Genomic DNA, 55,789 nt, shown 5'->3' with positions numbered 1-55,789 from the left:
GCGCAACCTGCTGGAATTCGCGGTGATGGGCGATGCCTTCGCCCGCGCCGTGCTCGGCCTGACCGCGCCGAAGATCGGCCTGCTAAACGTCGGCAGCGAGGAGCTGAAGGGCGACGACCGCGTCCGCCTGGCGGCCGAGATGCTGCGCGACTCCATCCTGGCGCCGAATTTCCATGGCTTCGTCGAAGGCCATGACATCACCGCCGGCACCGTCGATGTCGTCGTCACCGACGGCTTCACCGGCAATGTCGCGCTGAAGACGGGCGAGGGCGCCTTCAAGCTGGTGGGCAGCCTGCTGAAGCAGGTCTTCACCTCCTCCTGGACCGCCAAGCTCGGCTACCTGCTCGCCCGTCCGGCGCTTGACCGGCTGCGCGAGTGGATGGATCCGCGCCGCTACAACGGCGCCGTGCTGATCGGCCTGAACGGCGTGGTGGTGAAGAGCCATGGCGGCACCGACGCGCTGGGCTTCGCCCATGCGGTCGACGTCGCCATGGACATGGTGACCCACCGCTTCACCGACCGCATCCGCGAAGGCCTGGCGACCCTGCCGCCGCGCGGCAAGGCGGCCGAGGCCACCCCCGCCGGGCTCGGCGTGGCGGAGACGGGGGCGACCCCCTAACCCTTCAAGGCTGGCGCACTGGACAGCGGCTGCCGCCGCCGCGACGCTGCGCTCCCGGATATCTGGATGCTCGCCGCATGACCCCTCGCGCCATCATCGCCGGCACCGGCGGCTATCTGCCGAAGCTGGTCCTCGACAATGACAGCCTGGCGGCGAAATACGGGCTCGACACCTCGGACGCCTGGATCCGCGAGCGCACCGGCATCCGCCAGCGCCACCTGGCCGCGCCCGGCGAGAAGGCCAGCGACATGGGCGCCGCCGCCGCCCGTGCCGCCCTGGCCCAGGCCGGCATCGAGGCTTCGGCAGTCGATGCGGTGATCGTCGCGACGGCCACGCCGGATTCGGTCTTCCCCTCGACGGCGGTGCGCGTCCAGGCGCTGCTCGGCATCACCCAGGGCTTCGCCTTCGACATCGCCGCCGCCTGCACCGGCTTCGTCTATGCGCTGTCGGTGGCCGATGCCATGGTGCGCGCCGGCCAGTGCCGCTGCGCCCTGGTGATCGGCGCCGAGGTCTTCTCCCGCATCCTCGACTGGACCGACCGCGGCACCTGCGTGCTGTTCGGCGACGGCGCCGGCGCCGTGGTGCTGCGCGCCGCCGAGCCGGGGGAGGAGGGGCGGGGCGTGCTCTCCTGCCACCTGCATGCCGATGGAAGGCATGGCGACATCCTGCAGGTCGAGGGCGGCATCCTGCAGATGTCCGGCCGCGAGGTCTTCCGCCACGCCGTCTCCAAGCTGGCCTCGGTGGTCGACGAAGCGCTGACGGCCAATGGCCTGGCCAAGTCCGACGTCGCCTGGCTGGTGCCGCACCAGGCCAATCTGCGCATCATCGACGCCATGGGCCGCAAGCTGGGCCTGCCGGCGGAGCGGGTGGTGGTGGCGGTCGATCGCCATGCCAACACCTCCGCCGCCTCGATCCCGCTGGCCCTGGCCGAGGCCACCCGGGACGGCCGCATCGCCCGCGGCGACCTGGTGCTGATGGAGGGCATCGGCGGCGGCCTGACCTGGGGCGCCGCTCTCGCTCGCTTCTGACCCCTGTATCCGAGCGGCTGCCCGAAGGGGCAGCCGCGGCGTCGCACGAGGCCGCTTCCCGCCAGGGTGGCGGCCTTTTGCTTTTTCGCGCTTTGGTTGATTTTGGCGCGCACGGGTTGAGACGGCTGTGCGCTGCTGGGAAAATGCTGTCTGCATGGCACGTCGCCCCGAACACGATTCCGATCTCAGCGCTGAATTATTTCGCCAGATGACTGAGAAAGTGAGCCGAAACAGAGGCTTGCTTAATGGGTTCGCGCTCATGCTCCCTGTTGCGCGAATCCCTCTCATATTTGATAAAAATGGTACTTATTTCGGTTGCCCCACGGGCCGCCGGCCGCCACCTTTCCCGGGACGGCGCGCCTCGGCAGGCACGCGGTGCGAGAACGGGAGAATGTCTCAATGGCTGACGAACCACGTCCGGCCGCTTCCGCCGGCGCCTCGACCCTGGCCCAGGGCGCGCCGGGACGCGCGCCGGGACGCGCGCTGCCGGCCGGCGCCGTGCCGGAAGGTCCGAATGAATGGACCAAGCGCCCCGCCTTCCACCCCGAGGAGGGCGAGGCCGACAAGTCCGACTGGATGGCCTTCGCCAAAAGCATCGGCCTGATCGTCGGCGTGCTGGCGGTCATCGCCTTCCTGCTGTCGCGCTGAGCCATGCGCCGCCCGCTCTGCCCGCGAAACGGCCATCCTGCCGAAAATCCCGGCAGAACAGCCGCTTGCTTCGAAATTTCATGAGGTCCGAACCGCCACTGCCTCTTGGCTTGGCGGGGCGCGCCCCTGTATGGTCCGGCCGCCTTGAGGGGCGGGTCCCGGACCCGGATCTTCTCGGCCGGGGGATCGAACAAACATGCTGATCACAGTGCCGCCTGACTACCGGCCTTCGGATTCCGAAGAGTTCATGAACCCCCTCCAGCAGGAATACTTCCGCCAGAAGCTGTTGCGCTGGCGCCAGGATCTCCTGCGCGAGGCCGGCGACACGCTGGCGAGCCTTTCCGAAGGGGGCATCGCCGAAGCCGATCTGACGGACCGCGCCAGCGTCGAGACCGACCGCGCCCTCGAGCTGCGCACCCGGGACCGCGCCCGCAAGCTGATCTCGAAGATCGACCAGGCGGTCGAGCGGATCAACAACGGCACCTATGGCTATTGCGAGGAGACCGGCGAGCCGATCGGCCTGCGCCGCCTCGAGGCCCGCCCGATCGCCACCCTGTCGATCGAGGCGCAGGAGCGCCACGAGCGCATGGAACGCGTCCACCGCGACGATTGATTTTCTACGCGGCGCCCGCCGATGGCGGGCGCCGCGTGCCGCGGGCTCTTTGTCTGAACCTGCGATTCATGCCTGTCGACGATGCCGTCTCAGGCAATCACAGGCTAGTCCCGCAGCAACCCGGCCTTCGGCCCGACCTGCCTGCTGTCGGGGAAGGCCGCGTCCAGCGCCTGCGCCGGCAGCCGCAGATGATCCCGCAGCAGCGTCTTGGCCACTTCCCGCAGATCCATGCTGGGCTGCAGGTCGCGATCCTCGAACAGCCTGCCCTGACCCAATCCGGGCCAATCTGCCATCACCCGCCCGCCAGCGACCGCCCCGCCCAGCAGGAAGGCCGCGCCGCCGGTGCCATGGTCGGTGCCGTTGTTGCCATTCACCCGCACGGTGCGGCCGAACTCGGTCATCACCAGCACGGCGCAATGCTTCCACGCCTCGCCCATCTGCTCGCGCAGCGCGCCGAGCCCGGCATCCAGCTGGGCCAGCTGTCCCTTGAGCCGGTTCGGCTGCGACGCATGGGTGTCCCAACCGCCCATTTCCAGCGCCGCGACCCGCGGGCCATCCGCCGCCGCCAGCAGCCGCCCCGCCGAGCCGGCGAGATACAGAAAACCGCCGCCGCGGGTCTCCTCCTTGTCCAGCACGCCGCTGGCGAAGCCGCGGGCGCGCAGGCCCTCCTGCACCGCCGGGCCCAGCAGCGGGTCGTCATGCGCCAGATCGGCCAGCCGGGCATAGAGCTCCGGCGGCGGCGCCTCGCCCCGGGGGGGCGCGAACATGCTGACCGGCCGCGGCCCGCGCAGCAGCAGCGGCATGTCGAGGCCGAGCGCCAGCGCGGCGCGTGCGCCCTGCGCGTCGGCATCCACCGGCAGGCTCTGCAGCGCGCGGTTCAGCCAGCCGGAGGACAGCCGGCTGTCGGCGCCGCTTTCCAGCATGTCCTGCGCGTCGAAATGGCTGCGGGTGCGGTAGGGGCCGGCGATGGCATGCAGCACCAGCGCCTCGTTGCCGCGGAACATGCCATGCAGGTTGGTCATCGAGGGATGCAGGCCGAAGAAGCCGCCGAGTTCGAGCACGCCCTCCTCGGCACCGGGCTCCGGCAGGGCCAGGGTCTGGCGCAGCTCCCGGAAGGCCGGGTCGCCATAGGCCTGCACCACGGCCAGGCCATCCAGCGCGCCGCGCAGCAGCACGACGACCATGCGCGCCTCGCCACGGCCCTGCGGCGCGGCAGACCGGGCCGGGGCGGCGACCGCCAGGCGCGCTTGGCCGGAGACGGCGAGGGCGGTCAGCCCGAGCAGCAGCCCGCGGCGGCCGAGCTTCGGCAGATGGGGGATCGTCTTGCTCATCGGCGCTGGAACTCCGGGCTGGCAAGGACAAGGGTCAGGCCGTCGCGCTGCGACCCGGCGCGGCGGGCGGCCTGCAGCGTCTCGGGCCGGGCGAGGGGGCCAAGGGTGGTCTCGGCCAGCGCCATCGGGTCGAGCCGGCTGAAGCGGCCGGCCATGTCATGCGCCTGCTCCATCCGCTGCAGCACGCCTTCGGGGGTGACCCAGTCCTCGGCTCGGTCAGGCCAGCCGATCGGGTCGGTGGCCAGCCAGACCTGCTGGCCAAGGCTGCCAGCGACGCGCAGGGCGACCGGCGCATGCCGAGGCCCGGCACCCAGGCCGCGCAGCGCGGCAAAGGCAAATTCCTGCGGGGTCTTCAGCTTGGCCAGCGGCTTCTGCCAGGTCTCCGGCATGTCCACGAGGGTCCGCGCGGCGGCACCGATGTCGCTGCGGCTGTCGCGCAGGGTGGAAAAAACCTTCTGGACGGCGGCGGGAGGCGGAGTGTCGTCGACGAAATGCCGCACCAGCTTGATCGCCAGATGGCGCTGGGTGGATTCCTGCACAGCCAGCCAGCGCAGCGCCCGCTCGATCTCCTGCGCGCCCTCGCCGAATTCCTCGCCGAAGACCCGCTTGGGACCAGGCTCGTGCCGGTTGGCGGCGAAGATCGTGCCGGTGCCGTTGCGGCGCTGCACGGTCAGCCCGGTCAGCAGCTTGGCGAAACTGGTGACGTCGGCCTGGCTGTAGCCGGCGGCGGGCGACAGGGTGTGCAGCTCGAGGATCTCGCGGCCGAGATTCTCGTTCAGCCCGAGCTGCGCGCGCCGGCCGGTCAGGCTGTTCGGTCCCACCGACGAGCTCTGGTTCAGATAATAGAGCATCGCCGGGTGCCAGGTGGTGGCCACCAGCATGTCGGCGAAGCTGCCGGCGACATGCGGGCGGATGGCGCGGCGCATGTAGTCGCCCAGGAAGGCCTGGACATTGCCGCTGCGCCGGCTGGCGGTGAAATGGTTGGTCCAGAACAGCACCAGCCTTTCCCGGAAGCCGTCCGGGGTCGCCAGGCAATGCTCCACCAGGGCCCGCATCTCCTTCCGGGCCAGGGCCGCTCGCGGTCGCTGGTTGCCGGGCATCGGGGTGTCACGGGTCGCCAGTTCCTCATCCCACACCGCCATGATGTCCACCATGGTCGGCTGGTGGTCCCAGCCCTCGGGCAGGGGCAACGGCCCGGGCTCGCGCGTCAGCTCGGCGAGGAGGGCGCGCGGGGGGTCGTCCGGCAGCGGCTGGTCCGGCCGGGCGCCGAGGCCGAAGCGGAAGGCGGCGTGATGGCGGCTGACATCCATGCCTCCGTTTATAGCAGCGCCCGGCTGCGCTCCCTGCAACAAAGGGTGACCCGCCGGAGCCGCCGGTTAAATCCGTCGTCATCGGATTCCCGGCGCCTGCGCAACGGTCTGGCGGCCTGAGCGCGGCGGAGACTTGGCCTTGCCAGGCGGGCGTTCTGCCGCCGCGCGGTGTCTTACCGCTTGCAAAGCGGGCCGATCCGGTGCATCTGCGCCCCCGACGGTGGGTGCGGTGAATCGGCCCAGGCACGGCCCTGGCCATCAGCCGCCCCCGTCGGTTCAGGGACACCGTGCGCGTTTCCGGCGGCGGCGGAAGGGATGGATTTCCCCTTTCGCAGGCGTCGGACCCGCTTAGGAAGCGGTCTTCCAGGACTGGCAGTGAGAGATTTCGGCGAGCGCGCGGGACGGGAAGCCGCGCCTGGCTCGCATCACGATTCCCGCGCGGCTCGCGCCGCGACGCGTATGGAGGCCCCCGTGGCGCGCACCCCGCTCGACAAGATCCGCAATATCGGCATCACGGCGCATATCGACGCCGGCAAGACCACGACGACCGAGCGGATCCTCTATTACACCGGCAAGTCCCACAAGATCGGTGAGGTCCACGAGGGCAACACCACGACCGACTACATGGAGCAGGAGCGTGAGCGTGGCATCACGATCACCTCCGCTGCCGTGACGGCCGAGTGGAAGGGCCACCGGATCAACGTCATCGACACCCCGGGCCACATCGACTTCAACATCGAGGTCAACCGCTCGCTGCGCGTGCTCGACGGCGCGGTCTTCGTGATCGAGGGCGTGGCCGGCGTGCAGCCGCAGTCCGAGACCAACTGGCGCCTGGCCGACCGCTACAACGTGCCGCGCATCATCTACGTCAACAAGCTGGACCGCACCGGCGCCGACTTCTACCGCGCGGCCGAGACGCTGACCGAGAAGCTGGGCATCAACTGGGTGACCCTGCAGCTGCCGATCGGCATCGAGGACACGCTGAAGGGCGTCGTCGACCTGGTCGAGATGAAGGCGCTGATCTGGGAAGGCGACGAGCTCGGCGCCAAGTACCACGAGGCCCCGATCCCCGCCGACCTGGCCGACAAGGCCGCCGAGTACCGCCAGCTGCTGCTCGACACCGCCCTGTCGGTGGATGACGCGGCGATGGAAGAGTATTTCGACAAGGGCGACGTCTCGGTCGAGACCCTGAAGAAGTGCATCAAGAAGGGCACGATCTCCGGCGCCTTCCGCCCGGTCGTCTGCGGCTCCTCCTTCAAGAACAAGGGCGTGCAGCCGCTGCTGGACGCCGTCTGCGACTACCTGCCGAGCCCGGTGGAAGTCGAGGGCATCATGGTCGCCCCCGAGGAAGGCCAGGATGAGGACGCCCCGCGCCGCATCATCGAGGTGAGCGAGACCGCCCCCTTCTCGGCGCTCGCCTTCAAGATGATCAACGACAAGTACGGCAACCTGACCTTCATCCGCGTCTATGCCGGCGTGGTGCGCCAGGGCGACACCGTCCTGAACACCGCCAAGGGCAACAAGGAACGCATCGGCCGCATGTTCCAGATGCATGCCGACAAGCGTGAGGAAGTGAAGGAAGTCTTCGCCGGCGACATCGTGGCGATCGTCGGCCTGAAGGACACCCTGACCGGTGACACCCTGGCCGATCCGGCCGACCCGGTGGTCCTCGAGCGCATGGCCTTCCCGGTCCCGGTCATCGACATCTCGGTCGAGCCGAAGACCAAGGACGGCGTCGAGAAGATGACGCTCGGCCTGCAGAAGCTGGCGGGCGAGGATCCCTCGCTGCGCCTGAAGACCGACCAGGAGACCGGCCAGACCATCCTGTCCGGCATGGGCGAGCTGCATCTCGAGATCATCATCGACCGCCTGAAGCGCGAATACGGCGTCGACGCCAATATCGGCGCCCCGCAGGTCGCCTATCGCGAGACGATCACCAAGTCGCACACCGAGGTCTACACCCACAAGAAGCAGTCGGGTGGCTCGGGCCAGTTCGCCGAGGTGAAGATCGTCTTCGAGCCGAAGGAGCGCAATGACGGCATCGAGTTCGTCAACGGCGTGGTCGGCGGCTCGGTGCCGAAGGAATACATCCCGGCGGTCGACAAGGGCATCAAGGTGCAGGCCGACACCGGCGTGCTGGCCGGCTTCCCCACGGTGGACTTCAAGTTCACCCTGGTGGACGGCAAGTACCACGACGTCGACTCCAGCGCCCTGGCCTTCGAAATCGCGGCCAAGGCCTGCTTCCGCGAGGGCATGAAGAAGGCCGGTCCGGTCATCCTCGAGCCGATCATGGACGTCGAGGTGACCACCCCGCAGGACCATGTCGGCGACGTCGTTGGCGACCTGAACCGCCGCCGCGGCGTCATCCAGAGCCAGGACATGGCCTCGACCTCGGTCATCGTCCGCGCCCATGTGCCGCTGAAGGAGATGTTCGGCTACATCTCCAACCTGCGTGGCATGACGAAGGGCCGTGCGTCCTTCTCCATGCAGTTCCATCACTACGATCCGGTGCCGCGCAACGTCGCCGACGAGATCATGAAGCAGTCGGCCTAAGGGCCGGCGAGCCCCGGCGCGGCCCGCAAAGGCCGCGCCAGGGATGGCTGCAAGACGTGTGGGGGGCGCGGGCGAAGCAATTCGCCGGCGCCTTTCGCGTCTTTCGAGGGTGGGCCTGCGCCGCAGCCGCCGTGGCGGCAGGAGGTTGGTCCGCCCGGCCAGCCGCAATGCCAGCGGCGCAGCGCCAGCTGCCTTCGCGCCTTACGCATCCGCCGCAGCGTGCTGCCGGGCTGGCCCGACGCGCCCTGCCGCAGCTCGGCCGCCGCCGCCAGCTGGCGCAGCGCCTCAAGGTGATGCGGATGCCCGATGCGGCCCCGAGCATCGAGCGGCGCCAGCCGCAGTGCCGCGCGGTGCCGTGGCCCGGCTCCGGCAAGCGCGCCCGCTGGTCCAGCAGCCGGGTCCGCGCGCTCAGAACATGCGGTTCCGGCGGCAGTACGGCGGCGCCGCGCGGCAGGCCGATGCTGGTCGCCGTCGAGCGCTTCCGGGCAGCGCGCGACAGCTGGAACAGGTCATGCGGCGAGCCGCCGGCCCGGCCCGGGCGGCGTGCCGCAGCCCGACCGGTTCGAAGCGGTCCTCCCGGATGTCCAGGACTGCGGGGCCCGGCCGATCTCGGCAGCGGTCTGGCCGGAAGGCCGGCGTGGCGCAGCGCCACCAGCAGCGCATCCCCGGCCGCGAAGAGCGCGGTATGCGTCGTGTCCGTCGGATGGCAGGGATCGTGGAAGATCGCCCTCCACGCCGACGGCCGGAAGGTGCCCTCGCGCAGGCGGGGCGCGGCGGTCTCGGTCCGTCAGCGGCTTTCAACGGGCCCCAGCCGCCGGTCCAGCGAGGAGGGCCGCGGCCGCGCGATGGCAACTGGCGCCCCCGGGGTCGTGGCGGAACGCAGCGTCGTGGGCCGCCCCTGACGGAGCCAGAGGTGACGCGGCGCGCATGGCCGGCCGCCGCCGCCGCCACGGTCGCCAGCAGTGCCGGCATGTCCGGATCCGCATACCATCGGGTGGCGCCGTTCAGCACATGGAGGGCATCGATCCACGCCCGCTGCAGGAACTCCTCCCCGAAGCCTTTCCGCGCCAGGCTGCCATCATCGGTGAACGAGCCCAAGGTGATGCAGCAGACGGCGCTCGGCGCTGGCGCGCCAGGAGGGTGTCGGCGCGGAACACGGTCGCGTCGGCCTGCGTGCCGTTTCGCAGCCCCGGACGGCCGGACCGCAAGAGCGCTTCGGCCGTTAATCCGGCAGGCAGCGGATCACGTCCTGCCGCGCCCGCGCCTGCACCGGGCGGGTGCCGGCCGGGCATTCGACCCTGGCCTGGCGCGTCGGCGGCGGCAGGTCGCGGTCCCAGCCCGGCGTCCCGAAGCTGCCGCCGCCGGCGCCGTCGCAGCGGCCGGGCCTGCCGCGCACCGGTGTGCCGCCATTCGGGCAGAGCCAGCGGCGGATGGCCTCCAGCTGGCTGGCATTCGGCCGGCGGATCGGCTCGGCCCAGGCGGCGCTGGCGGCGGGGAGGAGATTGCCGGTCAGCAGGACCGCGGCCAGGGCGAGGCAGGCAAGGGAGCGCATGGCTTCCGATATAGGCCATCCCCGCGGCCGCCGACACGATGGCACGTTTCGTTGCACGGCCGGCGCGCTCTTTGCTCTTGAACTAACGTTCATTCAGGGCAACATCGCGTCCATGGACCCGCGACATTCCAACCGCCCCGTGCTGGACATGACCCCGGAAGGCGAATTCCGCGACCCGGCGCCGCGCCGGGGCACCTGGCTGGACCGCCTGCTGGTCCGGCTTGGCGGCGCCGCGGCCCTGGTGGCCATTTGCGCCGCTGGCATCGTGGTGGCCGGCGTGGCCCTGGCCTTCTTCGCCCTGGCGATCCCGGTGGCCATCGCCGCCGGGCTGGTCGCCTTCGGCAGCCTGTGGTGGCGTGCGCGCCGCAGCGGGGGCTTGCGCGGCTTCGCCACCATGACGCGGCGCTGAAGCCCACCCCGCCACCCTTCACCATCGATCCCGGCCGCCTCTACGACGTCCGGGAAGACGGCCGCGTCTTCACCGAGCAAGCACACGACGCCCTGCCGCAGCGGGAGCGTCGTCACCTCATCCGCGCCTGCTGGTACCTGGCCGTCGCCGCCAATGCGGTGACCATGGCGGGCGCCGCGGCGGGCTATGTGCTGGCCGGGCGGGGCGTCGCCGCCGGCTTCGGCCTGGCCGTGGTCGTCAGCCTGCCGCTGCTGGCCGTGGCGCCGCTGCTGGACTGGCGGCGGCAGCGCGGCCGGCGGCAATGGCACGACCACCGCCCGACCGGCTTCGGCTGATCCCCGTCATGCCTGGCCGCTGCGTTGGCGATAGCCCAGCGCCTCGGCCAGATGCGCCTTGCCGATCCGCGCAGCCCCTTCCAGGTCGGCGATGCTGCGCGCCACCCGGACGCAGCGGGTGAAGCCGCGATTCGACAGGCCGAGCTGCGCCGCCGCCTTTTCCGCCAGGGCCAGCGCCTCGGGGTCCACATCCGGCAGCAGCGCGTCGAGCGGCGTCTCTGCATTGCAGGCCTCGGCGTCCTCGGCTCTTTCGACTTGGCGCCGGCGCGCCTGCAGCACCCGGCCGGCGACCGTGGCGGAAGTTTCGCCGGGCGGCGCGCGGGTCAGCGCCGCGGCCGGGATCGGCGCCATGGCCACCGTCATGTCGATCCGGTCCAGCAGCGGCCCCGAGACCCGCCCCTGATAGCTCTCGGCGCAGCCCGGCGCGCTGCTGCATTCCCGCCCCGCCTGGCCGAGCTGGCCGCAGCGGCACGGGTTCATGGCAGCCACCAGCTGCACCCGTGCCGGATAGCGCACATGCGCAGCCGCCCGGCTGACCATGCAATGCCCCGATTCCAGCGGCTGGCGCAGGGCCTCCAGCGCCGGGCGGATGAATTCGGGCAGCTCGTCGAGGAACAGCACGCCGTGATGCGCGAGGCTCAGCTCCCCGGGCCGCGCCCTGGGCCCGCCGCCGACCAGCGCCGCCTGGCTGGCCGAATGATGCGGGTCGCGATAGGGCGGCCGCGCCGAGATCCGCCCGCCCTCGATCAGGCCGGCGATGCTGCGCACCATGCTGACCTCCAGCGCCTGGCGCAGCGTCAGGTCCGGCAGCAGCCCGGGCAGCCGCGCCGCCAGCATCGACTTGCCGGCCCCCGGCGGTCCGACCAGCAAAAGGCTGTGCCGCCCGGCCGCGGCGATCTCCAGCGCGCGCTTGGCGCTTTCCTGGCCCTTCACCTCGGACAGGCAGGGCCCGGCCGGCTCCTCCGCCGGCGGGACGCTGGCCGGGGAGCTCAGCACCGTCCGCCCGGTCAGATGCGCGATCAGCTGCTGCAGGCTTTCCGCTGCCAGGATCTCCAATTCCCCGGCCAGCGCCGCCTCGCCGCCCTGGCTGGCCGGGCAGATCAGCCCATGCCCGCGCTGCGCCGCGCCGAAAGCGGCCGGCAGGATGCCGCAGACCGGGGCGATGGCGCCGTCCAGCGCCAGCTCGCCCAGGGCGGAGAAGGAAAAAAGCTCCTCGGCAGGGATGATCTCCATTGCCGCCAGCAGTGCCAGCGCGATCGGCAGGTCGAAATGCGACCCCTCCTTCTGCACCCCCGCCGGCGCCAGGTTGATGACGATCCGCTTCGGCGGCAGCGACAGGCCGAGCCCCGTCAGCGCGGCGCGCACCCGCTCGCGGCTTTCGGCGACCGCCTTGTCGGGCAGGCCGACCAGGGAGAGGGAAGGGAGGCCAGGGCCGATCTGCACCTGCACCTCGACCGGCAGGGCCTCGATGCCGGAGAAGCCGAAGCTGGACAGGCGGATGACGGGCATGGATCGGAAGCGTACCGATCCAGACGGCCATATTCAACCATGAAGCGAAAGGCTGGGGGAAGGTATTCCCCCAGACCCCCATCTATTTCTGAATAATCTCAGCGACCGAAGGCGGTCAGGAAACGCTCCAGCAAGCCACCGATCACGCCGACATTGTAGCCGCCCTCCTGCACGATCACCGTCGGCAAGGCCAGGCCGGACAGGATCTCGGCAGAACGGGCGAAGCCCTCCTCGGTGACCTTGAGAAAGCTCAGCGGCTCATGCTCGGAGGCATCGAAGCCCAGCGGAATCACCAAGGCCTCGGCGCCGAAGTCGCGGGCGCGTTGGGCGGCCAAGGCAACCGCATCCAGCCAGGACGCGTCGGCGGTGTCGCGCGGCAACGGCAGGTTCAGGTTGAACCCGTCGCCGGCGCCGGCGCCGCGCTCGCCGGCATGGCCGACATACCAGGGGTAGTAGCCCGACGGATCGCCATGGACCGAGGCCGTCAGCACGTCGCCGCGCCGCCAGAAGATGCCCTGCGTGCCGTTGCCGTGATGCGCGTCGATGTCGATCACCGCGACCCTGGCGGCGCCGGCATCGCGCAGCGCCTGGGCCGCCAGCGCGCTGTTGTTGATGTAGCAGTGGCCGCCGGCTCGCGCGGCATAGGCATGGTGGCCAGGGGGGCGCGCCAGCGCGTAGGCCGTGCCGCCGCCTGCCGCCACCTTCGCCGCGGCCAGCGCGCAGGACGCGGCACCGATGATCGACTCCCAGCTGCCGGGCCCGATCGGGCAGGCGGTGTCGGCGGTGTACCAGCCGGCGCGGCCGATGACGGAATCGGGCATCACCGCGCCCTGCTCCAGCATCTCGGGCGAGGGGTGCATGTTCGCCACCACCTCGGGCCCCTTCTCGGGCAGCGCAGCCCAGGCCTCGGCCGCCTCAGCCAGGAAGGCGACATAGCCGGCGTCATGCACCGCCAGCAGCGCGGCGGGATCGACGGTGCCGGGATCCTCCACCGTGACCTTCAGCCGGTGCAGCGCGGCGAGCAAAGCCTCGGCCCGCTCCGGCACTTCGAAGTTGCGGCGGACCTGGCCGCGCTGGAGGAAGAACTGCGGCATGTGCCGCGACTGATCGGGATGGGCAAAGACGCGCATGCGCTGACGCTATGCCTGATGCGCGCTCTTGTCGATCCGCCCAAGCCAGGGTTAGCGTCGCCTCCAGGGAAGTTTCTCGTTGGAGAAGAAGATGGCGTTTTCTCGTCGCGGCCTGCTGGCCGCAGCGGCTGCTGCCCCCTTGCTCATGCGCGTGGAAGACGCGCTCGCCCAGGGCATCCAGCCCAAGCGCGGCGGCACGCTGAACAGCATCGTCAATCCAGAACCGCCGGTGCTGCATGTCGGCGTGAACAACCAGGCGCCGACGCTGATCGTCGGCGGCAAGATCTTCCAGGGCCTGCTGCGCTACGACGCCAAGCTGAACCCGATGCCGGAGCTGGCGAAACGCTGGGAGGTCTCACCCGACGGGCTGGAATACACCTTCCACCTGCAGGAGAACGTCAAGTTCCACGACGGCCAGCCGATGACGGCGGACGACGTGGTCTTCTCCATCATGAAGTTCCACATGGAGGTCTCGCCCCGCGCCCGCGGCGTCTTCGCCCGCATCAAGGAGGGCGTCGCGGTCAATCCGACCACGGCGAAATTCACCCTCTCGGCGCCCTTCGAGCCCTTCCTGCTGATGTTCGACGTCACCGTCTCGGCCATCGTGCCGAAGCATCTCTTCGACGGGCAGGATTACCGCCAGGCGCCGGCGGTCTCGAAGCCCATCGGGACCGGGCCGTTCCGCTTCGTCGAGTGGCAGCGCGGCAACTTCATCCGCCTCGAGCGCTTTGCCGACTACTGGAAGCCGGGCCAGCCCTATCTCGATGCCATCATCTACCGCGTCGTGCCCGACAGCCAGAGCCGCCGCCTGGCCCTCGAATCCGGCCAGGTGCAGCTGACCCAGTCGAACGACATCGAGCCCTTCGACGTGCCGCAGATGCGCGCCCGTCCGAATCTCGAGGTCCGCACCGAGGGCTGGGAATATTTCGGCCCGCTGATGTGGATGGAGTTCAACCACCGCGTGAAGCCGCTGGACGATGTCCGCGTCCGCCGCGCCCTGACCATGGCGGTGAACCGCGACTTCATCGCCCAGCGCCTGTGGTTCGGCATCGGCAAGCCGGCGACCGGCCCCTTCCACAGCGCGACGCGCTTCTACGACGGCACCGCGAAGTCGGCCGCCTTCAACGTCGAGGAAGCCAAGAAGCTGCTGGACGCGGCGGGGCTGAAGCCGAACGGGCAGGGGGTGCGCTTCGCCATCAAGCATATGAGCCTGCCTTACGGCGAGGTCTTCACCCGCCTGGGCGAGTTCCTGCGGCAGTCCTTCCGCCAGGTCGGCGTCGAGCTGCAGCTGGAATCCGTCGATGTCGGCACCTGGGCGCAGCGCACCGCGGCCTGGGAATTCGACACCACCATCAACTATCTCTACCAGTATGGCGACCCGACGCTGGGGGTGGAGCGCTCCTACGTCTCCACCAACATCAAGAAGATTCTTTTTTCCAACGTTGCCGGCTACAGCAATCCGAAGGTGGACGAGCTGTTCACCCAGGGCCGCGATTCCGCCGATCCAAAGGTCCGGCAGACGGCTTTCAGCGCGGTGCAGAAGATCCTGGTGGAGGAGGCGCCGCTGCTCTGGCTGCTGGAGATGTCCTTCCCCAGCATCTACGACAAGAAGCTGCAGAACGTCATCACGTCGGGCTCGGGCATCCATGCCTGCTTCGACGACGTCTTCCTGGCCTGATTGATGGAGCTCTCGAAGCTGCCCGGCTACCTGCTGGGCCGCCTCGTCAAGGCGGCGATCGTCATCCTGGCGATCGTCGTCTGCAATTTTTTCCTGATCCATGCAGCGCCGGGCGACCCCGCCAGCATCATCGCCGGCCAGTCCGGCGCGGCTGACGCCCGCTTCCTGGAGCAGCTGCGGGCCCAGTTCGGCCTGGACCAGCCGCTCTACGTCCAGCTCTGGATCTATCTGAAAGGGGTTCTGACCCTCGATCTCGGCTTCAGCCACCGGCAGCAGGTCGCCGTCGCCTCGCTGCTCTGGGACCGGCTGCCGGCAACCCTGCTGCTGACCGGCGCTGCCTTCGTCTTCGCGCTGTCCGTCGGCGTCGCCATGGGCGCGCTGGCGGCGCTGCGCGTCGGCACCTGGGGCGATTCCATCATCACCGTGCTGGCGCTGACCTTCTATGCCACGCCGCTCTTCTGGGTCGGGCTGATGCTGGTGCTGCTGTTCAGCGTCACACTGGAATGGCTGCCGAGCTTCGGCATGGCCTCGGTCGGCGTCGACCTGCACGGCATCGACGTGGTGCTCGACGTGGCGAAGCACCTGCTGCTGCCGGCGCTGACCCTCGGCCTGTTCTATGTCGCGGTCTATGCCCGCCTGTCGCGCGCCACCATGCTGGAGGTCGCCGACCAGGACTTCGTCAAGACCGCCCGCGCCAAGGGCGTGCCGGAAGGCCGCATCCTGCGCCGCCACATCCTGCGCAACGCGCTGCTGCCGATCATCACCTTCGCCGGCATCCAGGCCGGGCAGCTGATCGGCGGCTCGATCCTGGTCGAGACGGTCTTCGCCTGGCCCGGCATCGGGCGGCTGGCCTTCGAGGCGCTGCTGGCCCGCGACTACCAGGTGCTGATGGGCGTCTTCTTCTGCACCAGCGTCATGGTGGTGCTGTTCAACCTGATCACCGACCTGCTCTATGCGGTCGTCGATCCGCGCGTGGAGGTCTCCGCATGAAGGACTTCTGGCGCAATTTCTCCCGCAACCGCGGCGCCGTTGTCGGCCTCGTCGTGCTGCTCGCCGTGCTGATCCTGGCGGTGCTGGCGCCGGTGCTCTATCCGGGCAGCCCTTGGGACATGGCGGGAATGCCCTTCGCGCCGCCGGGCGAGGACGGCATGCTGCTCGGCACCGACAGCCTGGGCCGCGACGTCGCCGCCGGCATCGCCCATGGCGCCCGCGTCTCCCTGCTGGTCGGCGCGGTCTCGACGGTCGCGGCGCTCGCCATCGGCGTCAGCCTGGGCGCCATCGCCGGCTATCTGGGCGGCATCGCCGACGACCTGGTGATGCGCTTCACCGAATTCTTCCAGACCATCCCGAGCTTCGTCCTCGCCATCCTGCTGGTCGCGATCTTCACGCCCTCGATCGCTTCCATCGTCTTCGCCATCGCCGTGGTCTCCTGGCCGCCCGTTGCGCGTGTCGTCCGCGCGGAGTTCCTGTCGCTACGGTCGCGCGAATTCGTCCAGGCCTCCGAGGTGCTCGGGAAGTCGCGTCTGTCGATCGTCATCGGCGATATTCTTCCCAATGCGCTGTCGCCGATCGTCGTGCTCTCCTCGCTGATGGTGGCCTCGGCCATCCTGCTGGAAAGTGCCTTGTCCTTCCTCGGCCTCGGCGACCCCAACATGATGTCCTGGGGCTTCCTGATCGGCTCCGGCCGCAGCGTCATCCGCATGGCCTGGTGGATGAGCGTCTTCCCCGGCGTCGCCATCTTCCTCACCGTTCTCTCGCTGAACCTGGTGGGCGAGGGCCTGTCCGACGCGCTCAACCCGCGCCTGGCGCGCAACCGCGGGGGCAAGCCATGACCCGTCTGCTGACCGTCGATTCCTTGACCGTCGCCCTGCCGCAAGGCGCCGACCGGCCGCATGCCGTCGAGGACCTTTCGCTGCATCTCGATGCCGGCGAGATTCTTTGCGTTGTCGGCGAAAGTGGTTCGGGCAAGTCGATCACCGCCAACACGGTGATGGGCCTGCTGCCGAAGACGCTGAAGGTGAAGACGGGCACCGTCACCTTCGAGGGTGAACCCATGCTGGGCCTCTCCGCCGAGGCGCTGCGCTCGCGTCGCGGCCGCCGCATGGCCATGGTCTTCCAGGAGCCGATGACGGCGCTGAACCCGCTGATGCGCGTCGGCGACCAGATCGCCGAGGCGCTGCAGGTGCATGGCAAAGGTGGCGATGCCCGCGCCCGCGTGCCGGAGCTGCTGGCCGCGGTGAACCTGCCCGACCCGGCCTCGCTGGCGAAGATGCATCCCTTCCGCCTCTCGGGCGGGCAGCGGCAGCGCGTGATGATCGCCATGGCCCTCGCGCTCGAGCCGGCGCTGCTGATCGCCGATGAGCCGACCACCGCGCTCGACGTGACCACGCAGATGCAGATCCTGCGGCTGATCCGCGAGATCCAGGCACGAAAGGGCATGGGGGTGATGTTCATCACCCACGACTTCGGCGTGGTGGCCGAGATCGCCGACCGCGTCGCGGTGATGCAGCATGGCCGCATCGTCGAGCAGGGGCCGGCCGCCGAGATCCTCAACGCGCCGCAGCACCCCTATACCCGCAAGCTGATCGCCGCCGTGCCGCATGGCGACGCCGCGGAGAAGGCGGAGATCCGCCCGGCGCCGGTGCTGGTGATGAAGGGCGTCGAGAAAACCTATCAGCGGGGCGGCTGGTTCGGCGCCAAGGCGGTGGTGCGCGCCGTGCACAATGCCGACTTCACCCTGAACAAGGGCGAGACGCTGGGGCTGGTCGGCGAAAGCGGCTCCGGCAAGTCGACGCTGGCCCGCTGCGTCGTCCGCCTGGTCGAGCCGGAAAAGGGAGAAATCCTGTTCCATGGCAAGGATCTGCGACCGCTGTCGCGCCAGGGCTGGCTGCCCTATCGCAAGCGCATCCAGATGGTGTTCCAGGACCCCTATGCCTCGCTGAACCCGCGGCGGAAGGTGGGCGACGCCATCACCGAGGGGCCGATCACCCATGGCGTGTCGGCGGCCGAGGCGCGGGAGAGAGCGCTCGACCTGCTGCGGCTGGTCAAGCTTGATCCTTCGGCGATGGAGCGCTACCCGCATGAATTCAGCGGCGGGCAGCGGCAGCGCATCGGCCTGGCCCGCGCCCTGGCGATGCAGCCCGAACTGCTGATCGCCGACGAGCCGGTCTCGGCCCTCGACGTCTCGGTGCAGGCGCAGGTGCTGGATCTGCTGGCGGAAATCCGTCAGCGACTGGGGCTGACCATGCTGTTCATCACGCATGACCTGCGCGTCGCGGCGCAGATCTGCGACCGCATCGCGGTGATGCAGCGCGGCGCCATCGTCGAGCTCGGCCCGACCGCCCAGGTCTTCGGCGCGCCGCAGCATGCCTATACCCGGGCGCTGCTCGACAGCATTCCGGGACGCGACTGGACGCCGCCGGCGCTTGCCGAAACCGCCTGACGGGGCTGAACTGCGCGTCCTGTCTTTGACTCGCCTGAAGGACTGATCATGTCGACACTCGATCCCGGCGCCCGCCGCGCCATCCTCGACGCCGTGCAGGCGCTCGAGGGCGAGGCCGTGGCGGCGCTGGAGCGCCTGGTCCGCTGCCCCTCCACCCTGGGCCACGAGGCTTCGGCATTGGAGGAGATGGCGCAGAACTATGCGGGCATCGGCCTGGCGCCGCAGCGCGTGGCGACGCGGCCGGAGGCGCTGAAGGATCACCCCGGCTTCTCGCCGCCGCTGGTTTCCTATGAGGGTCGCGACAACGTGGTCGCGACCCACCAGCCGCGCGAGAAGAAGGGCCGCAGCCTGGTGTTGCAGGGCCATGTCGACGTGGTGCCGGTCGGCGCCGAGGATCTCTGGACCAACTCGCCCTTCGAGCCGGTGGTGAAGGGCGGCCGGATGTATGGCCGCGGTGCGGCCGACATGAAGGCCGGCTGCATCTCCAACGTGCTGGCCTTCCGCGCGCTCGCCATGGCCGGGCTGCAGCCGGCGGCCGAGGTGCAGTTCCATTCGGTGATCGAGGAGGAATGCACCGGCAACGGCGCGCTGGCCTGCATGATGGCGATGCCGAAATGCGACGCGGTGATTATCCCCGAGACCGGCGTCAGCTTCGACACCGTCTATGCCGCCGAGGTCGGCGCCATCTGGGCCTGGGTCACGGTGACAGGCCGGCCGACCCATGTCCGCGACATGCATGCCGGGGTCAATGCCATCGAGGCCGCCTATCTCATCTCCCAGCGCTTCAAGGAGTATGAGATGGCGATGAACCGGGCCGAGAATATCCACGCCGCCTTCCATGGCGTGAACCACCCTGTGAACATCAATTTCGGCACGGTGCAGGGCGGCGAGTGGAACAGTTCTGTTCCCACCCGCGCGAAGATTGGCCTGCGCGTCGGCGTCATGCTCGGCCGCAGCGCCGCCCAGGTGAAGGGTGAGATCGAAGCGCTGGTCGCCGAGATCGCGCAGGACGAAAAGCTGCGCGGCAGCCAGGTGAAGCTGGAATTCCAGGGCTTCATGGCCGAGGCCTGCCAGTTCGACCAGAAGGAGCCGATCGTCCAGCTGGTCCGCAACACCTTCGCCGACGTTGCCGGCCATGAGCTGCGCGAGGTCGCCATCCCGGCGCTGACCGATGGCCGCTTCTTCACCCTCTACCAGGGCACGCCGGTCGCCTGCTTCGGCCCCGAATCCGATTCCGTCCATGGCATCGACGAAAGCGTCAGCCTGGCCAGCTTCCATGCCACCACGCGCACCATCGCGCTGAGCATGGCCGAATGGTGCGGCGTGGAGAGCAAGGCATGAGCACGACCAATCTTCCCGTCTCCGGCGCCCGCCTCTGGGACAGCCTGATGCGCATGGCCGAGATCGGCGGCACCGCCAAGGGCGGCTGCAACCGCCAGACCCTGACCGTGCTGGACGGCGAGGGCCGCGCCCTGCTGCAATCCTGGGCCGAGGCCGCGGGCTGCAGCGTCACCACCGACCGCGTCGGCAACATGGTGATCCGGCGCGAGGGCCGCGACCCGTCGCGCCCCGCCGTCGCCATGGGCAGCCACCTGGATACCCAGCCGACGGGCGGCAAGTATGACGGCGTGCTCGGCGTGCTGGCCGGGCTCGAGGTGCTGCGCGCCCTGCATGAATCCGGCACCGAGACCGAGGCGCCGGTCGTCCTGATCAACTGGACCAACGAGGAAGGCGCCCGCTTCGCGCCGCCGATGATGGGCAGCGGCGTCGCCATGGGCCTCTTCACCGAGGAAGAGGTGCTGGCCAAGACCGACCCCGCCGGCGCCGTCTTCGGCGAGGAGCTTCGCGCCATCGGCTGGCAGGGCGAGGCCGATCCCGCAGACTTGCAGAAGCTCGGCGCCTATTTCGAGCTGCATATCGAGCAGGGCCCGCTGCTGGAGCGCGACGGCATCCCCGTCGGCGTCGTCGATCGCGCGCTGGGCCAGCTCTGGCTCGACGTCACCGTCTCCGGCGAGGATTTCCATGCCGGCGGCGCCATGGGCCCTAGGCGCGACGCCATGGTCGCCGCCTCGATCCTGGTGCAGGCGGTCGAAGAGATCGCGCTGGCCGCGGGCGGCGACGGCCGCGGCACGGTGGGCCGGCTGCTGGTCACGCCGGACAGCCGCAACGTCGTCCCCAGCCAGGTCTGGTTCAGCGTCGACTTCCGCCATGGCGACCCCGAGGCCCTGGCCTCGATGGGCCGCGCCATGCAGGCCCGCGCCGCCGAGATCGCCCAGAAACGCGGCGTGCAGGTGCAGGTCACGCCCTTCTGGGAATTCCCGCTGACCCCCTTCGACGCCACGCTGGTCGAAGCGCTGCGCAGCGCCGCCCGCGGCCGGGGCCTCGCCTATCGCGACATGCCCACCGGCATCGGCCATGACGCCGTCTATGTCGCGCGCCGCCTGCCCACCGCGATGATCTTCGTCCCCTGCGAGGGCGGCATCAGCCACAACGAGGCCGAGGCCATCACCCCCGCATGGGCCGAGGCCGGGCTGGTGGTGCTCGCCGATGCCGTCCTGGCCACCGCCGGCCGCGCGAAAGGCTGACCCCGATGACGAAACCGCTCCGCCTCGCCATCGGCGGCTTCCTGCATGAAAGCCATTCCTTCGCGCCGCGCCCGGCCACCTGGGATGATTTCCGCCAGCCCGGCGGCTTCCCCGGCTTCCGCCGCGGCGCCGGCCTGTTCGACATGCTGGCGCCGACCTCGGTGCCGGCCGCCGGCGCCATCGCCCGCGGCCGCGAACTCGGCCACGAGCTGGTGCCGCTGTCCTGGTGCTTCGCCGAGCCCGCCGGCCCGGTCACCGAAGAGGCCTTCGAGCGCATCAGCGCCTGCCTGGTCGCCGAGCTGGTGACCGCGCTGGAGGCCGGCCCGCTCGACGGCGTCTATCTCGACCTGCATGGCGCCATGGTGGCCGAAGGCTTCCCCGACGCCGAGGGCGAGCTGCTGCGCCGCGTCCGCGCGGTGGTCGGCGCCGAGATGCCGCTGACCATCAGCCTCGACCCGCACTGCAACCTCACCGAGCGGATGATCCGCCTGGTCGATGCCGCCGTGCCTTTCCGCACCTATCCGCATATCGACATGAAGGCCGCCGGCGCCCAGGCGCTGCAGCTGCTGGTCGAGCGCATCGCGCACGGCAAGCCTTTCGCCCGCGCCTTCCGCCAGGCCGACTACTGGATGCCGCTGACCATGCAATGCACCATGGTCGACCCCATGGCGGGCGTCATGGCCGAGCGCGCTCGTCTGGCCGAGCGCCCGGGCATGGTCGAGCTCGGCTTCTGCTTCGGCTTCCCCTATGCCGACTTCGCCGATTGCGGCGTGGCGCATGCGGCCTTCGCCCTCGACCAGAACACGGCGGACGCAGCGGCCGACGCTTTCCTCAAGCTGTTGCACGACCGCGAGCCCGATTTCGCCGGCGGCGCCCAGCCCGTCGCGGAAGCCGTCGCCGACGCCATCCGCCTGTCCGTCATGGCGACGAAGCCGATCGTCCTGGCCGACACCCAGGACAACCCCGGCGGCGGCGGCCATGGTGACACCACCGGCCTGCTCGCCGAGCTGGTGGCCCAAAAGGCCGACGCCACCCTCGGCCTGATCAACGACGCAGAAAGCGCCGCCGCCTGCCACGAAGCCGGCATCGGCGCGACGATCTCCCTGAAGCTCGGCGGCAAGTCCGACGGCGTGCCCCTGGCGGTGGAGGCCGAGATCCTCCGCCTGTCCGATGGCCGCTTCACCCTGACCGGGCCGATGGGCGCCGGCAACCCGGCCGACCTCGGCCCCAGCGCGCTGATCCGCGTCGGCACGGTGAAGGTGATCGTGGTGACGCGGAAGATGCAGGCCTACGACCAGGCGCTGTTCCGCCACCTCGGCATCGAGCCAGCGCAGGAGAACATCCTGGGCCTGAAGAGCAGCGTCCACTTCCGCGCCGACTTCCAGCCCATCGCCGAACAGGTCCTGGTCGTCGCCGCCCCTGGCCCGGTGGTGGCGGACCCGTCGTCGCTGCCGTTCCAGCACGTGCGCGAAGGCATCCGCATGCGGCCGCGCGGGCGCAACGAAGGGTAAGAGAAGACAGGGATAGAGAAGGCAGGGGGAGAAGGTCGGGGGAATGAATTCCCCCGAGCCCCCATCTTTTTTCTGATGACCGGCCGTTCGGCGACCTGCGCATCAGCGGGCTCGTCGTCAGGGCATGACGGCGGGACGCCAAGTACAAAAACAGCGCGACCTTGAAGGTCGCGCTGTTGCTGGGCCGGGCCACGTACTGTCGTCACGTGGACATGGCAATCTGACAGAAAAAAGAAGGGGTCCAGGGGAATTCATTCCCCTGGCCTACCCCTGCCTTCCTCTCTTCAGCTCTCCAAAAACTTCCGCACTGCTTCTTCCCGCGGCATGGGCGCCACCGCGCCGTACCCCGTCGTGGCCAGCGCCGCCGCGGCGTTGGCGTAGCGCGCCGCCTCGATCGGCGTGTCGCCGGCGATGGTGCGGGCCAGGAAGTTGCCCGCAAACGTGTCGCCGGCGCCGGTCGCGTCGATCGCCTTGACGATGCGGCCGGGCAGGGTGGTGCGGCCGTTGCGGTCGGCGACCATCACGCCGTCCTTGCCCAGCTTCAGGATCACCTGCGGCGCCATCTCCAGGTAGAAGTCGGCGATGGCGTCGGGGTCGTCCAGCCCGGTCAGCGCGGTCGCGTCGTCGTAGCTGGGCAGCGCGATGTCGGTTATCCGCAGCGCGGCGTGGATCGTGGCGCGGGCGCGCGGCAGCGGCCAGAGCGAGCGGCGCAGATTCGTGTCGTAGGACACGGTGACGCCAGCCTCGCGAGCGATCTCGATGGCGCGGAAGCAGGCGTCCGACGCGCTGGTGGAGATCGCCTGGCTGATGCCGGAGACGTGCAGGATGCGGGCCTGGCGGATGGCCTCGGCCGGCATGTCGTCGGGCGTCATGCGCGAGGCGGCGCTGCCGGCGCGGTAGAAGGTGAAGGCGTGGCCGTCGGGGCCGTGCGTCACGAAGTAGATGCCGGTGGGCGCGTCGGCGCGGCGCTGCACGGTGCTGGCGTCGACGCCTTCATCCGCCCAGAGCTTCATGAAGCTGTCGCCGGGGGCGTCCTTGCCGAGCGCGGTGATGTAGCCCGCCTTCGCCCCGGCGCGGGCGGCGGCGACGGCGGCATTCGACGTGTCGCCGCCATGGCCTTCGAGATAGAGCGCGCGGCCCTGCGCGTCGGCGGGCTGCTGGTTGAATTCCAGCATCGGCTCGCCGAGGCAGAGGATATCCACCTGGCTCATGCCTGCATGATTCCGAGCGCCTCGCGCGCCGCGGCCTGCACCGCCTCGCGGTCGCCGGCGGCGATGGCCTTCTCGTCGACCAGCTTGCCGCCGATGCCGACGAAGGCGGCGCCGGCCGCGATGTACTCGCCCGCGTTGCGGGCGTCGACGCCGCCGGTCGGGCAGAAGGCGATCTCGGGGAAGACGGCGCGCAGCGACTTGATGTGGCTGGGACCGCCGGCGGAGCTCGCCGGGAAGATCTTGACGACGTCGGCGCCGCCAGCGCGCGCGGCGCGCACTTCGGTCGGCGTGAAGGCGCCCATCATCAGGCAGGCGCCGGAGGACTGGCAGGGCGCGGCCAGCGCGGGGTCCACCCAGGGCGAGACGATGAAGCGCGAGCCGGCAGAGATGCAGTCCTCGGCGGCGGTGGCATTCGGCACGGTGCCGGCGCCGACCAGCAGCTTCGGATCGCTGGCCACGTCGCGGATCACCGACAGCGCGTCGGGGATGGTCAGCGTGATCTCGAAGATGGTGATGCCGGCGTCGCGCAGCCATTCGACGGCGGTCGCGGCCCGGGCGGCGGTGCTGGTGCGCACCACGGGCACGATGCGGGCGGCGCGGAAGGTCTCGATCAACGGATGCGGGGCCACGGCAGTTCCATCCTGAAGGACGGGCGCCCGCGGCCATCGCCATGATGCCCGCCGCCGCCCGGAAGAGGCCGGCAGGCTAGCGGCGGGGCGGCCTCAGGGAAAGGGCAGGGCCTTCGCCCGCCCGTCGGTCAACCCATCGACACCATGCGGTCGGCGGTGCGCTCCAGCCGGCGGGCGGCCTGGTGGGCGTATTGCACCTGGCTGGCGGTGCGGTCGAGCGTCTCGTTGTAGTGGTTCACCTGGGTGGCCAGGCCGCTGGTGGCTTCCTTGAGCGCGCCCAGGTTGCTGCGGAACTCGGCGACGGCGGTGGCCTGCTCGGCCAGCGCGGCCTCGAGCCGGCGCAGCGCCAGGCGCAGGCGGTCTTCCGGGACCTGGGGGAAGGCGAGGAGGGTCGAGGACTGGTCCATGGATGCGGGGCCCCGTTCGCTGTGGCGGTCGGTGTGTTGATGAATTGTTAACGCATCTGCGCGGCCGAAGCCATCTCACAATTTGGACAGGGATGAAAATTTCGAGATCGTTGGCGCGCCCTTCTCGCGCGACACGCGAACCCCGCTTTCACACTAGGTCATTAAGCGCGGGCGGGGGCGGGTGGCTTCCCATGCTCACGGCAATCTGCTCTAACGCGCGCCCCCCGACCGGCGGCCCGCGCCGTCACCCTCAGCGAGCAGGCAGGCCCTTATGGCTGACGTCATCGGCATCGACTTCGGCACCACCAACAGCGTCATCGCGCTGCGCCAGGCGGATGGGCAGGTCGCCAGCATCCGCTACGCGACCGGCAGCGGCGTGGTGGACACCTTCCGCTCGCTGCTCTGCTTCTGGGCCGAGGAGACCGGGCCCTCGCGCGGCCGGCTGCAGCATGCCGCCGGGCCGCAGGCGATCGAGGCCTATCTGGACGATCCGCTGGGCTGCCGGCTGATCATGTCGATGAAGAGCTACCTGGCCAGCCGCAGCTTTTCCGAGACCCGCATCTTCGGCCGCGCCTTCGGCCTGGAGGAGCTGATCTCCCTGTTCCTGCGCTCGCTGCTGGCGAGCTCGGGCGGCGGCGCGGGGAAGCTGGGCGATGCGCATGTCGTCGCCGGCCGCCCGGTCCGCTTCGTCGGCGACAATGCCGATGACGAGCTGGCGGAGTCCCGGCTGCGCAAGGCCTTCGGCGGCGCCGGCTGGAGCGGGCTGGATTTCGCCCTCGAGCCCGAGGCGGCGGGCCACCGCTTCGCTGCCACCCTCGACGCGCCGGCCAATGTGCTGGTGGGCGATTTCGGCGGCGGCACCTCCGACTTCTCGCTGATCCGCTTCGAGCCGGGCCATGCCAAGGCGGTGCGTGCCCTGGGCCATGCGGGGCTGGGCATTGCCGGCGACGCCTTCGACTACCGTATCATCGACAACGTGGTCTCGCCGCGGCTGGGCAAGGGCGACAGCTACCGCGTCATGGGCACGGCGCTGCCGGTGCCGCCCAGCTTCTACACCAGCTTCGCCCGCTGGCACCGGCTGTCGCTGATGCGCGCCCCCCGCACCATGCGCGAGATCGCCGAGGTCGCCCGCGCCGCCGACCATCCAGAGAAGCTGCAGCACCTGATGCAGCTGGTCGAGGACGAGACCGGCTATGCCCTGTACCAGGCGGTCTCCGGCGTGAAGGCGGCGCTGTCCAAGGCCGACAGCGCGGTACTGCGCTTCAGGCATGGCGGCTTCCTGCTGGAGGAAGAGGTGCAGCGCGCCGATTTCGAGCGCTGGATCAGCCCGGAGCTGACCCGCATCGCCGGCGCCGTCGACCAGGCCCTGGCGGATGCCGGCGTCGGGCCGGAGGCGGTGGACCGGGTCTTCCTGACCGGCGGCACCTCGCTGGTGCCCGCCGTCCGCCATCTGTTCGAGAACCGCTTCGGCGCCGGGCGCGTCGCCCATGGCGGCGAGTTTGTCTCGGTCGCCGAGGGCCTTGCCCTGATCGGGGCCGAGCGCGTCGCGGCTTAAGTCAGGCCCAGTCGGCCGGGCTCTGCGGCCGCAGCTTGCGCCCCACCAGCCAGCCGGCGGCATCGGGCAGGGCGAAGCCCAGCAGCACGGCGCTCCACAGCGGCGCCGCCGGCAGGCTGATCAGCGCCAGCATCCCCAGCATCGCGGCCAGGCTGCCGGCCGGCAGCGGCGGGCGCCGGGTCTGCCAGGCGGTGGCCACGCGCCAGACCTCGGCGCCGCGCGCGGGCATCAGCGCCAGCGCGGCGACGATCGCCAGGGCGCGATGGCCGCGGGGCGCCAGCAGCAGGGCCGGCAGCATCGCCGCCAGCGGCAGCAGCAGCGCGACGGCGGCGAAGGGCATCACCGGCGCCTGGCCCAGCTGGCGCGCGGCCAGCATCCCCAGCGTCGCGCCGGTCCCCAGCAGCGCCATGCCCAGCCACAGCGCCTCGGTCAGCGCCGCACCGGCCGGCGCCAGCAGGTGGCGCCGCTGCCCCGGCGTCAGCCCGCGATGCCGCAAGGAGAACAGCACGTCCGCATGGCGCGCCAGCCGCTGCAGCAGCCCGGGCGCGGCCTCGGCGCGCGGCGCGGCATGGCCCATGGAGTCGGGCAGGTCCAGCGCCTCCCAGCCCTGGCGCAGCAGCCGCAGGCCCAGCTCGGCCGGCTGGTCCGGGGCGGCCAGGTCCCAGCCGCCGGCCAGGCGCAGCGCATCGGCGCGGACCAGAGACAGCGAGCCCTGCAGCGTCACCGCCATCTGCTCGTTGGCGGCCTGGCGCGGCAGCGGCCAGGATTGCGGCTCGGCGGCATAAGCCAGCCGCTCGGCCAGGGCGTCGTGGACGGTCGGCGCGGCGCTGCCCGCCTGGACGAAGCCCAGCCCCTGATGGCCCAGGAACAGCGGCAGGCAGCGGCGCAGCCAGTCGCTGTCGACCGCCGCGCCGGGCTCGACCAGACCGACCAGCAGTGCCTCCGGCGCCGTCTCGCGCAGGGCGAAGCCGCGGGCGGCCTCGGGGCAGGCGCCGATATGGAAGAAGCGGAAGCGCGGGCTCAGCCGGGCGACATGCTCGGCCACCGGCTCCCAATGGCCGGGGGCGTCGCTGGCATCGACCACCAGCACCTCCAGCGCCGGATAGTCGAGCTCGGCCAGCGACTCCAGTGTGGCACGCAGCGCCGGCAACGGGGCATCGGCCACGGGCAGGTGCAGGGAGACCTTGGGCAGCGGCCGCAGCAGGGCACCGGCCAGCGCCGGCACGCGGCGGGCGAAGCTGCGCGGCGCCATTGCCTCGGCGATCAGCCGGGCGCGGTGCAGCAGCAGCAGGCTGGCCGCCGCCTGGGCCGCCAGCCAGGGCAGGGTGGGCAGCGCCGCATGACCGTGCCAGGCCGAGGCCATCAGCAGCGAGGACAGGCCCTGCGCCAGCAGGAACAGCCCGATGATGGCGCCCGTCCGCAGGCCGCCGGGCCCCCGCAGCGCGGCATAGCCGGCCAGCGTGCCCAGCAGCGCCGCGGCCAAGGGGAAGCCCGGGCTCTGCACGCCGGCAGCCCGCCAGGCGGCGAACTGCGCCAGCGCCAGCAGCACCAGCACGGCCAGCAGCCCAGGCCGGCCGCCCGGCCAGCCCGCACGTCGCCGATGCGCCGCATCCCCGGCCGGCCGCGAAAGCGCGGCCGCCGTCAGGCGGGGTTCGTTCACGATCGGGGGTCGAGCCTGTGCATTCATCGGAATCGGTCCGGGCATCGGTCGCGGCCCTTGTGCCGCCCCTTCCTTCTGGGCAGCCGATGCGGCAGGGGATCGGCCGCTTGATGGCAGGAATGGGGCCATTCGCCGCGGCCAGGGGGCGTGACCGAAGGCGGGCCAGGCCCTAGAACCGGCTGCCGCATCGCCGCAGAGGAGCTTGGCCATCCCCATGGACGTCGCGCTGGAACTGGCCGTGATCCTGCTGCTGGTGCTGCTGAACGGCATCTTCGCCATGAGCGAGCTGGCCATCGTCTCTGCCCGCAAGGTCCGCCTGCTGGGCATGCAGCGCCAGGGCCGCGCCGGCGCCTCGGCCGCGCTGACGCTGATGGAGGACCCGCAGCGCTTCCTGCCCACCGTCCAGGTCGGCATCACCCTGGTCGGCGTCCTGGCCGGCGCCTTCGCGGGGCAGGGTCTGGCCCAGCGCCTGGCCGGCGTGCTGGCGATGATCCCGGGCATGGCGCTCTACGCCAACGAGCTGGCGCTCACCGCCGTGGTGCTCGCCATCACCTATGCCTCGCTGATCCTGGGCGAGCTGGTGCCGAAGCAGCTGGCGCTGCGCAATCCGGAGGCGGTGGCCGTCATCGTCGCGCCGCCCATGCTGCTGCTCTCCCGCATCGCGGCGCCGATGGTCTGGCTGCTGTCGCGCTCCTCGGCCCTGGTGCTGGGCCTGCTCGGCGCCTCCCGCGCCGTCTCGGCCAGTATCACCGAGGAGGAGGTCAAGGCCGCCGTCGCCGAAGGCGTCGAGGCCGGCGCCCTGGACAGCGAGGAGCGCCACATGATCGAGCGAGTCCTGCGCCTGGCCGACAAGCCGGTCCGCGCCCTGATGACGCCGCGCAACGAGGTCGAATGGCTGGAGCGCGAGGCCCCCGAGGCCGAGATCGCCAGCCGGCTGCGCGCCTCGCCGGTCACCCGCTTCGTCGTCGCCGACCGCCGCATCGACAATGTCACCGGCGTGGTGGTGGTGAAGGACCTGCTGGACCAGCTGCTGGCGGGTGGCAAGCTGGACATCGCGCCCGCGCTCCGCCAGCCCATGGTGCTGCCCGACAACCTCTCGGCCATGGATGCGCTGGAGCGGCTGCGCGCCGACCCGCTGGGCATCGCCCTGGTGATGGACGAATACGGCAGCTTCGAAGGCGTCGTCACCGCCTCCGACCTGCTGGAAGCCATTGTCGGCGAGCTCGGCCCGGCCCCCACCCCCGCCGCGGCCGGCGACGTGGTCGAGCGCCACGACGGCACCCTGCTGCTGGACGGCATGATGCCGAGCGACGAGCTGAAATCGCGCCTCGACCTGCCGGAGCTGCCGGCGGAAGGGTCCTATCACACCGTCGCCGGGCTGATGCTGGCGCTGCTGCAGCGCGTGCCCCGCGAAGGCGACCGCATCGTCTGGGCCGGCTGGCGCTTCGAGATCGTCGACATGGACGGGCGACGCATCGACAAGGTGCTCGTCAGCCGGGAACAGGCGACCGAAACCGCGGCATAAAAAAAAGGCCGGGGGAAGGAATTCCCCCGGACCTTTTTCTGCAAGTGCCGGGCGACGCTGTCGCCCGGCGCCGGATCTCAGAGACCAGCCTGCGTCACGAACTTGGTGATCAGATAGGCTTCGATCGCCTCGCTGCCGCCTTCCGAACCGTAGCCGCTGTCCTTGGTGCCGCCGAAGGGCACTTCCGGCAGGGCCAGGCCGAGGTGGTTGATTGTCATCATGCCGGTCTCGACCTGCGACGCGATGGCATTCGCCGTCTTGGCCGACCTGGTGAAGGCATAGGCCGCCAGGCCGAAGGGCAGGCGGTTGCTCTCCTCGACGACCTCGTCGAACTCCTTGAACGGCACCATCAGCGCCAGCGGGCCGAAGGGCTCCTCGTTCATGGCGCGCATCTCGCGCGTCAGGCCGGTGATCACCGTCGGCTCGAAGAAATAGCCCTTGTTGCCGATGCGGCTGCCGCCGGTGCGGATCTCGGCGCCCTTCTGGCTGGCATCCGAGATCAGCGTCTCCATCGCCGGGATGCGCCGGTCATTGGCCAGCGGACCCATCTGGGTGCCGTCCTCGAGGCCGTTGCCGACCTTGAGCGACTTGGCATAGCTGGTGAAGGTGTCGACGAACTGGTCGAAGGCCTTCTCATGCACCAGGAAGCGCGTCGGCGAGACGCAGACCTGGCCGGCATTGCGGAACTTGCTGGTGGCCAGCGTCTTCGCCGCATGCTCGATATCGGCATCCTCGAAGACGATCGCCGGCGCATGGCCGCCGAGCTCCATCGTGGCGCGCTTCATGTACTTGCCCGACAGCTCGGCCAGGTGCTTGCCCACCGGGGTCGAGCCGGTGAAGGTCACCTTCTTGATCGTCGGATGCGGGATCAGATAGGAGGAGATCTCCGCCGGCACGCCGTAGAGCAGGCCGACCACGCCCTTCGGCAGGCCGACATCGAGGAAGCAGCGGATCAGCTCGGCCGGCGAGGCCGGGGTCTCTTCCGGCGCCTTGACGATGATCGAGCAGCCGGTGGCCAGCGCCGCGGACAGCTTGCGCACCACCTGGTTGATCGGGAAGTTCCAGGGCGTGAAGGCGGCGACGGGGCCCACCGGCTCCTTCACCACCAGCTGGTAGACGCCCTCGGCCCGGGCCGGGATGACGCGGCCATAGGCGCGGCGGGCCTCCTCGGCGAACCAGTCGATGATGTCGGCGCCGGCGAGCACCTCCATCTTCGCTTCCGGCAGCGGCTTGCCCTGCTCCAGGGTCATCAGGCGGGCGATCTTGTCGGCGCGCTCGCGCAGCAGCTCGGCCGCCTTGCGCATCAGCTTCGAGCGGTCGAAGGCCGAGACCTTCTTCCACACCGCGAAGCCGCGCTCGGCCGCGGCCAGCGCCTCGTCCATGTCCGCCTGGGTGGCGTGCGGGACGGTGCCGATCTGCTCTTCGGTGGCCGGGTTGAGGACGGGAATGGTGCCGCCGCCGGTGGCCGCGCGCCACTGGCCGTCGATGTGCAGCTGAACGTCTTGGTACATCACAGCGTCTCCTCGTTCACGAGAGTCCGCCGGAATGTGGACCCGGGAAGCAGCCTGCGCCACCCCCCGGGACCGGGTAAAATCAGCCTGTCCGATCCGTGTCCGCCCGACGTATCGCAGACCGATCGCCGGACCGGGCGCGGCCTACTTCGCGAGCACCGCGACGCCCGGCAGGGTCTTGCCCTCGAGCCATTCCAGGAAGGCGCCGCCGGCCGAGGAGACATAGGTCATGCGGTCGGCCACCCCGGCATGGCGCAGCGCCGAGACGGTGTCGCCGCCGCCGCCGATGCTCTTCAACCCGGCGGAGGTGGTCAGCCCCGCCGCCGTCTGCGCCACCTGCACCGTCGCGGTGTCGAAGGGCGGGATCTCGAAGGCGCCGAAGGGGCCGTTCCACACCAGGGTGGAGGCGCGCTTCAGCTCCGACTCGACAGCCGCCACCGTGGCCGGCCCGACATCCAGCGCCATCATGCCCGCGGGCACATTGTCGACCGAGACGGTCTGGTTCGGCGCATTGGCGGCAAAGGCCTCGGCGACGACCAGGTCGGTCGGCAGCAGGATGGTGCAGCCGGCGGCGCGGGCCTCGTCCAGGATGCGCAGCGCCGTGTCGTGCATCTCGGCTTCCTGCAGCGACTTGCCCATGGCCTTGCCCTGGGCGGCGAGGAAGGTGTTGGCCATGGCGCCGCCGATCACCAGCACGTCGACCTTCTTCGACAGGTTGCCGAGCAGGTCGAGCTTGGTGGAGACCTTGGCGCCGCCGACGATGGCGACCACCGGGCGGGACGGGGTGCCCAGCGCCGCGTCCAGCGCCTCCAGCTCCGCCTGCATCAGCCGCCCGGCATAGGCTGGCAGCTTGTGCGCCACGCCCTCGGTCGAGGCATGCGCGCGATGCGCGGCGGAGAAGGCGTCGTTGACGAAGACGTCCGCCAGCTTCGCGAGCCCGTCCACCAGGGCGGGGTCGTTCTTCTCCTCGCCGGCATGGAAGCGGGTGTTCTCGAGAACGAGGACATCGCCGTCCTTCAGCCCGGCGACGGCGGCCTCGGCGTCAGGGCCGACGCAGTCATCGGCGAAGCCGACGGGGCGGCCCAGCGCCTCGCCCAGCGCCACCGCCATCGGCTTCAGCGACATCTCGGGGACGCGCTTGCCCTTGGGGCGGTCGAAATGGCTGCAGACGATGACGCGGGCGCCCTTGTCGGCGAGCTCGCGGATCGTCGGCACCAGCCGGTCGATGCGGGTGGTGTCGGAGATCTTGCCGTCGCGCACCGGCAGGTTCAGGTCGGCGCGCAGCAGAACCCGCTTTCCGGCGGGTTCGAGTTGATCCAGCGTCCGGAAAGCGGGCATTTTTCAGCTACTTCCTGGAGCTCAGAGGCTGCCGAGCAGGGCAGCGGTGTCCGACATGCGGTTGGAGAAGCCCCACTCGTTGTCGTACCAGCTCATCACGCGGACCAGGGCGCCGTCGACCACCTGGGTCTGGGTGGCGTCGAAGGTCGAGGAATGCGGGTTGTGGTTGAAGTCGATCGAGACGAGCGGCGCCGTGTTGTAGCCGAGGATCCCCTTCAGCTCGCCTTCCGCCGCGGCCTTCATCACCGCGTTGATCTCTTCCTTGGTGATGCCCGTCTTCTTCGGCACGAAGTCGAGGCTGACCAGCGAGACGTTCGGCGTCGGGATGCGGATGGCGGTGCCGTCCAGCTTGCCCTTCAGCTCCGGCAGCACCAGACCCACGGCCTTGGCGGCGCCCGTCGAGGTCGGGATCGCCGAGACGGCCGCGGCGCGGGCGCGATGCAGGTCCTTGTGCAGGGTGTCGACCGTGCGCTGGTCGCCCGTATAGGCGTGGATGGTGACCATGTAGCCACGCTCGATGCCGTAATTCTCGTGCAGCACCTTGGCGATCGGCGCCAGGCAGTTGGTGGTGCAGGAGGCGTTGGAGACCACGGTCATGTCCTTGGTCAGGACCTTGTGGTTCACGCCATAGACGATGGTGGCGTCGGCGCCGTCGCCGGGGGCCGAGATCAGCACCTTGCGGGCGCCGGCCTTCAGCAGCTGGCTGGCCGAGTCCTTGGTGGTGAAGAGGCCGGTGCACTCCATGGCGACGTCGATGCCCTGGTAGGGCGCCTTGGTCGGGTCGCGCTCGGCGCTGACCTTGATCGGGCCATAGGTGCGGCCGTTATGGACGATGGTGATGCTGTCGCCCTCGACCTTCACCTCGCCGGGGAAGACGCCATGGACGCTGTCGTAGCGGAACATGTGGGCATTGGCTTCGACGCTGCCCAGGTCGTTGATCGCGGCGACCTCGACATCGGTGCGCCCGCTCTCGACGATGGCGCGCAGCACCAGGCGACCGATGCGCCCGAACCCGTTGATCGCGACCTTAACAGCCATGGTGTCTTTCCTCGTCTTTCCCGTTGCGGTCCGGGGGAAGGCTCCCCTGGATCCGCCTAACCCGCCGCCGGCCTTTGCCGGCGGCGTCCGTCGCTCGCCCGCCCCTCCCGGGAACGGGTCAGCCCAGCTTGCGCTTGACCGCGGCCACAGCCGCCTCGGCCGTGATGCCGAAATGGCGGTAAAGGTCCTCGGCTGGCGCCGAGGCGCCAAAACCCGTCATGCCGATGAAGGTTGCATCAGAACCGAGCCAGCGGTCCCAGCCGAAGCCCAGCGCGGCCTCGATGCCGATGCGCGGCGCCTGGCCCAGCACCGCCGCGCGGTAGCTCTCGTCCTGCAGCGCGAAGAGCTCCCAGCAGGGCAGGGAGACCACGGCGGTCGCGATGCCCTCGGCCTCCAGCGTCTCGCGCGCGGCGATCGCCAGATGCACCTCGGAGCCGGTCGCGATCAGCGTGGCGCGGCGCGGGCCCGAGGCCTCGGCCAGGACATAGCCGCCGCGGGCCGACTTGTTCTCGCCGGCCTCGGTGCGCAGCGCCGGCAGGTTCTGCCGCGACAGCGCCAGCACGGCGGGGCCGTCGGCCCGCTGCACGGCGAGCTCCCAGCATTCCGCCGTCTCCATGGCATCGGCCGGGCGGAAGACGTGCAGGTTGGGGATGGCGCGCAGGCTGGCGAGCGTCTCGACCGGCTGGTGGGTCGGGCCGTCCTCGCCCAACCCGATGCTGTCATGCGTCAGCACATGGATCGCCCGCTGCCGCATCAGCGCAGCCAGCCGGATCGACGGCCGCATGTAGTCGGCGAAGACCAGAAATGTGCCGGAATAGGGGATGGTGCCGCCATGCAGCGCCATGCCGTTCATGGCCGCGGCCATGCCGTGCTCGCGGATGCCCCAATGCACGTAGCGCCCGCCCATGCTGGACGGCGTCATGGCCGGGACGCCCTTGACGTTGGTGTTGTTCGAGCCCGTGAGATCCGCCGAGCCGCCGATCATTTCCGGGATCGCCGGCACCAGCACCTCGAGGGCGCGCTGGCTGGCGACGCGGGTCGCGAGCTTCGGCTTGTCCTCGGCCAGCTTCGCGCGGTGCGCGCTGGCCGCCTCGTGCCAGCCTTCCGGCAGCTTGCCGGCCATGGCGCGCTCGAAGTCACCCTTCTGCGGGTGGTTGGCCAGGCGCTTCAGCCAGGAGCGGCGGGCGCCGGCGGCGCGGCGGCCGGCGGCCTCCCAGGCGGCCTTGATGTCTTCCGGCACCTCGAAGGGGCCGCTGGTCCAGCCCAGCGCCTCCTTGGCGGCGGCCGCCTCGGGACCGCCCAGCGGGCTGCCATGGCTGCCGGCGGTGCCGGCCTTGGTCGGCGCCGAGAAGCCGATGATGGTCTTGCAGGCGATGATGGTCGGCTTCTTCGAGCGCGTCGCCGCGTCGAGCGCCTTTTCCACGGCGGCCGGATCATGCCCGTCGACGCGCTTGACCGCCCAGCCATAGGAAAGAAAGCGCTTCAGCACGTCGTCCGAGGAGGACAGCGCCACGTCGCCATCGATCGAGATGCTGTTGTCGTCCCAGAGGACGGTCAGCTTGCCCAGCTTGAAATGCCCGGCGATGGAGGCCGCCTCGTGGCTGATGCCTTCCATCAGGCAGCCGTCGCCGGCGATCACCCAGGTGCGGTGGTCGACCAGCGACTTGCCGAAGCGGGCGGCAAGATGCCGCTCCGCCATGGCCATGCCGACGGCATTGGCCAGCCCCTGGCCGAGCGGCCCGGTGGTGGTCTCGATCGCCGGGTGCTCGCCGTATTCGGGATGGCCGGCGGCCACCGAATGCAGCTGGCGGAAGTTCTTCAGGTCATCGATGCCCATGCCGGCATGGCCGGACAGGTGCAGCCAGGCATAGAGCAGCATCGAGCCGTGGCCGGCCGACAGCACGAAGCGGTCGCGGTCGGCCCAGCGCGGATCGGCCGCGTCATGCCGCAGGAACTTGGTGAAGAGCACGGTCGCGGCGTCGGCGATGCCCATCGGCATGCCGGGATGGCCGGATTTGGCCTTTTCGACGGCGTCGATCGCCAGCGCCCGGATGGCATCGGCCATGCGCCGCGTCTCGGTCACCGGCCGGGCCAGGATCGCGGCCTGGGCGGCAATGGCGGGGTTGGCGGAAGCGTCGGGGAGGGGGGCGATACTGGCCAAGTTCAAGCACCTCTCTGGCGTCGGGATGGCTATAAAGGCGCGGTCAAGGCGCGGCAACCCGGGGGCGCGCGGCGCCCGCGACCGCCTGTCCCGGCGCATGCGCGCGAGGCCTTACCCCGGCTGCGCCGCGCTGGCGAGTCTTTGCCCCGCATGCCAGGAAAGATGCGCGGAGTGGAAGATTTCTCCGCCCCGCGCAGGCGCGGCGAGCTTGCGTTTTTTTTGCACGCGGGCGGAGCAGAGCCTGCGGCCCGCCCTGTTGCAGCGCGGCATGGCTTGCGCCAAAGCTGGCAGCCATCGAGACCGGGGAGGGCCCATGAAGCTGCCGCTTGCCCTGCCGCGCCGCCAGCCTGGCTTCCGCGAGGCGGCGCTGTTCCGCCCGCGCTCGGTGCTGCTGCTGGCCGACCCGGCGCTGTCCGAGTCCGGCGTCATCGCCCGCAACCTGGCCGCCGGCGGCTTCCAGGGGCGGCTGCAGGTGATCGGCATGCCGGCGGAAGGGCTGGAGCCGGCCGCCGATATCCCCGCGCTGGCCGAGCCGCCGGACCTGGCCGTCATCTGCCTCTCGCCCGAGGCACAGCCCGCGGCGATGGAGGCGCTGGCCGCGCGCGGCTGCTTCGCGGCGATCTTCCCGGTGGCCGCGCCGGCGCTGGCGGCGCTCTCGGCGCGGACCGGCGTGCAGGCGATCGGCGCGCACAGCTTCGGCCTCTGCCTGCCGGCGATCGGGCTGAACGCCAGCCTGTCGCACCTGCCGCCGCGGCCGGGGCGGCTGGCGCTGCTCTGCCAGTCGGCGGCCATGGCGCGGGCCATCATCGACTGGGCCGAGGGCGAGGAGCTCGGCTTCAGCCACATCCTGGGCATCGGCACCAATCACGGGCTGGGCTTTGCCCTGGCCCTCGACTGGCTGGCGCGCGATCCGGCGGCCGGCGCCGTGCTGCTCGACCTGCGGCGGATCAAGAACCGCCGCATGTTCATCTCGGCGGCGCGGGCCACGGCACGGACCCGGCCGGTGGTGGCGATCCGCCCCGGCGGGCGGCAGGCGGATGCCAGCGGCATCGGCGACGCGGTGATGGAGGCGGCGCTGCGCCGCGCCGGCGTGCTGCGGGTCAACGGGCTGGAGGATCTGCTGGCCGCCGCCGAGACGCTGGCCCGGCTGCGCCCGGCGCAGCGGCGCGGGCAGGACTCGCTGGCCGGCGACCGCATCGCCGTGCTGGCCAATGGCCAGGGCCCGGCGCAGCTGGCGGCCGACGCGGTGCTGCAGGGCGGTGCCCGGCTGGCCGAGTGGGATGCGGCGGCCCAGGCCATGCTCGACCTGGCTTTGCCGCCGGGAAGCGCCGGCCAGCCGCTGGGCAACCCGCTGGTGCTGCCTCCCGGCGCCGGGCACCGGCTGGGCGAGGCCGCCGCCCTGCTCGCCGCCCTGCCGGGGGTGGATGCGGTGGTGGCGCTGCATGCGCCGGGCATGCTCGGCCAGGACGACGCGCTGGCGCGCGAAGGCCTGGCGGCTGCCGCCCGCGCCACCAGGGGGGCGCCGGTGCTGGTCGGCTGGCTCGGCCAGGCGACCGGGCAGGCGGCGCGGCGCTCTCTGGCCGGGGCCGGGCTCGCGGTCTTCGCGACGCCCGAGGCCGCGGTGCGCGGCGCGCTGCACCTGGCGGTCGACCGCCGCAACCGGGCCGCCGCCGCCGAGCTGCCGCCGCGCGACCTGGTCGAGGTGGCGCCCGACCGGGCGAAGGCGCGCGCGCTGGTCGACAGCCTGCGCGCCGAGGGCCGCCGCCATTTCACCGAGGCCGAGGCGCTGGCGCTGCTCGCCGCCTATGGCCTGCCGGTGGTGCCGGGCGTGGCGGCGGCGGGGGTGGATGCGGCGGTGACGGCGGCGATGCGGCTGGGCTTCCCGGTGGTGCTGAAGATCCTGAGCCCCGACCTGCCGCGCAAGACCGAGGTCGGCGGCGTGGCGCTCGGGCTGAACAACGTGGCCAGCCTGCGCGCCGCCGCCATCGCCATGCTGGCCCGCATCCGCCAGGACCGCCCTGGCGCGCGGATCGACGGCTTCCTGGTGCAGCGCCAGGCCGGCACCCAGGGGCCGCGCGGGCATGAGCTGCGCATCCGCCTGGGCGACGACCCGATGTTCGGCCCCTGGATCGGCTATGGCCGCGGCGGCACCGCCTCCGACTTCGAGGCCGACGTCGCCTTCGACCTGCCGCCGCTGAACCGCACCCTGGCCCTGGCGATGATCCGCCGCACCCGCGGCGCCCGGCTGCTGGAAGGGTTCCGCGACCATGCCGCGGTCGATGTCACGCAGGTGGCCGATGCCGTGGTGCGGCTGTCGCAGCTGGCGGTCGACTTCCCCGAGCTGGAGGGGATGATCCTCAACCCGCTGCTGGCCGATGCCGATGGCGTGCTGGTGCTGGACGCCTCCGGCGCGCTGCGGCCCGAGGGCGAGCTGTCCCAGCTGGCCGTGCCGCCCTATCCGGCGGAGCTCGCCGAGGACTGGACCAGCCGCAAGGGCCGCCGCCTGCTGATCCGCCCGATCCGCCCCGAGGACGCCGCCGCCCATGCCGAGGCCTTCCGGCATCTCTCCCCGGAAGACGTCCGCTGGCGCTTCTTCAGCCAGCTGAGAGAGCTGCCGGCGACGCAGATCGCCCGCATGACGCAGATCGACTACGACCGCGAGATGGCCTTCGTCGCGGTGGAGGAGCGCGAGGGCGCCGCGCCGCGCACCGTCGGCGTCGCCCGGCTGATCCGCGAGGCCGGCGGCGGGCCCGGCGGCGACCAGGGCGAGTTCGCCGTCGTCACCCTGCCGGACTGGAAGGGGGAAGGGCTGGGCCGCCACCTGATGCAGCGGCTGATCGACTGGGGCCGCGCCCAGGGGCTGCAGCGCGTCGTCGGCCAGGTGCTGGCCGACAACCGGCCGATGCTGGGCTTCATCCGAGCGCTGGGCTTCTCGCTCAGGCGGTCTACGGAGGATGACGAGGTGATGGAGGCACGGCTGGAGCTGGCCCCACCGGAGTGACCCGCCGCCCCCCGCCGAGGGGGCGGCCCTGGAAGATCAACGGGGGCCGACTTCGCGGATCAGGTCGCGCACGCGGCTGGCGGCGGCCGGACCCTTCAGCGCGTTGCGCCAGGCCGCCTCGGCCACGCGCTGATGCGCGGCGATCGCCTCGTCGGCGGCGGTGATGGTGCCGACGCCGACGGTCGCGCTCGCCGTCATGTCGGGCGGGAAGGGCGAGGTGCAGACATGCGCCCGCTCGCGGCCGCGCAGCACCAGGAAGTTGCCGGCCGGCTCGGCGGCCAGCAGGCCGAGCTGCAGGCCGATGGGGACGCTTTCCATCAGGTTGGCGATGCTCTCGGCCTCGGCGCGGGCGGCAAGCCGGCAGCGGGTGCGGGTGCGCTCGGACAGCGCCAGGCCGCCGGCGACGCCATCGGTCAGGAAGCGCCGCAGCGCGGCTTCCGACAGCATGGCGATGATGGTGGCGCGGCGCGCCTGGTGCAGCTTCTTGCGCGCCGCCAGCAGGCCCATGGCCTGGTCGGCGCCGGCGCGGGCGGCGATCCGCTCGGCGGAGGAATCGGCGGTCTCCGCCCAGGCCTCGGCCAGGGCGCCGTCGAAGCCCTCGGTCGTGGTCTGGTAGCAGACCGCGCCGCCGACCTGCAGGATCTGGTCCGACTGCTCCTCGACCTGGCGCAGCCGCTCCTGGAAGGCGATGGGGCGCGAGAAATACTCGACGCCGATGCCCAGCAGCGACAGCGGCGAGATCTTCAGCAGCTCGGCGAGACGGCGGATGGTGTCGAGCTTGATCACCTCCCCCTTCTCATAGCGATACAGCGCGGCGCGCGACACGCCCAGGCGCGCTGCGATTTCCTCGGCGCGCAGCCCGGATTCGAGACGGTAGGCCCGCAGCTGCTGACCGATATCGGCGAAACGCATGACACCTCTTATCGATATCAGGCCACGGCGGCAGCGCCGGGGCTGCGGGAATCTCGTGGGCTGGAGTTCGTGCAGGAAAATGCGGTCAGTTGCGACCGTTGGCAATCACTGAATTGCGGTAACCGGATGCATTTGACCGCCGCAAGCGACCGTGATGCGCCGCCCGTTCCGGCGGCGCATCCGCGTGATCAGCCGTGATGCCGCCTCAGCCTTCGGCCACCTTGTGCGCGGCCAGCAGCTCGAGCGCCTGCACCAGTCCGGAATGATCGAGCTGCCCGCCGCCATTCGCCACGACCGCCGAGAACAGCGACTGCGTCGACGCCGTGTTGGGCAGCGCGACGCCGAGCTCCTTCGCCGATTGCAGCGCCAGGTTCAGGTCCTTCTGGTGGAGCGCGATGCGGAAGCCGGGCGCGAAGGTGCGCTTGATCATCCGCTCGCCATGCAGCTCGAGGATGCGCGAGGTGGCGAGTCCGCCCATCAGCGCCTGCCGCACCTTGGCCGGATCGGCGCCGGCCTTGGAGGCGAAGACCAGCGCCTCGCCCACCGCCTCGATGGTCAGCGCGACGACGATCTGGTTCGCCACCTTGCAGGTCTGGCCGGCGCCGTTGGATTCGCCCACCAGCGTGATGTTCTTGCCCATCGCCTGGAACAGCGGCGTCGCGCGGTCGAAGGCCGCCTGCGGGCCGCCCACCATGATGGTGAGCGACGCGCCCTTGGCGCCGACCTCGCCGCCGGAGACCGGCGCGTCGAGATAGTCGCAGCCGAGGTTGTTGACGCGCGCCGCGAAATCCTTGGTGGCCGTCGGGCTGATCGAGCTCATGTCGATCACCAGCTTGCCGGGCGCCAGCCCTTCGGCCACGCCCTTCGGGCCGAACAGCACCGCCTCGACGTCGGGGGTGTCGGGCACCATCAGGATGATGACCTCGGCCGCGGCGGCGACGGCGGCGGCATCCGGCAGCACCTTCGCCGCGTCGCGGATCTCGGCGGCGAGGCTGGCGCGGTCCGGCACCAGCAGGTCATGCCCCGCATTCTTCAGGTGCAGCGCCATCGGGCGCCCCATGATGCCGAGGCCGATGAATCCGATCTGCATGGCGTTGTTCCTCGTCGGTGTCGAAGGTTTCTTCAAGCCGCCTTGTAGGGCGCGAACCAGCCGAGCCCGGCGGTGGTCTCGCCTGCCGGCCGGTACTCGCAGCCAATCCAGCCGCGGAAGCCGAGCGCGTCGATGCGCTGGAAGACGTAAGGCCAGTTGACCTCGCCGGTGCCGGGCTCGTTGCGGCCCGGCACGTCGGCGACCTGCATATGCGCGATGACGGCCAGGTGCTTCTCGACGCGCTTGACGATGTCGCCCTCGCTCACCTGGCAGTGATAGAGGTCGAATTGCAGCCCGAGCCGCTCCGGCCCGATCGCCGCGATGATCGCTGCCCCCTGGTCCATGCTGCGCAGGAAGAGTCCTGGAATGTCACGCTGGTTGATCGGCTCGATCACCGGCTTCACCGCGGCCTTGGCGCATTCGGTGGCCGCCCAGTCCAGGTTGACGGCATAGGTCGCGGTCAGCGTGTCATGCGCGACGCCGGCCGGCGCCAGCCCGGCCATGACATGCAGCCGCGGGCAGTCCAGCGCCGTGGCATAGTCCAGCGCCTTCAGGAGGCCGTCGCGAAATTCCTGGCCGCGGCCGGGGATGCAGGCGGTGCCGCGCTCGCCATTGGCCCAGTCGCCCGGCGGCGCGTTGAACAGCACCTGCTGCAGCCCGTTGTCACGCAGCCGCTGCGCGATCTCGGCCGGCTTGAAGTCATAGGGGAAGAGGAACTCCACCGCCTCGAAGCCGGCGGCGCGGGCGGCGGCGAAACGCTCCAGGAAGGGCAGCTCCTGGAACATCATGGACAGGTTCGCGGCGAAGCGCGGCATGGCGGATTCCTCTCCGGCGGGCGCCCCGCCTTCGGGCGGCGAGGCCTTGGCCGGGCACGCTAAGGCCCTTGGCCCAAAGCGCAAGACCTTGTCAGACAAGCTGACCGCAACAGGCCGCGGGGCACGCTGGCGAAAGCGCTGCGCCTCAGGCATGGTCCGCCGCATGAACGCCTCCTCCTCCGACGACCGCGGGCTGCGGCCGGCGCGCCTGCTGGGCCTGGTGGCGCTGGGGGCGCTGCTGGTCGGCTGCCTGCTGGTGCTGCGGCCCTTCCTTTCGGCGCTGCTCTGGGCCGCCATCCTGGCCTTCTGCACCTGGCCGGCCTACCGGACGCTGCGCGACCGGCTGCGGCTGTCGCCCACGCTCGCCGCCCTGGTCATGGTCACGGCCGAGATGCTGCTGGTCGGCCTGCCGCTGCTCTTCGCCGCGCCGATCCGCGCCGAGGATGTCGAGGGCCTGCGCACCGGGGTGGAGAACCTGATCTCCACCGGCCTGCCCGGCCTCGGCGACCGCCTGGTCCACGTCCCCATGATCGGCGAATGGCTGAAGGAGCGCTGGGATGCGCTGCAGCTCGACTTCTCGCCGCTGACCAACCTGCTGCAGCCCTATGCCGGCATGATCGCCCAGCAGCTGCTGGGCATCCTGCTCACCGTGCTGTCCGGCCTGGCCGAGCTGGTGCTGGCCATCCTGCTGTCCTTCTTCTTCTACCGCGACGGCCCGCGCATGGCCGCCGGCCTCGAGGCGCTGGTCGGCCGCATCGCCGGCAGCCAGGCCCGCCGCCTGGTGCAGCTGACCGCCAACGTCACCATCGGCGTGGTCTACGGGTTGCTCGGCACCGCGGTGGCCCAGGGGCTGATGACCGGCCTCGGCCTCTGGATCGCCGGCGTCCCGCAACCTGTTCTTCTGGCGGTGATCGCCGGCATCATCTCCGTGCTGCCGGTCGGCGCCCCCCTGGTCTGGCTGCCGGCATCGCTCTGGCTGTTCAGCCAGGGCAGCACCGGCTGGGGCATCTTCCTGCTGATCTATGGCGCCGGCGGCATCAGCAGCGTCGACAACGTCATCCGCCCCTGGCTGATCAGCCGCGGCGCTGATCTCCCGCTGCTGCTGACCATCCTCGGCGCTTTGGGCGGCGTCTTCGCCTTCGGGTTCCTGGGGCTGTTCCTGGGACCTGTGCTACTCGCCGTCGGATTTACGTTGCTGCGGGATTGGGCGGAAGAAGAGCCGCAAGTCAGGTAAAAAGATAAGGCCAGGGGAACGAATTCCCCTGGACCCCTTCTTTTTTCTGTCTGATTGCCATGTCCACGTGGCGACAGTATGCGCCACGGCCCAATGTTAGCGCGCACTTGGATTGAGCGCTGATGTATTGAAACGGCGCCCCGCCGTGATGCCCTGGTATCGCGACCGAGGAGGCGCAGGTCCCCCAACAGCCGGTCATCAGAAAAAAGATGGGGGTCTGGGGGAATTCATTCCCCCAGCCTGTCCAGATGCTGAAGGCTTACCGCCCCACCGCATAACCCTGCATCCCCCGCGGATTGGCCCCCGCGAAGATCTGTCCGTCCGCTTCCTGGCGCACGGCGGACAGGCGGCCTTCCGACCAGTCGCCGCCCATTTCGGCCTTGTGGCCGCGGGCCTTCAGCTCTTCCAGCACCTTGGGATCGAAGCGGCCCTCGATCACGGTCTTCCCGGGCCGGGCCACGCGCGGCCAGAAGCTGGACGGCCAGTGTTCCGAGTGGAAGGACGGCGCGTCGATCGCCTGCTGGATGTTCAGCTTATGGTCCAGCATGCGCGACAGCATGATCGGCTGCCACTGATCCTGCTGCTCGCCGCCCGGGGTGCCGAAGGCCATCCAGGGCTTGCCGTCGCGCAGCGCCATGCCGGGCGACAGCGTGGTGCGCGGGCGCTTGCCGGGCTTGAGGCCGTTCGGCAGGCTTTCGTCCAGCCAGAACATCTGGCCGCGGGTGCCCAGGCAGAAGCCCAGCTCCGGGATCGCCGGCGAGCTCTGCAGCCAGCCGCCCGACGGCGTCGCCGAGACCATGTTGCCCCACTTGTCGATCACGTCGACATGGCAGGTGTCGGCGCCGGAGACGCCCAGGCGCGACACCGTGGGCTCGCCGGTGCCGGCGGCGCCGGTCAGCATGGGCACGCGGTCCTCGGCCTTGTGGTCGACCCAGCCGGCATGGCCGGGGATGGTGCCGGGGCGCAGCTCGAGCGAGGCCTCGCGGGTGATCAGCTTGCGGCGCTCGGCATTGTAGGCCGGCGACAGCAGGGTCTCGAGCGGCACCTGGGTGAAGTTCGGGTCGCCGTAGAAGGCCTCGCGGTCGGCGAAGGACAGCTTCATCGCCTCGATGACGGTGTGGACGAACTCGGCGCCCAGCGTGTCCATCGCGCCGATGTCAAAGCCCTGCAGCAGCGCCAGCGTCTGCAGCATCGCCGGCCCCTGGGTCCAGGCGCCGCATTTCAGGATGGTGGTGCCGCGGTAGTCGAGCGCGACCGGCGCCTCCACCGGCGCCTGCCAGCCGGCCATATCCTGCCCCGTCAGCACACCGCGATGCGCGCGGCCCGAGGCGTCCAGCACCTCGTTCTCGCGGCAGAAGCGGTCGATCGCCTCGGCGACGAAGCCCTGGTACCAGGCCCGCCGCGCAGCATCGATCTGCGCGATCCGGCTGAAGCCGGCCGACTGCGCCTCGCGCAGCACGCGGGAATAGGTCGCCGCCAGCGTCGGGTTGCGCCACAGCTTGCCGGCCTTCGGCCCGCCGTCGCGCAGCCACAGCGCCGCCGAGGTCGGCCAGGCCTGCTCGAACAGCGGGCGCACGCTCTCCACCGCCGCGGCGATGCGCGGGACATAGTGGATGCCGCGCTCGGCATAGCCGATGGCGAATTCCAGCACCTCGCCCAGGGTCCAGGTGCCCCAGTCGCGCAGCATGGTGGCCCAGGCGTCGAAGGCGCCGGGCACCATGGCCGGCAGCAGCCCGGTGCCGGGGATCAGCTCGAGGCCGAGCTCGCCCTTCACCTTGGCCACGCTCAGCCCTGCCGGCGCCGGGCCCTGGCCGCAGATCACATGCTGCCGGCCTGACCTGGCGTCGTGGATGATGATCGGGCAGTCGCCCAGCGGGCCGTTCAGATGCGGCTCGGCCACCTGCAGGGTGAAGCCGGCGGCGGCGGCGGCGTCGAAGGCGTTGCCGCCGCGCTCCAGCACCGCCATGGCCACCTGGCTGGCGATCCAATGCGTGCTGCCGACGGCCCCGAAGGTCGCGGCAATCTCAGGGCGTGTCGTGAACATTGCGTGGCTCCGGAAGCTGGCTGCTTGCGCCAATGTCTCTGCGCGCCGAAAACGCAGCGGTCAACCGGGAGCAGTGCAGGGTGATGTCGGGTCGGCTGGTGACGGTGGTGGGCGCCTCGGGCGCGGGCAAGGATACGCTGCTGGGCGCGGCCCGCGCGGCGCTGGCCGGCGACCCGCGCTTCCTCTTCGCCCGCCGCGTGATCACCCGCCCGGCCGAGACCCAGCAGCATGCCGGCGTCGAGGACCACCTTCCGATGACCGAGGCCGAATTCGCCGCCGCCGAGGCCTCCGGCGCCTTCGCACTGTCCTGGGCCGCGCATGGCCTGCACTACGGCATCCCCCGCAGCATCGAGGACGAGCTGGCGGCCGGGCGAATCGTCGTGGCCAACCTGTCGCGCGGCGTGCTGGCCGAGGCCGACCGCCGCTACCGCCTGCGCGTGCTGCTGGTGACCGCCCCGCCCGAGGTCCTGGCCGCCCGCCTGGCTGGCCGTGGGCGCGAGACCATGGCGGAAATCACGCTCCGCCTGTCCCGCGCGGCGCCGCTGGTCGACGGGCTGGACCTCGTCGAGATCGCGAACGACATGACGCCGGAGATCGGAGCGGAACGGCTGCTGAGCGCGTTGAAGAGCGCCGCAGAATAGAAAAGGGCCGGGGGAAGGAATTCCCCCGGACCCCGATCTTTTTCTGTCGGTGCTGCCGCGCGAACTCAGCCCAGAGGAAGACGCTCGGCAATCAGGAAAGGCGCGCCAGGGCCGGCCTGCGTGAAGAGGCACAGCTCCCGCACCACCCGCGGCACCGCGGCGACGGCGCCGACAGCGGCCTCGGCGGCAGGGCGGACCAACGCCATCTCCTCGGCCGACAGACGGCGCGACAGCGTCATGTGGAACCGCCAATCCGCGAAGACATGCGGATAGCCCCAATCCATCAGGGCGGCGCGCTGCCGCTCCGACAGCCGGTCAGGCCGGCGCCGTGCGATCTCGGCTTCGGTCGAGGGTGCCCGATGCGCATCCAGCTCCCGCACGCAGCGGTCGCAGAAATCCTGCAGGGCAGGGCATTCCTCCGCCTCGCGCAAAGCGAGAAACCCGTCGAGATTGGCCACCCGCAGCGGCGGCAGCGCGAAGGGCGCCACCGACGCGGCCAGAGCGACCGCCGCCTCCCGCGCCGCCGCGTAATTGCCCGCCAACCGGAACGGCGGCTTCAGCGTCGCATGGAAGCCATAGCCCCGCGCATCCGCCGTGATCTCGGCGATGTCGAGGCCGGGCAGGGGAGACTGGGGCAGCGACGCCCCCGTCTCCGCATCCCGCCCCAGCCAGGCCGAGGCCGCCGCATGCAGCGGATCGCCGATCTCCGGCGCCCAGTAGAGCCCGAGCCGCGCGCTCACGCGATGCGCTCGCCCGCGCGCCAGACCGAGCGGACCACCGGGATGCCTTCCAGCGGCCGGATGCGCACCACGTCGGCGCGCAGCCCGGCCTCGAGCCGCCCGCGATCCGCCATGCGCAGCATCCGCGCCGGCTCGTCGGTGATGGTGGCCACCGCCTTGTGCAGCGGGATGCCCGTCTCCTCGGCCGCGCGCCACACCGCCTCGATCATGGCGGGGGGGACGTAGTCGGAGGCGAAGACATCGACCAGCCCCGCGCGCACCAGGTCGGCCGCCGCGACATTGCCCGAATGGCTGCCGCCGCGGACGATGTTCGGCGCGCCGGCGATGATCTTCATGCCGTGCCGATGGGCGGCCTCGGCGGCCATCATCGAGACCGGGAATTCCGAGATCAGCACGCCATCGGCGGCATTCTCGGCGATCTCCTCCTCGCGCCAGTCGTCATGGCTGGCCAGCGGCAGGTTGCGATGCGCGATGCGCTGCATCAGCGTGCGGCGCTGGTCGGCGCGCAGCCGCTCGCGCTGGGCGATCAGCTCCTGCATGCGGCGATCGACCTCGGAGACCGACTTGCCGCCGCGCATCCGCATCTGCCGGTAGCGCTCGATATCGACATACTGGCCGACGCCCGGCGTGTGGTCCATCAGGCTGACCATGCGCACGGCCGGGTGGTCGGCGACCACCTCGACCAGCTCCAGCATGTCCATCGCCGGCAGCTCGCAGCGGAGATGCAGGAAATGCTCGCTCTTCAGCAGGCCGGTCGGGGCGAGGGCGTCAAGGTCGCGCACGCCGTTGAGGAAGGTCTCGGTGCGCTCGGCGTCGAAGCCGAGGTCGCCGAGGCACAGCGCGTCCAGCACCGTGGTGACGCCGGCGGCCGCCGTCTGCGCGTCATGCGACAGGAAGGCCGAGCGCGACGGCCAGCGCGCCTGGGCGCGCGGCTGCACCTGGCGCTCCAGATTGTCGGTATGGACGTCGATGACGCCCGGGATCAGGTGGTCGCCATCGAGGTCGATGGCGCCCGGCGCCTGGCTGCGGCCGGGCTGCAGCTCGGCGATCAGCCCGTCGCGCAGCACCAGCGTGCCCGGCTCGATCCGGTCGGGCAGCACCAGCAGGGCATTGGTCAGGATGGTCTCGGCGGTCATGCGGCGTCCTGGATGGGCAAGACTTCGAAAAGGCGGTCGGCGATGCGGTCGCGCACCTCGACATCGTGGAAGATGCCGATGATGGCGGCGCCGGCCTGCTTGGCTTCGGCGATCAGCTGCACCACCACGTCCCGGTTGGCGGCGTCAAGGCTGGCCGTCGGCTCGTCGAGCAGCAGCACCGGATAGAAGGGCGCGAAGCCGCGCGCCAGGTTGACCCGCTGCTGCTCGCCGCCGGAGAAGGTGGCGGGCGGCAGGCCATGCAGCCGCTCCGGCAGGTTCAGCCTCGACAGCAGGTCGCGGGCCCGCGCGCGCGCCTCGTCCAGCGGCACGCCGCGGGCGACCAGCGGTTCGGCGACAATGTCCAGCGCCGGGACGCGCGGGATGACGCGCAGGAACTGCGACACATAGCCCAGGCTGTCGCGGCGGATCTTTCTCACCGTCCGCGGATCGGCCGCGGTCAGCTCAATCTCGGCGCCGTCATGTTGAAGAAAAATCTGGCCCTGGCCGGCGCCGTAATTGCCGTAGAGGCAGCGCATCAGCGTGGACTTGCCGGCGCCCGAAGGCCCGGCCAGCGCCACGGCCTCGCCGCGCGCGACTTCCAGCTCCACATCTCGAAGGACCGGGATGCGCAGCCCACCCTGGAGGTGCAGCAAGAAATCCTTGCCCAGGCCGACCGTGCGCAGCGCGGTTTCGCGGTTGTCGTTCATGCGGCCAGCACCGAGGCGGTCAGGAGTTGCGTGTAGGGATGCTGCGGATCGTCCAGCACCCGGTCGGTCAGGCCCTGCTCGACCACGCGGCCGTGGCGCATGACGACGATGCGATGCGCCAGCAGGCGCGCCGCGGCGATGTCGTGGGTGACCAGCAGCACGGCGATGCCGAGATCGGCGACCAGCGCGCGGATCAGGTCGAGGAGGCGCGCCTGCACCGAGACGTCGAGGCCGCCGGTCGGCTCGTCCATGAAGACCAGCCGCGGCCGGGTGACCAGGGTGCGGGCAATCTGCAGCCGCTGCTGCATGCCGCCCGAGAAGGTGCGCGGCAGGTGGTCGATGCGGCTGGGGTCGATCTCGACCCGCTGCAGCCATTCGGTCGCCTCGGTGCGGATGTTGCCGTAGTGGCGCGAACCGATGGCCATCAGCCGCTCGCCGACATTGCCGCCGGCCGAGACGCCCATGCGCAACCCGTCGCGGGCATGCTGATGCACGAAACCCCAGTCGGTGCGCATCAACCGGCGCAGCGGAGCCTCGCCCATGTCATGCACCGAATGCGCCTCGCAGGAGGGGTCGCGATAGGTGACCGTGCCGCCGTCAGGCCGCATCTGCCCGGCGAGCACGCGCAGCAGGCTCGACTTGCCCGAGCCGGATTCGCCGACGATGGCGACGACCTCGCCGGGATGGATGTCGATGGCGACCTCGTCCAGCGCGCGCACCGCGCCGAAGCGGAGGTTGAGGCCGGAAGCCTCGAGAAGAGGGAGGCTCATGCCGCCTGCTCCCCGCGTGCCGCCTGGGTAGACTGGCGGTCCTCGCAGTAATCGGTGTCGGAGCAGACGAACATCCGCCCGCCGCGGTCGTCGGTCACCACCTCGTCCAGATAGGACGTGCGCGACCCGCAGAGCGTGCAGGGCGCGTCGGCGCGGTGCGGCCGGAAGGGATGGTCCTCGAAGTCCAGGCTGCGCACCGCGGTATAGGGCGGCACGGCGTAGATCTTCTTCTCGCGCCCGGCGCCGAAGAGCTGCAGCGCCGGCATGCGGTGCATCTTCGGATTGTCGAAGGCCGGGATCGGCGAGGGCGACATCAGATAGCGCTCCTGCACCATCACCGGATAGTTGTAGGCGCTGGCGACATGGCCGTGGCGGGCGATGTCCTCGTAGAGCTTCACATGCATCAGGCCGTAATCGGCCAGCGCATGCATCCGCCGCGTCTCGGTCAGGCGCGGCTCCAGGCGGAACAGCGGCTCCGGCATCGGCACCTGGTAGACCAGGATCTGCTGCTCGGTGAGGGTCGCCTCGGGGATGCGGTGACGGGTCTGGATGACCGTCGCCTCGGGCGTGCGGGTGGTGGTGGCGACGCCGGCGACGCGGTTGAAGAAGCGGCGGATCGAGACGGCGTTGGTGGTGTCGTCGGCGCCCTGGTCGATCACCTTCAGCACGTCGCGCGGCCCGAGGATCGCCGCCGTCACCTGGATGCCGCCGGTGCCCCAGCCATAGGGCAGCGGCATCTCGCGCGCCCCGAAGGGCACCTGGTGGCCGGGGATGGCCACCGCCTTCAGCAGCGTGCGGCGGATCATCCGCTTGGTGTTCTCGTCCAGATAGGCGAAGTTGTAGCCAGGATCGTGGCTCATTCGGCCAGCTCCTTCTCGGCGGGGCTGCTGGCTTCGGCGATCGCGGTCGCGCGCATGCGGCGGACCACCTCCAGCTCGCTCTGGAAATCGACGTAATGCGGCAGCTTCAGATGCTCGACGAAGCCGGTCGCCTCGACATTGTCGGAATGCAGCAGGACGAATTCCTCGTCCTGGGCGGGGGCGACGCGGTCCTCGCCCAGCTCGCCGGCCATCAGCGCGCGGTCGACCAGCGACATGGCCATGGCCTTGCGCTCGCCGGCGCCCAGCACCAGGCCATAGCCGCGGGTGAATTGCGGCGGCTCCGCTTTCGAGCCGTGGAACTGGTTCACCATCTGGCATTCGGTGACCAGGATGTCTCCCAGCTCGATCTCGAAGCCAAGCTCGGGCGGCGTGAAGGCGACGGTCACATGCCCCTGGCGGATCTCGCCGACGAAGGGGTGGTTGCCGCCATAGCCGCGCTGGGTGGAATAGCCGAGGCCGAGCAGGAAGCCCTCGTCGCCGCGGGCCAGGTTCTGCAGCCGCGCGGCGCGCGAGGCCGGGAAATCCAGCGGCTGGCGGGTCAGGTCGGGCGGCTCGGCGTCGCTCTCGCTGTCGCGGGCCATCAGGCCTTCGCGGGCCAGCAGCTCGGTCACCCGCAGCGCCTCGGGCTGGGCGACGGCGGCCTGGGGCGCGGGGGGCGGCGCCTCGCCGGCGGCGGCCAGCGAGAAGTCGAGCAGCCGGTGGGTATAGTCATAGGTCGGGCCCAGCACCTGGCCGCCCGGCAGATCCTTGTAGGTGGCCGAGACGCGACGGCGGATGCGCATCGTCGCGGTGTCCAGCGGCGCCGCATGGCCGAAGCGGGGCAGGGTGGTGCGATAGGCGCGCAGCAGGAAGGCCGCCTCGATCAGGTCGCCCTGGGCCTGCTTGATGGCCAGCGCGGCGAGGCCGCGGTCGTGGCAGGCGCCTTCCGCCATGACGCGGTCGACGGCCAGGCCCAGCTGCTGCTCGATCTGGTCGACCTCGAGCTCCGGCAGGGCGGGGTTGCCGCGCCGGGTCTCGGCCAGCCAGTCATGGGCGTGGCTGATCGCCTTCTCGCCCCCTTTGACGGCGACATAGGCCATGGCTCAGCCCTCCTCGATCCGGGTGGTGCGCGGCAGGGCCGCCAGGCGGTCGCCGGCACACAGAATGATGTCGACGCCGCGCGGATAATTTTTCGCGAGACGGCTTCGCTCGCTGGCGAAGCCGGGGGGCAGCCCCGTGACGTTCAGCCGATGCTCTTTCTCGATGCCGGGGCCGGTCAGATGCCAGCCGGCGCCTTCCTCCAGGCTTTCGACCTGGATGATCAGCGTGGCGCCATCCTGCGGCGTTTCGTCCGAACCCTGGCGCAGATCCGCCAGGGCAGGCGGCGTGCCGGTGGCCAACAGGAAAGAGGCCTCGGCCTGGACGGCGAGCGGGCAGCCGGCATGGAAGCGGATCCAGCCCTCGGCCTCTTCCCCGGCATCGAGCCAGAGCGGCGCCTCGGCATCGACCAGGGTCAGCAGCACGGCGGCGCTGGCCGGCGCCAGGGGGGCAGGGGCGTCGAGCGCCATGGTCAGGCGCTGCACGCGGCCCGGGCGGCTCATCGCCTCCAGCACAGCGCGGAAGCAATCCTGGGCGTCGAGCACGGGCTCGACGAAAGCGGGGCGGATCATCGCATGGTCGCCATGGTGAAGAATTGCACGCGCGTCGCCGCCGCCTTGCGCGACTGCGCCGCCGCCGCCTCGGCCTGGGCGGCCGCCAGCGGCTCGATCACCACATCCAGCAGCGCTGCGCGCCGGGCCGGATCCTGCAGCGCGGCATCGACCAGCGCCGCGAGCTCCGCCTGGGCCAGGTCGCGGCCGGTGACATAGGCATGGCCCACCTGGCCGTCGGGCAGGGAAACGGCGCAGCGGGTGACGGTGATCTCGGACAGGTTGAAGGGTGCGCCGTCGCCGCCGGCACGGCCGCGCAGCATCATCAGCCCGGTCTCGGGGCCGCGCAGGCGGGAATGCGGGGGCAAAGCAGGGCAATCGGCGAGTCGGGCCTGAAGATCGGTCCGGCTGGCCCGGGCCAGCACCGCCATCCAGCGGCGTCGGTCCTCTTGGGGAGCAGCTTCAAGGGAAAGGAACACGGGAGGCTTTCGGTCTTGTTGAGACGTCTAGACAACTAGATATCCGCCCGGTTACCGTCAACGCGAAATTGCCACGACCCATCGGCGCCGAGCTTGAACTTTCCATGACGCAGCCTTTTCCGAACGAACCCCACCGCGAGCCCAACCTGGCGCGCGGCGAGGGTGTCTCGCTGTGGCGGCAGATCGCCCTGTCGCTGGAGCGCGCCATCGCCGAGGGGCAGAGCCCGCCCGGCAGCCGCCTGCCGACCGAGGCGGCGCTGGCCGCCCAGCACGGCGTCAACCGCCACACCGTGCGCCGCGCGCTCGACTCGCTGGCGCTGCGCGGGCTGATCCGCATCGAGCAGGGGCGCGGCTCCTTCGTGGCGGAGGACGTGGTGGATTATCGCCTCGGGCCCCGCACGCGCTTCTCGGAGGTGATCCGGGCGCAGAACCGCGAGCCGGAAGGCCGGGTGCTCTGGGTCAAGGAAATTCCGGCCGAGCCGGCGGTGGCCGAGGCGCTGCGCCTGCACCCCGGCCGCCCGGTGCTGGCGGTGGAGCGGCTGGGCCTGGCCGATGGCCGCCCGGTCGTGGTCGGACGCCACCATTTCGTGCTGCCGCGCTTCGCCGGCATGGATGCCGAGCTGCAGGCGACCGGCAGCATCACCGCGGCGCTGCGCGCCTGCGGCGTGCCGGATTACCGCCGGGTCTGGACCCGGCTGACCGCCGCCTTGCCGACGCCGGAAGAGGCCGAGACGCTGCAGCAGGCGCGCGCCCGCCCGGTGATGGTGGCCGAGGCGCTGAACGCCGACGCCGAGGGGCGGCCCATCGACTACACCCTGTCGCGCTACGCCGCCGGGCGCGTGCAGATCGTCATCGAGGACGGCGCGGGACACGAGACATGACAGGCTGGACCATCACGGGCGGACAGGTGCTGCGCGACGCGACGCTCGCCGCCGGCACGCTGGCGCTGAGCAACGGCACCGTCGCCGAGGCCGCGGCGCCCGACGCCCGCCGCTTCGACGCCAGCGGGCTGCTGGTCATGCCCGGTATCGTCGACATCCATGGCGACGCGCATGAGCGGCAGTTCCAGCCGCGCCCGGGCGTGTCGATCCCGGCGCCGCAGGCGCTGCGGGATTCGGCGGCGCAGATCCTGGCCGCCGGCATCACCACCGCCTTCCTGGGCGTGACGCTGTCCTGGGAGCCGGGGCTGCGCTCGCTGGAAGCCTGGAAGACGCTGCTGGCGGAGCTCGAGACGGCGCGGCCCGGCCTCGCCGCCGACCTGCGCGTGCATCTGCGCTTCGAGGTCGACAACCTGGCCGCCCTCGACACCGCGCTGGCCGATATCGCGGCGGGCCGCGTTGATCTCCTGGCCTTCAACGACCACACGCCCGGAATCGCGCGGAAGCTCGTCAAGGAAGCCGCAGCGTCGAAATACGCCGAGCGTGCCGGCGTCGGCGTCGCGGAAATCCGCGCCATGGCCGAGACCGTCCTGGCCGAGCGCCATGCCATGCCCGCCGCGCGCGAGCGCCTGGCCGCCGCCGCCCGCGCCCGCGGGATGTCGATGCTCAGCCATGACGATGCGACGCTGGAGGACCGCGCGCTGCACCGCGCGCTCGGCGCCGCGATCTGCGAGTTCCCGATGGCGGAAGAGGTTGGCCGCGACGCCCGTGCCCGCGGCGAGGATGTGGTGATGGGCGCGCCCAATGTGGTGCGGGGCGGCAGCCACCTGGGCTGGGCCAGCGCGGCGCCGCTGGCCGAGCAGGGCATCGTCACCATCCTGGCCTCGGACTATGTCTGGCCCTGCCTGATGCAGGCGGCCTTCATCCTGCAGGGGCGGGGGGTGCTCGACCTGGCCCAGGCCTGGGCGCTGATCAGCGCCAATCCGGCGCGCGCCGCGGGCCTGAGGGATCGCGGCCGGCTGGAGACAGGGCTGCGCGGCGACGTGGTGGTGGTGGATCCGGCCGCCCGGGCGACCGTCGCGGTGTTCTGCGCCGGCGCACTGTCCTGGATCGCGCCGGCTGCGGCCGGGCGTTTCTGACACGTCATTTCTGCCGGGCGAGGCCCCATCGCGGCATCCGGGGGAGCGTTCGCTTCCCCGGAGAGGCGGGCGGCCATTTGCAGCGCCGGACAACAGAAAAGGGGCGCCGTTTCCGGCGCCCCCTCACATTGGCTCCCCGAGTTGGACTCGAACCAACGACCTAGCGATTAACAGTCGCGTGCTCTACCAGCTGAGCTATCAGGGATCAGCGTGTGGCCGGGATATAGTCGGCGCCGATGGGCCGCGCAAGAGGGGTTTGCAATCGTTCCGCCACGAAAATGCCGAACACGTTCGCGGCATGAGGAAAGGCGCCCGGACAGGCGTCAGGGCGCTGGAACAGTTGCGAATTTTGCAAGGGGAGGGTGGAGGTCGGTGCCGGAATCGAACCGGCGTGGCGGGATTTGCAGTCCCGAGCCTAACCACTCGGCCAACCGACCATGGGGGCGGCTTTAGCGGGTGGGACAGGGGCTGTCCAGGGGGCAGCGGCCGGGTGGATGCCGGGAAAGGTGCCGCCGGCTTGGCCGGGTCGGGCGCAGCCCCTATAAACCCGCCAAGGCATGGGAAATGGGTCCGTGCCCGGCAGTCGAGGACGGCAGGCGATGAGTTTCGCTGGAGATTTCGCGGGCGCCCGCAAATGGATGGTGGACGGGCAGCTCCGTCCCAACAAGGTCACCGATCCGCGCATCATCTCGGCCATGCTGGACCTGCCCCGGCACCGTTTCGTGGCGCCCGCTCTGGAAGCCCGCGCCCATGCCGACGAGGATGTGCCGCTGGGCCAGGGCCGCGTGCTGCTGCAGCCGATGATGCTGGCCCGCCTGCTGCAGCTGGCGCAGATCCGCGCCGGCGAGTCCGTGCTGCTGCTGGCCGCCGGCGCCGGCTATGGCGCCGCCGTCGCCGCCCGCATGGGCGCCCGCGTCACGGCGGTGGAGGGCGATGCCGCGCTGACCGCGCAGGGTCGCGCGGCGCTGGCCGAGCTCAGCCTGGCGCCGGGCAGCCTGCAGCTGGTGGAAGGTCCGGCCACCGCCGGCCACCCCGCCGGCGCGCCTTATGACGTCATCATCATCGAGGGTGCCGTGCCGGAGATTCCGCCGGCGCTGGTCGAGCAGCTGCCCGAAGGCGGCCGGCTGGTGGCGCTGCGCCGCCGCCCTGGCCAGGCCGGCGCCGCCGTGCTGGGCCGCCGCATGGGCGGCGCCTTCAGCGTGACCGAGGCCTTCGACTGCAACACGGCCGTGCTGGCCGAATTCCAGCCGCAGCCGGGTTTTTCCTTCTAAGTCTTCGATCCAGGGCCGCGCCGGGCTGCGACATACATGTCGCACCTGGCGCGCAACCCGCATGCGGTCCCCGCAAGGTGGCTGGCCGCCCGGCGGCAGCTTCGCTAGCCTGCCTGCGGCAGGGCCGGGTTCGGCGCCTGCCGCGACCGATTCATGCCAAAGGCCTTCCGAGGAGCCCGCCGGTGTCCCAGCCTCGCTCGCCCCAGCGCTTCGTCCCCGGGACCCGCGCCGCCTTCCGCATGCTGCTGCTGGGGGCCGTCTTCGCGCTGCCCGCCGCCCATGCCGGTGCCCAGACGCTGCAGGAGGCGCTGAGCCAGGCCTATGCCAACAACCCGACCTTGCAGACCGCCCGCGCCCAGCTGCGGGTGGTGGACGAGAACGTGCCGCAGGCGTTGTCCGGCTGGCGGCCGAGTGTCGTGGTCGCCGGCAACGCCGGCTATGTGAATGGCACCACGCGCTCGCGCGGCCTCTATGCCGATGCCGACCGGCAGACGGCGGGCGTCAACGCCACGGTGACGCAGCAGCTGTACAATGGCGGCCGCACCGTGGCCTCGACCCAGCGGGCCGAGAACCAGGTGCTGGCCCAGCGCGCCCGGCTGCTGAGCGCCGAGCAGCAGGTGCTGTCCGACACCGTCTCCTCCTATGTCGCGGTGATCCGCGACCAGGAGACGCTGCGGCTGAACGTCAACAACGTGCAGGTGCTGCAGCGCCAGCTGGATGCCACCAATGAGCGCTTCCGCGTCGGCGAGATCACCCGCACCGACGTGGCGCAGGCGGAAAGCCGCCTGGCTGGCGCCCGGGCGTCCCGCGCCAGCTCGGAAGGCAATCTGCAGACCAGCCGCGCCACCTTCCGCCGCACCACCGGCCTGTCGCCGGAGCGGCTGACCGCGCCGCAGCCGCTGGGCATGCCGGTGCGCGACGGGCGTGAGGCGGCGGAGCTCGCCATGCGCAACAACCCGGCGGTGGTCGCAGCCCTGTTCGACGAGGCCGCGGCGCGCGACGCCATCGACGTGCAGATGGCGGCCCTGCTGCCCTCGGTGAATGTGCAGGCCCAGGCCTTCCGCAGCGACAACCAGCAATCGCCGCACACCCGCGGCACCGGCCAGCAGATCACCGCCAACCTCTCGGTCCCGCT

At 70.9% G+C, this 55,789-nt stretch carries 48 protein-coding genes and 2 tRNA genes (1 of these 50 cut by a window edge); 23 read left to right on the top strand and 27 right to left on the bottom strand.

What is annotated here, in order from left to right; genetic code table 11:
- The 4 genes from plsX to dksA all read left to right on the top strand — a co-directional run.
- A protein-coding gene (gene plsX, locus BKE38_RS04515) for a phosphate acyltransferase PlsX (RefSeq protein ID WP_242662196.1) crosses the window boundary here: on the top strand, positions 1–619 show its 3' portion. The gene continues 425 nt to the left of window position 1, outside the view; only the last 619 of its 1,044 coding nucleotides appear in the window; its start codon lies off the left edge, out of view; the stop codon is at positions 617–619.
- 77 nt (positions 620–696) lie between these two features.
- The gene (locus BKE38_RS04510; protein WP_076956174.1) at positions 697–1,647 is read left to right on the top strand and encodes a beta-ketoacyl-ACP synthase III; all 951 of its coding nucleotides are present in this window, start codon (positions 697–699) and stop codon (positions 1,645–1,647) included.
- Between the two features lie 399 nt (positions 1,648–2,046).
- On the top strand, positions 2,047–2,295 hold the full coding sequence (locus BKE38_RS04505; protein ID WP_076956173.1) for a hypothetical protein: 249 nt from the start codon (positions 2,047–2,049) through the stop codon (positions 2,293–2,295).
- Between the two features lie 196 nt (positions 2,296–2,491).
- Positions 2,492–2,908 carry an RNA polymerase-binding protein DksA gene (gene dksA, locus BKE38_RS04500; RefSeq protein ID WP_076956172.1) on the top strand — a complete coding sequence of 139 codons (417 nt, stop codon included), beginning with the start codon at positions 2,492–2,494 and terminating at the stop codon, positions 2,906–2,908.
- 104 nt (positions 2,909–3,012) lie between these two features.
- On the opposite strand, the gene BKE38_RS04495 is transcribed toward dksA, so the two are convergent.
- Together BKE38_RS04495 and BKE38_RS04490 are read right to left on the bottom strand one after the other, a co-directional pair.
- Positions 3,013–4,239 carry a DUF1501 domain-containing protein gene (locus tag BKE38_RS04495; protein ID WP_076956171.1) on the bottom strand — a complete coding sequence of 409 codons (1,227 nt, stop codon included), beginning with the start codon at positions 4,237–4,239 and terminating at the stop codon, positions 3,013–3,015.
- The gene (locus BKE38_RS04490; protein WP_076956170.1) at positions 4,236–5,549 is read right to left on the bottom strand and encodes a DUF1800 domain-containing protein; all 1,314 of its coding nucleotides are present in this window, start codon (positions 5,547–5,549) and stop codon (positions 4,236–4,238) included. The genes BKE38_RS04495 and BKE38_RS04490 overlap by 4 nt, the downstream gene beginning before the upstream one ends.
- A gap of 459 nt (positions 5,550–6,008) precedes the next feature.
- On the opposite strand from BKE38_RS04490, the gene fusA reads away from it, so the two are divergent.
- Positions 6,009–8,102 carry an elongation factor G gene (fusA, locus tag BKE38_RS04485; protein ID WP_076956169.1) on the top strand — a complete coding sequence of 698 codons (2,094 nt, stop codon included), beginning with the start codon at positions 6,009–6,011 and terminating at the stop codon, positions 8,100–8,102.
- 1,222 nt (positions 8,103–9,324) lie between these two features.
- Here fusA and BKE38_RS04480 read toward each other — a convergent pair.
- Positions 9,325–9,654, bottom strand: coding sequence for a hypothetical protein (locus BKE38_RS04480; protein WP_076956168.1), 330 nt, complete (start codon positions 9,652–9,654; stop codon positions 9,325–9,327).
- 112 nt (positions 9,655–9,766) lie between these two features.
- Between BKE38_RS04480 and BKE38_RS04475 the strand changes: the two genes are divergently transcribed.
- A complete protein-coding gene (locus BKE38_RS04475) occupies positions 9,767–10,063 on the top strand; it encodes a hypothetical protein (RefSeq protein WP_076956167.1) in 297 nt (98 codons plus the stop codon).
- Complete coding sequence (locus BKE38_RS04470) at positions 10,006–10,398, top strand: hypothetical protein (protein ID WP_076956166.1); 393 nt, start codon at positions 10,006–10,008, stop codon at positions 10,396–10,398. The genes BKE38_RS04475 and BKE38_RS04470 overlap by 58 nt, the downstream gene beginning before the upstream one ends.
- 6 nt (positions 10,399–10,404) lie before the next feature.
- Here BKE38_RS04470 and BKE38_RS04465 read toward each other — a convergent pair whose 3' ends face one another.
- Together BKE38_RS04465 and BKE38_RS04460 are read right to left on the bottom strand one after the other, a co-directional pair.
- Complete coding sequence (locus tag BKE38_RS04465) at positions 10,405–11,907, bottom strand: YifB family Mg chelatase-like AAA ATPase (RefSeq protein WP_076956165.1); 1,503 nt, start codon at positions 11,905–11,907, stop codon at positions 10,405–10,407.
- Positions 11,908–12,005: 98 nt separating this feature from the next.
- Positions 12,006–13,037, bottom strand: coding sequence for a histone deacetylase family protein (locus BKE38_RS04460; RefSeq protein WP_076956164.1), 1,032 nt, complete (start codon positions 13,035–13,037; stop codon positions 12,006–12,008).
- Between the two features lie 91 nt (positions 13,038–13,128).
- On the opposite strand from BKE38_RS04460, the gene BKE38_RS04455 reads away from it, so the two are divergent.
- The 7 genes from BKE38_RS04455 to BKE38_RS04425 are packed head-to-tail and all read left to right on the top strand — an operon-like array spanning position 13,129 to position 22,253.
- The gene (locus BKE38_RS04455) at positions 13,129–14,715 is read left to right on the top strand and encodes an ABC transporter substrate-binding protein (protein WP_076956195.1); all 1,587 of its coding nucleotides are present in this window, start codon (positions 13,129–13,131) and stop codon (positions 14,713–14,715) included.
- A 3-nt stretch (positions 14,716–14,718) separates the two neighbouring features.
- On the top strand, positions 14,719–15,705 hold the full coding sequence (locus tag BKE38_RS04450; RefSeq protein ID WP_076956163.1) for an ABC transporter permease: 987 nt from the start codon (positions 14,719–14,721) through the stop codon (positions 15,703–15,705).
- Entirely contained in the window at positions 15,702–16,547 is an 846-nt protein-coding gene (locus BKE38_RS04445) for an ABC transporter permease (RefSeq protein WP_076956162.1), read from the top strand. The genes BKE38_RS04450 and BKE38_RS04445 overlap by 4 nt, the downstream gene beginning before the upstream one ends.
- Complete coding sequence (locus BKE38_RS04440; RefSeq protein WP_076956161.1) at positions 16,544–18,157, top strand: ABC transporter ATP-binding protein; 1,614 nt, start codon at positions 16,544–16,546, stop codon at positions 18,155–18,157. The genes BKE38_RS04445 and BKE38_RS04440 overlap by 4 nt, the downstream gene beginning before the upstream one ends.
- Before the next feature lie 48 nt (positions 18,158–18,205).
- Complete coding sequence (locus BKE38_RS04435) at positions 18,206–19,498, top strand: ArgE/DapE family deacylase (RefSeq protein ID WP_076956160.1); 1,293 nt, start codon at positions 18,206–18,208, stop codon at positions 19,496–19,498.
- Positions 19,495–20,742 carry a Zn-dependent hydrolase gene (locus tag BKE38_RS04430; protein ID WP_076956159.1) on the top strand — a complete coding sequence of 416 codons (1,248 nt, stop codon included), beginning with the start codon at positions 19,495–19,497 and terminating at the stop codon, positions 20,740–20,742. Before BKE38_RS04435 ends, BKE38_RS04430 begins: the two co-directional genes overlap by 4 nt.
- A 5-nt stretch (positions 20,743–20,747) precedes the next feature.
- The gene (locus BKE38_RS04425; protein WP_076956158.1) at positions 20,748–22,253 is read left to right on the top strand and encodes a M81 family metallopeptidase; all 1,506 of its coding nucleotides are present in this window, start codon (positions 20,748–20,750) and stop codon (positions 22,251–22,253) included.
- A gap of 284 nt (positions 22,254–22,537) precedes the next feature.
- Here BKE38_RS04425 and BKE38_RS04420 read toward each other — a convergent pair whose 3' ends face one another.
- The 3 genes from BKE38_RS04420 to BKE38_RS04410 all read right to left on the bottom strand — a co-directional run bounded on the left by BKE38_RS04420 (position 22,538) and on the right by BKE38_RS04410 (position 24,500).
- Complete coding sequence (locus BKE38_RS04420) at positions 22,538–23,464, bottom strand: sugar kinase (RefSeq protein WP_076956157.1); 927 nt, start codon at positions 23,462–23,464, stop codon at positions 22,538–22,540.
- A complete protein-coding gene (locus BKE38_RS04415; RefSeq protein ID WP_076956156.1) occupies positions 23,461–24,093 on the bottom strand; it encodes a bifunctional 4-hydroxy-2-oxoglutarate aldolase/2-dehydro-3-deoxy-phosphogluconate aldolase in 633 nt (210 codons plus the stop codon). Before BKE38_RS04415 ends, BKE38_RS04420 begins: the two co-directional genes overlap by 4 nt.
- Positions 24,094–24,221: 128 nt before the next feature.
- Complete coding sequence (locus tag BKE38_RS04410) at positions 24,222–24,500, bottom strand: hypothetical protein (RefSeq protein ID WP_076956155.1); 279 nt, start codon at positions 24,498–24,500, stop codon at positions 24,222–24,224.
- 271 nt (positions 24,501–24,771) lie between these two features.
- Between BKE38_RS04410 and BKE38_RS04405 the strand changes: the two genes are divergently transcribed.
- The gene (locus BKE38_RS04405) at positions 24,772–26,055 is read left to right on the top strand and encodes an Hsp70 family protein (RefSeq protein WP_076956154.1); all 1,284 of its coding nucleotides are present in this window, start codon (positions 24,772–24,774) and stop codon (positions 26,053–26,055) included.
- Between the two features lies 1 nt (position 26,056).
- On the opposite strand, the gene BKE38_RS04400 is transcribed toward BKE38_RS04405, so the two are convergent.
- Positions 26,057–27,715: a glycosyltransferase gene (locus tag BKE38_RS04400; protein ID WP_076956153.1), complete on the bottom strand. Its 1,659-nt coding sequence runs from the start codon at positions 27,713–27,715 to the stop codon at positions 26,057–26,059.
- 214 nt (positions 27,716–27,929) lie between these two features.
- Between BKE38_RS04400 and BKE38_RS04395 the strand changes: the two genes are divergently transcribed.
- On the top strand, positions 27,930–29,240 hold the full coding sequence (locus BKE38_RS04395) for a hemolysin family protein (RefSeq protein WP_076956152.1): 1,311 nt from the start codon (positions 27,930–27,932) through the stop codon (positions 29,238–29,240).
- Between the two features lie 77 nt (positions 29,241–29,317).
- Here BKE38_RS04395 and BKE38_RS04390 read toward each other — a convergent pair whose 3' ends face one another.
- The 4 genes from BKE38_RS04390 to tkt all read right to left on the bottom strand — a co-directional run bounded on the left by BKE38_RS04390 (position 29,318) and on the right by tkt (position 35,279).
- A complete protein-coding gene (locus BKE38_RS04390) occupies positions 29,318–30,751 on the bottom strand; it encodes an NAD-dependent succinate-semialdehyde dehydrogenase (RefSeq protein WP_076956151.1) in 1,434 nt (477 codons plus the stop codon).
- A 144-nt stretch (positions 30,752–30,895) separates the two neighbouring features.
- On the bottom strand, positions 30,896–32,089 hold the full coding sequence (locus BKE38_RS04385) for a phosphoglycerate kinase (RefSeq protein WP_076956150.1): 1,194 nt from the start codon (positions 32,087–32,089) through the stop codon (positions 30,896–30,898).
- 21 nt (positions 32,090–32,110) lie between these two features.
- On the bottom strand, positions 32,111–33,127 hold the full coding sequence (gap, locus tag BKE38_RS04380) for a type I glyceraldehyde-3-phosphate dehydrogenase (RefSeq protein WP_076956149.1): 1,017 nt from the start codon (positions 33,125–33,127) through the stop codon (positions 32,111–32,113).
- A gap of 118 nt (positions 33,128–33,245) precedes the next feature.
- A complete protein-coding gene (gene tkt, locus BKE38_RS04375) occupies positions 33,246–35,279 on the bottom strand; it encodes a transketolase (RefSeq protein WP_076956194.1) in 2,034 nt (677 codons plus the stop codon).
- Positions 35,280–35,601: 322 nt separating this feature from the next.
- On the opposite strand from tkt, the gene BKE38_RS04370 reads away from it, so the two are divergent.
- Entirely contained in the window at positions 35,602–38,289 is a 2,688-nt protein-coding gene (locus BKE38_RS04370; protein WP_076956148.1) for a bifunctional acetate--CoA ligase family protein/GNAT family N-acetyltransferase, read from the top strand.
- A gap of 36 nt (positions 38,290–38,325) precedes the next feature.
- Here the strand turns inward: BKE38_RS04370 and BKE38_RS04365 are convergent, their stop codons facing one another.
- From BKE38_RS04365 to otnI, 3 genes are all read right to left on the bottom strand, one after another.
- Positions 38,326–39,201 carry a helix-turn-helix domain-containing protein gene (locus BKE38_RS04365; protein WP_076956147.1) on the bottom strand — a complete coding sequence of 292 codons (876 nt, stop codon included), beginning with the start codon at positions 39,199–39,201 and terminating at the stop codon, positions 38,326–38,328.
- A 205-nt stretch (positions 39,202–39,406) separates the two neighbouring features.
- Entirely contained in the window at positions 39,407–40,291 is an 885-nt protein-coding gene (locus tag BKE38_RS04360) for a 2-hydroxy-3-oxopropionate reductase (protein ID WP_076956146.1), read from the bottom strand.
- A gap of 32 nt (positions 40,292–40,323) precedes the next feature.
- The gene (otnI, locus tag BKE38_RS04355; RefSeq protein ID WP_076956145.1) at positions 40,324–41,106 is read right to left on the bottom strand and encodes a 2-oxo-tetronate isomerase; all 783 of its coding nucleotides are present in this window, start codon (positions 41,104–41,106) and stop codon (positions 40,324–40,326) included.
- A gap of 163 nt (positions 41,107–41,269) precedes the next feature.
- Here otnI and BKE38_RS04350 point away from each other — a divergent pair, with 163 nt between their 5' ends.
- Positions 41,270–42,340: an AI-2E family transporter gene (locus tag BKE38_RS04350; protein ID WP_076956193.1), complete on the top strand. Its 1,071-nt coding sequence runs from the start codon at positions 41,270–41,272 to the stop codon at positions 42,338–42,340.
- A 259-nt stretch (positions 42,341–42,599) separates the two neighbouring features.
- On the opposite strand, the gene BKE38_RS04345 is transcribed toward BKE38_RS04350, so the two are convergent.
- A complete protein-coding gene (locus tag BKE38_RS04345; RefSeq protein WP_076956144.1) occupies positions 42,600–44,384 on the bottom strand; it encodes a gamma-glutamyltransferase family protein in 1,785 nt (594 codons plus the stop codon).
- Between the two features lie 83 nt (positions 44,385–44,467).
- On the opposite strand from BKE38_RS04345, the gene phnN reads away from it, so the two are divergent.
- Entirely contained in the window at positions 44,468–45,025 is a 558-nt protein-coding gene (phnN, locus tag BKE38_RS04340; protein ID WP_076956143.1) for a phosphonate metabolism protein/1,5-bisphosphokinase (PRPP-forming) PhnN, read from the top strand.
- A gap of 65 nt (positions 45,026–45,090) precedes the next feature.
- Here phnN and BKE38_RS04335 read toward each other — a convergent pair whose 3' ends face one another.
- Genes BKE38_RS04335 through phnG form a run of 8 tightly spaced genes read right to left on the bottom strand, consistent with a single transcriptional unit; the run spans position 45,091 to position 51,366 of the window.
- Positions 45,091–45,765, bottom strand: coding sequence for a DUF1045 domain-containing protein (locus tag BKE38_RS04335; protein WP_076956142.1), 675 nt, complete (start codon positions 45,763–45,765; stop codon positions 45,091–45,093).
- Positions 45,762–46,901 (bottom strand): alpha-D-ribose 1-methylphosphonate 5-triphosphate diphosphatase, encoded by a 1,140-nt coding sequence (locus BKE38_RS04330; RefSeq protein WP_076956141.1) that lies wholly within the window; start codon positions 46,899–46,901, stop codon positions 45,762–45,764. Before BKE38_RS04330 ends, BKE38_RS04335 begins: the two co-directional genes overlap by 4 nt.
- On the bottom strand, positions 46,898–47,608 hold the full coding sequence (gene phnL, locus BKE38_RS04325) for a phosphonate C-P lyase system protein PhnL (RefSeq protein ID WP_076956140.1): 711 nt from the start codon (positions 47,606–47,608) through the stop codon (positions 46,898–46,900). The genes BKE38_RS04330 and phnL overlap by 4 nt, the downstream gene beginning before the upstream one ends.
- On the bottom strand, positions 47,605–48,378 hold the full coding sequence (phnK, locus tag BKE38_RS04320; protein ID WP_076956139.1) for a phosphonate C-P lyase system protein PhnK: 774 nt from the start codon (positions 48,376–48,378) through the stop codon (positions 47,605–47,607). The genes phnL and phnK overlap by 4 nt, the downstream gene beginning before the upstream one ends.
- A complete protein-coding gene (locus tag BKE38_RS04315; protein ID WP_076956138.1) occupies positions 48,375–49,238 on the bottom strand; it encodes an alpha-D-ribose 1-methylphosphonate 5-phosphate C-P-lyase PhnJ in 864 nt (287 codons plus the stop codon). The genes phnK and BKE38_RS04315 overlap by 4 nt, the downstream gene beginning before the upstream one ends.
- Positions 49,235–50,338: a carbon-phosphorus lyase complex subunit gene (locus tag BKE38_RS04310; RefSeq protein WP_076956137.1), complete on the bottom strand. Its 1,104-nt coding sequence runs from the start codon at positions 50,336–50,338 to the stop codon at positions 49,235–49,237. Before BKE38_RS04310 ends, BKE38_RS04315 begins: the two co-directional genes overlap by 4 nt.
- Before the next feature lie 3 nt (positions 50,339–50,341).
- Positions 50,342–50,908, bottom strand: coding sequence for a phosphonate C-P lyase system protein PhnH (gene phnH, locus BKE38_RS04305; protein WP_076956136.1), 567 nt, complete (start codon positions 50,906–50,908; stop codon positions 50,342–50,344).
- Positions 50,905–51,366: a phosphonate C-P lyase system protein PhnG gene (gene phnG, locus BKE38_RS04300; RefSeq protein WP_076956135.1), complete on the bottom strand. Its 462-nt coding sequence runs from the start codon at positions 51,364–51,366 to the stop codon at positions 50,905–50,907. The genes phnH and phnG overlap by 4 nt, the downstream gene beginning before the upstream one ends.
- 104 nt (positions 51,367–51,470) lie before the next feature.
- Between phnG and phnF the strand changes: the two genes are divergently transcribed.
- Complete coding sequence (gene phnF / locus BKE38_RS04295) at positions 51,471–52,247, top strand: phosphonate metabolism transcriptional regulator PhnF (protein ID WP_076956134.1); 777 nt, start codon at positions 51,471–51,473, stop codon at positions 52,245–52,247.
- The gene (locus BKE38_RS04290; protein WP_076956133.1) at positions 52,244–53,383 is read left to right on the top strand and encodes an alpha-D-ribose 1-methylphosphonate 5-triphosphate diphosphatase; all 1,140 of its coding nucleotides are present in this window, start codon (positions 52,244–52,246) and stop codon (positions 53,381–53,383) included. The genes phnF and BKE38_RS04290 overlap by 4 nt, the downstream gene beginning before the upstream one ends.
- A gap of 129 nt (positions 53,384–53,512) precedes the next feature.
- On the opposite strand, the gene BKE38_RS04285 is transcribed toward BKE38_RS04290, so the two are convergent.
- Together BKE38_RS04285 and BKE38_RS04280 are read right to left on the bottom strand one after the other, a co-directional pair.
- A tRNA-Asn gene (locus BKE38_RS04285) sits at positions 53,513–53,588 on the bottom strand.
- Positions 53,589–53,746: 158 nt separating this feature from the next.
- Positions 53,747–53,820, bottom strand: a tRNA-Cys gene (locus BKE38_RS04280).
- A 162-nt stretch (positions 53,821–53,982) separates the two neighbouring features.
- Between BKE38_RS04280 and BKE38_RS04275 the strand changes: the two genes are divergently transcribed.
- A complete protein-coding gene (locus BKE38_RS04275; RefSeq protein ID WP_076956132.1) occupies positions 53,983–54,654 on the top strand; it encodes a protein-L-isoaspartate O-methyltransferase family protein in 672 nt (223 codons plus the stop codon).
- A gap of 182 nt (positions 54,655–54,836) precedes the next feature.
- A partial coding sequence (locus tag BKE38_RS04270) for a TolC family protein (protein WP_242662189.1) occupies positions 54,837–55,789 on the top strand: 953 nt, incomplete at its 3' end.

It is taken from the genome of Teichococcus deserti (assembly GCF_001982615.1).
Classification (GTDB): domain Bacteria; phylum Pseudomonadota; class Alphaproteobacteria; order Acetobacterales; family Acetobacteraceae; genus Pseudoroseomonas; species Pseudoroseomonas deserti.
The sequence above is the reverse complement of the archived record's forward strand: the minus strand, read 5'-3'. Positions and strand labels throughout refer to the sequence as shown.

Excerpts from the sequence above, each read along its gene's own strand:
- BKE38_RS04395 (WP_076956152.1), top strand. The coding sequence starts at position 27,930 with ATGGACGTCGCGCTGGAACTGGCCGTGATCCTGCTGCTGGTGCTGCTG.
- phnN (WP_076956143.1), top strand. The coding sequence starts at position 44,468 with ATGTCGGGTCGGCTGGTGACGGTGGTGGGCGCCTCGGGCGCGGGCAAG.
- BKE38_RS04290 (WP_076956133.1), top strand. The coding sequence starts at position 52,244 with ATGACAGGCTGGACCATCACGGGCGGACAGGTGCTGCGCGACGCGACG.
- BKE38_RS04495 (WP_076956171.1), bottom strand. The coding sequence starts at position 4,239 with ATGAGCAAGACGATCCCCCATCTGCCGAAGCTCGGCCGCCGCGGGCTG.
- BKE38_RS04330 (WP_076956141.1), bottom strand. The coding sequence starts at position 46,901 with ATGACCGCCGAGACCATCCTGACCAATGCCCTGCTGGTGCTGCCCGAC.
- BKE38_RS04455 (WP_076956195.1), top strand. The coding sequence starts at position 13,129 with ATGGCGTTTTCTCGTCGCGGCCTGCTGGCCGCAGCGGCTGCTGCCCCC.
- BKE38_RS04345 (WP_076956144.1), bottom strand. The coding sequence starts at position 44,384 with ATGTTCACGACACGCCCTGAGATTGCCGCGACCTTCGGGGCCGTCGGC.
- BKE38_RS04465 (WP_076956165.1), bottom strand. The coding sequence starts at position 11,907 with ATGCCCGTCATCCGCCTGTCCAGCTTCGGCTTCTCCGGCATCGAGGCC.
- dksA (WP_076956172.1), top strand. The coding sequence starts at position 2,492 with ATGCTGATCACAGTGCCGCCTGACTACCGGCCTTCGGATTCCGAAGAG.
- BKE38_RS04410 (WP_076956155.1), bottom strand. The coding sequence starts at position 24,500 with ATGGACCAGTCCTCGACCCTCCTCGCCTTCCCCCAGGTCCCGGAAGAC.
- BKE38_RS04360 (WP_076956146.1), bottom strand. The coding sequence starts at position 40,291 with ATGCAGATCGGATTCATCGGCCTCGGCATCATGGGGCGCCCGATGGCG.
- BKE38_RS04390 (WP_076956151.1), bottom strand. The coding sequence starts at position 30,751 with ATGTACCAAGACGTTCAGCTGCACATCGACGGCCAGTGGCGCGCGGCC.
- phnF (WP_076956134.1), top strand. The coding sequence starts at position 51,471 with ATGACGCAGCCTTTTCCGAACGAACCCCACCGCGAGCCCAACCTGGCG.
- BKE38_RS04435 (WP_076956160.1), top strand. The coding sequence starts at position 18,206 with ATGTCGACACTCGATCCCGGCGCCCGCCGCGCCATCCTCGACGCCGTG.
- BKE38_RS04370 (WP_076956148.1), top strand. The coding sequence starts at position 35,602 with ATGAAGCTGCCGCTTGCCCTGCCGCGCCGCCAGCCTGGCTTCCGCGAG.
- BKE38_RS04350 (WP_076956193.1), top strand. The coding sequence starts at position 41,270 with ATGAACGCCTCCTCCTCCGACGACCGCGGGCTGCGGCCGGCGCGCCTG.
- phnL (WP_076956140.1), bottom strand. The coding sequence starts at position 47,608 with ATGAACGACAACCGCGAAACCGCGCTGCGCACGGTCGGCCTGGGCAAG.
- BKE38_RS04425 (WP_076956158.1), top strand. The coding sequence starts at position 20,748 with ATGACGAAACCGCTCCGCCTCGCCATCGGCGGCTTCCTGCATGAAAGC.
- BKE38_RS04275 (WP_076956132.1), top strand. The coding sequence starts at position 53,983 with ATGAGTTTCGCTGGAGATTTCGCGGGCGCCCGCAAATGGATGGTGGAC.
- BKE38_RS04440 (WP_076956161.1), top strand. The coding sequence starts at position 16,544 with ATGACCCGTCTGCTGACCGTCGATTCCTTGACCGTCGCCCTGCCGCAA.
- BKE38_RS04420 (WP_076956157.1), bottom strand. The coding sequence starts at position 23,464 with ATGAGCCAGGTGGATATCCTCTGCCTCGGCGAGCCGATGCTGGAATTC.
- phnH (WP_076956136.1), bottom strand. The coding sequence starts at position 50,908 with ATGATCCGCCCCGCTTTCGTCGAGCCCGTGCTCGACGCCCAGGATTGC.
- BKE38_RS04445 (WP_076956162.1), top strand. The coding sequence starts at position 15,702 with ATGAAGGACTTCTGGCGCAATTTCTCCCGCAACCGCGGCGCCGTTGTC.
- otnI (WP_076956145.1), bottom strand. The coding sequence starts at position 41,106 with ATGCCGCGCTTCGCCGCGAACCTGTCCATGATGTTCCAGGAGCTGCCC.
- BKE38_RS04460 (WP_076956164.1), bottom strand. The coding sequence starts at position 13,037 with ATGCGCGTCTTTGCCCATCCCGATCAGTCGCGGCACATGCCGCAGTTC.
- BKE38_RS04490 (WP_076956170.1), bottom strand. The coding sequence starts at position 5,549 with ATGGATGTCAGCCGCCATCACGCCGCCTTCCGCTTCGGCCTCGGCGCC.
- BKE38_RS04480 (WP_076956168.1), bottom strand. The coding sequence starts at position 9,654 with ATGCGCTCCCTTGCCTGCCTCGCCCTGGCCGCGGTCCTGCTGACCGGC.
- BKE38_RS04510 (WP_076956174.1), top strand. The coding sequence starts at position 697 with ATGACCCCTCGCGCCATCATCGCCGGCACCGGCGGCTATCTGCCGAAG.
- BKE38_RS04475 (WP_076956167.1), top strand. The coding sequence starts at position 9,767 with ATGGACCCGCGACATTCCAACCGCCCCGTGCTGGACATGACCCCGGAA.
- phnK (WP_076956139.1), bottom strand. The coding sequence starts at position 48,378 with ATGAGCCTCCCTCTTCTCGAGGCTTCCGGCCTCAACCTCCGCTTCGGC.
- BKE38_RS04405 (WP_076956154.1), top strand. The coding sequence starts at position 24,772 with ATGGCTGACGTCATCGGCATCGACTTCGGCACCACCAACAGCGTCATC.
- BKE38_RS04385 (WP_076956150.1), bottom strand. The coding sequence starts at position 32,089 with ATGCCCGCTTTCCGGACGCTGGATCAACTCGAACCCGCCGGAAAGCGG.
- BKE38_RS04315 (WP_076956138.1), bottom strand. The coding sequence starts at position 49,238 with ATGAGCCACGATCCTGGCTACAACTTCGCCTATCTGGACGAGAACACC.
- BKE38_RS04505 (WP_076956173.1), top strand. The coding sequence starts at position 2,047 with ATGGCTGACGAACCACGTCCGGCCGCTTCCGCCGGCGCCTCGACCCTG.
- BKE38_RS04365 (WP_076956147.1), bottom strand. The coding sequence starts at position 39,201 with ATGCGTTTCGCCGATATCGGTCAGCAGCTGCGGGCCTACCGTCTCGAA.
- BKE38_RS04450 (WP_076956163.1), top strand. The coding sequence starts at position 14,719 with ATGGAGCTCTCGAAGCTGCCCGGCTACCTGCTGGGCCGCCTCGTCAAG.
- BKE38_RS04430 (WP_076956159.1), top strand. The coding sequence starts at position 19,495 with ATGAGCACGACCAATCTTCCCGTCTCCGGCGCCCGCCTCTGGGACAGC.
- BKE38_RS04310 (WP_076956137.1), bottom strand. The coding sequence starts at position 50,338 with ATGGCCTATGTCGCCGTCAAAGGGGGCGAGAAGGCGATCAGCCACGCC.
- gap (WP_076956149.1), bottom strand. The coding sequence starts at position 33,127 with ATGGCTGTTAAGGTCGCGATCAACGGGTTCGGGCGCATCGGTCGCCTG.
- fusA (WP_076956169.1), top strand. The coding sequence starts at position 6,009 with ATGGAGGCCCCCGTGGCGCGCACCCCGCTCGACAAGATCCGCAATATC.